55 protein-coding genes (1 of these 55 only partly in view) are annotated in these 54300 nt (G+C 61.5%); 30 read left to right on the forward strand and 25 right to left on the reverse strand.

Features of this window, described 5'->3' with window-relative positions:
* On the forward strand, positions 1-782 hold the 3' portion of the coding sequence (locus ACR0JN_RS07445; RefSeq protein ID WP_480884959.1) for a hypothetical protein. The gene continues 82 nt to the left of window position 1, outside the view; the window shows 782 of its 864 coding nt (coding positions 83-864); its start codon lies off the left edge, out of view; it ends in the stop codon at positions 780-782.
* Positions 783-854: 72 nt separating this feature from the next.
* On the opposite strand, the gene ACR0JN_RS07450 is transcribed toward ACR0JN_RS07445, so the two are convergent.
* Positions 855-1652, reverse strand: coding sequence for a phytanoyl-CoA dioxygenase family protein (locus ACR0JN_RS07450; RefSeq protein ID WP_480884960.1), 798 nt, complete (start codon positions 1650-1652; stop codon positions 855-857).
* Positions 1653-1738: 86 nt separating this feature from the next.
* Here ACR0JN_RS07450 and ACR0JN_RS07455 point away from each other — a divergent pair, with 86 nt between their 5' ends.
* The gene (locus ACR0JN_RS07455; RefSeq protein ID WP_480817134.1) at positions 1739-2662 is read left to right on the forward strand and encodes a LysR family transcriptional regulator; all 924 of its coding nucleotides are present in this window, start codon (positions 1739-1741) and stop codon (positions 2660-2662) included.
* On the opposite strand, the gene irrA is transcribed toward ACR0JN_RS07455, so the two are convergent.
* Positions 2637-3056 carry an iron response transcriptional regulator IrrA gene (irrA, locus tag ACR0JN_RS07460; protein ID WP_480817133.1) on the reverse strand — a complete coding sequence of 140 codons (420 nt, stop codon included), beginning with the start codon at positions 3054-3056 and terminating at the stop codon, positions 2637-2639. The two genes, ACR0JN_RS07455 and irrA, sit on opposite strands and share 26 nt — an antisense overlap.
* 188 nt (positions 3057-3244) lie before the next feature.
* Between irrA and fabA the strand changes: the two genes are divergently transcribed.
* Genes fabA through ACR0JN_RS07480 form a run of 4 tightly spaced genes read left to right on the forward strand, consistent with a single transcriptional unit; the run spans position 3245 to position 6052 of the window.
* The gene (fabA, locus tag ACR0JN_RS07465; protein ID WP_480817132.1) at positions 3245-3754 is read left to right on the forward strand and encodes a bifunctional 3-hydroxydecanoyl-ACP dehydratase/trans-2-decenoyl-ACP isomerase; all 510 of its coding nucleotides are present in this window, start codon (positions 3245-3247) and stop codon (positions 3752-3754) included.
* Between the two features lie 32 nt (positions 3755-3786).
* The gene (fabB, locus tag ACR0JN_RS07470) at positions 3787-5016 is read left to right on the forward strand and encodes a beta-ketoacyl-ACP synthase I (RefSeq protein ID WP_480817131.1); all 1230 of its coding nucleotides are present in this window, start codon (positions 3787-3789) and stop codon (positions 5014-5016) included.
* A 5-nt stretch (positions 5017-5021) separates the two neighbouring features.
* On the forward strand, positions 5022-5813 hold the full coding sequence (locus ACR0JN_RS07475; RefSeq protein ID WP_480817130.1) for an enoyl-ACP reductase FabI: 792 nt from the start codon (positions 5022-5024) through the stop codon (positions 5811-5813).
* Positions 5814-5872: 59 nt separating this feature from the next.
* On the forward strand, positions 5873-6052 hold the full coding sequence (locus tag ACR0JN_RS07480) for a hypothetical protein (protein WP_480817129.1): 180 nt from the start codon (positions 5873-5875) through the stop codon (positions 6050-6052).
* Between the two features lie 33 nt (positions 6053-6085).
* Here the strand turns inward: ACR0JN_RS07480 and ACR0JN_RS07485 are convergent, their stop codons facing one another.
* Positions 6086-6514 carry an FKBP-type peptidyl-prolyl cis-trans isomerase gene (locus ACR0JN_RS07485; RefSeq protein WP_480884961.1) on the reverse strand — a complete coding sequence of 143 codons (429 nt, stop codon included), beginning with the start codon at positions 6512-6514 and terminating at the stop codon, positions 6086-6088.
* Between the two features lie 127 nt (positions 6515-6641).
* Here ACR0JN_RS07485 and ACR0JN_RS07490 point away from each other — a divergent pair, with 127 nt between their 5' ends.
* The 8 genes from ACR0JN_RS07490 to ACR0JN_RS07525 all read left to right on the forward strand — a co-directional run bounded on the left by ACR0JN_RS07490 (position 6642) and on the right by ACR0JN_RS07525 (position 14417).
* Positions 6642-7328: a haloacid dehalogenase type II gene (locus ACR0JN_RS07490; protein WP_480884962.1), complete on the forward strand. Its 687-nt coding sequence runs from the start codon at positions 6642-6644 to the stop codon at positions 7326-7328.
* Positions 7328-8155 (forward strand): alpha/beta fold hydrolase, encoded by an 828-nt coding sequence (locus ACR0JN_RS07495; RefSeq protein WP_480884963.1) that lies wholly within the window; start codon positions 7328-7330, stop codon positions 8153-8155. Before ACR0JN_RS07490 ends, ACR0JN_RS07495 begins: the two co-directional genes overlap by 1 nt.
* Positions 8152-9126 carry a threonine ammonia-lyase gene (locus tag ACR0JN_RS07500; protein ID WP_480884964.1) on the forward strand — a complete coding sequence of 325 codons (975 nt, stop codon included), beginning with the start codon at positions 8152-8154 and terminating at the stop codon, positions 9124-9126. The genes ACR0JN_RS07495 and ACR0JN_RS07500 overlap by 4 nt, the downstream gene beginning before the upstream one ends.
* Positions 9127-9178: 52 nt before the next feature.
* Positions 9179-9967, forward strand: a complete 789-nt coding sequence (pcaD, locus tag ACR0JN_RS07505; protein ID WP_480884965.1) for a 3-oxoadipate enol-lactonase — start codon at positions 9179-9181, stop codon at positions 9965-9967.
* Between the two features lie 12 nt (positions 9968-9979).
* A complete protein-coding gene (locus ACR0JN_RS07510) occupies positions 9980-10693 on the forward strand; it encodes an alpha/beta fold hydrolase (protein ID WP_480884966.1) in 714 nt (237 codons plus the stop codon).
* A 91-nt stretch (positions 10694-10784) separates the two neighbouring features.
* Positions 10785-11984: a TCR/Tet family MFS transporter gene (locus ACR0JN_RS07515; RefSeq protein ID WP_480884967.1), complete on the forward strand. Its 1200-nt coding sequence runs from the start codon at positions 10785-10787 to the stop codon at positions 11982-11984.
* Positions 11985-12066: 82 nt separating this feature from the next.
* Positions 12067-13161, forward strand: coding sequence for a Zn-dependent alcohol dehydrogenase (locus tag ACR0JN_RS07520; protein ID WP_480884968.1), 1095 nt, complete (start codon positions 12067-12069; stop codon positions 13159-13161).
* A 23-nt stretch (positions 13162-13184) separates the two neighbouring features.
* The gene (locus tag ACR0JN_RS07525; RefSeq protein ID WP_480884969.1) at positions 13185-14417 is read left to right on the forward strand and encodes a mandelate racemase/muconate lactonizing enzyme family protein; all 1233 of its coding nucleotides are present in this window, start codon (positions 13185-13187) and stop codon (positions 14415-14417) included.
* Between the two features lie 72 nt (positions 14418-14489).
* Here ACR0JN_RS07525 and ACR0JN_RS07530 read toward each other — a convergent pair whose 3' ends face one another.
* Positions 14490-17486 carry a cyclic nucleotide-binding domain-containing protein gene (locus ACR0JN_RS07530; protein ID WP_480885019.1) on the reverse strand — a complete coding sequence of 999 codons (2997 nt, stop codon included), beginning with the start codon at positions 17484-17486 and terminating at the stop codon, positions 14490-14492.
* A 207-nt stretch (positions 17487-17693) separates the two neighbouring features.
* Here ACR0JN_RS07530 and ACR0JN_RS07535 point away from each other — a divergent pair, with 207 nt between their 5' ends.
* Complete coding sequence (locus tag ACR0JN_RS07535) at positions 17694-18089, forward strand: DUF3307 domain-containing protein (protein WP_480884970.1); 396 nt, start codon at positions 17694-17696, stop codon at positions 18087-18089.
* 13 nt (positions 18090-18102) lie between these two features.
* On the opposite strand, the gene ACR0JN_RS07540 is transcribed toward ACR0JN_RS07535, so the two are convergent.
* The 7 genes from ACR0JN_RS07540 to ACR0JN_RS07570 all read right to left on the reverse strand — a co-directional run bounded on the left by ACR0JN_RS07540 (position 18103) and on the right by ACR0JN_RS07570 (position 26063).
* Positions 18103-18834, reverse strand: coding sequence for a hypothetical protein (locus ACR0JN_RS07540; protein ID WP_480884971.1), 732 nt, complete (start codon positions 18832-18834; stop codon positions 18103-18105).
* 53 nt (positions 18835-18887) lie between these two features.
* Positions 18888-20192 (reverse strand): NAD(P)/FAD-dependent oxidoreductase, encoded by a 1305-nt coding sequence (locus ACR0JN_RS07545; protein WP_480884972.1) that lies wholly within the window; start codon positions 20190-20192, stop codon positions 18888-18890.
* Positions 20189-20863 carry a TetR/AcrR family transcriptional regulator gene (locus ACR0JN_RS07550; protein ID WP_480884973.1) on the reverse strand — a complete coding sequence of 225 codons (675 nt, stop codon included), beginning with the start codon at positions 20861-20863 and terminating at the stop codon, positions 20189-20191. The genes ACR0JN_RS07545 and ACR0JN_RS07550 overlap by 4 nt, the downstream gene beginning before the upstream one ends.
* Positions 20864-22408 (reverse strand): trimethylamine methyltransferase family protein, encoded by a 1545-nt coding sequence (locus ACR0JN_RS07555; protein WP_480884974.1) that lies wholly within the window; start codon positions 22406-22408, stop codon positions 20864-20866.
* Between the two features lie 2 nt (positions 22409-22410).
* Positions 22411-24813 (reverse strand): GcvT family protein, encoded by a 2403-nt coding sequence (locus ACR0JN_RS07560; protein WP_480884975.1) that lies wholly within the window; start codon positions 24811-24813, stop codon positions 22411-22413.
* Positions 24814-24924: 111 nt separating this feature from the next.
* Positions 24925-25554, reverse strand: a complete 630-nt coding sequence (locus tag ACR0JN_RS07565; RefSeq protein WP_480884976.1) for a glutathione S-transferase family protein — start codon at positions 25552-25554, stop codon at positions 24925-24927.
* An 11-nt stretch (positions 25555-25565) separates the two neighbouring features.
* The gene (locus ACR0JN_RS07570) at positions 25566-26063 is read right to left on the reverse strand and encodes a class I SAM-dependent methyltransferase (protein WP_480884977.1); all 498 of its coding nucleotides are present in this window, start codon (positions 26061-26063) and stop codon (positions 25566-25568) included.
* Between the two features lie 231 nt (positions 26064-26294).
* On the opposite strand from ACR0JN_RS07570, the gene ACR0JN_RS07575 reads away from it, so the two are divergent.
* The 5 genes from ACR0JN_RS07575 to ACR0JN_RS07595 are packed head-to-tail and all read left to right on the forward strand — an operon-like array spanning position 26295 to position 33503.
* Positions 26295-28067: an ABC transporter ATP-binding protein gene (locus ACR0JN_RS07575; RefSeq protein ID WP_480884978.1), complete on the forward strand. Its 1773-nt coding sequence runs from the start codon at positions 26295-26297 to the stop codon at positions 28065-28067.
* The gene (locus ACR0JN_RS07580) at positions 28060-29970 is read left to right on the forward strand and encodes an ABC transporter substrate-binding protein (RefSeq protein ID WP_480817110.1); all 1911 of its coding nucleotides are present in this window, start codon (positions 28060-28062) and stop codon (positions 29968-29970) included. The genes ACR0JN_RS07575 and ACR0JN_RS07580 overlap by 8 nt, the downstream gene beginning before the upstream one ends.
* A 13-nt stretch (positions 29971-29983) precedes the next feature.
* A complete protein-coding gene (locus ACR0JN_RS07585) occupies positions 29984-31012 on the forward strand; it encodes an ABC transporter permease (RefSeq protein ID WP_480615459.1) in 1029 nt (342 codons plus the stop codon).
* Entirely contained in the window at positions 31009-32163 is a 1155-nt protein-coding gene (locus tag ACR0JN_RS07590; protein WP_480884979.1) for an ABC transporter permease, read from the forward strand. Before ACR0JN_RS07585 ends, ACR0JN_RS07590 begins: the two co-directional genes overlap by 4 nt.
* Positions 32160-33503: a CoA transferase gene (locus tag ACR0JN_RS07595; RefSeq protein ID WP_480884980.1), complete on the forward strand. Its 1344-nt coding sequence runs from the start codon at positions 32160-32162 to the stop codon at positions 33501-33503. Before ACR0JN_RS07590 ends, ACR0JN_RS07595 begins: the two co-directional genes overlap by 4 nt.
* Before the next feature lie 97 nt (positions 33504-33600).
* On the opposite strand, the gene ACR0JN_RS07600 is transcribed toward ACR0JN_RS07595, so the two are convergent.
* A complete protein-coding gene (locus ACR0JN_RS07600) occupies positions 33601-35976 on the reverse strand; it encodes a mechanosensitive ion channel domain-containing protein (RefSeq protein ID WP_480817106.1) in 2376 nt (791 codons plus the stop codon).
* A 387-nt stretch (positions 35977-36363) separates the two neighbouring features.
* On the opposite strand from ACR0JN_RS07600, the gene ACR0JN_RS07605 reads away from it, so the two are divergent.
* The 7 genes from ACR0JN_RS07605 to ACR0JN_RS07635 are packed head-to-tail and all read left to right on the forward strand — an operon-like array spanning position 36364 to position 42855.
* The gene (locus tag ACR0JN_RS07605) at positions 36364-37578 is read left to right on the forward strand and encodes a glycosyltransferase family protein (protein ID WP_480817105.1); all 1215 of its coding nucleotides are present in this window, start codon (positions 36364-36366) and stop codon (positions 37576-37578) included.
* Positions 37575-38822 (forward strand): glycosyltransferase family 4 protein, encoded by a 1248-nt coding sequence (locus ACR0JN_RS07610; protein WP_480884981.1) that lies wholly within the window; start codon positions 37575-37577, stop codon positions 38820-38822. The genes ACR0JN_RS07605 and ACR0JN_RS07610 overlap by 4 nt, the downstream gene beginning before the upstream one ends.
* On the forward strand, positions 38822-39895 hold the full coding sequence (locus ACR0JN_RS07615; RefSeq protein WP_480884982.1) for a glycosyltransferase family 4 protein: 1074 nt from the start codon (positions 38822-38824) through the stop codon (positions 39893-39895). The genes ACR0JN_RS07610 and ACR0JN_RS07615 overlap by 1 nt, the downstream gene beginning before the upstream one ends.
* A complete protein-coding gene (locus ACR0JN_RS07620; RefSeq protein WP_480884983.1) occupies positions 39892-40476 on the forward strand; it encodes a histidine phosphatase family protein in 585 nt (194 codons plus the stop codon). The genes ACR0JN_RS07615 and ACR0JN_RS07620 overlap by 4 nt, the downstream gene beginning before the upstream one ends.
* Positions 40473-41615, forward strand: coding sequence for a glycosyltransferase family protein (locus ACR0JN_RS07625; protein WP_480884984.1), 1143 nt, complete (start codon positions 40473-40475; stop codon positions 41613-41615). Before ACR0JN_RS07620 ends, ACR0JN_RS07625 begins: the two co-directional genes overlap by 4 nt.
* Positions 41612-42382 (forward strand): polysaccharide deacetylase family protein, encoded by a 771-nt coding sequence (locus tag ACR0JN_RS07630; protein ID WP_480884985.1) that lies wholly within the window; start codon positions 41612-41614, stop codon positions 42380-42382. Before ACR0JN_RS07625 ends, ACR0JN_RS07630 begins: the two co-directional genes overlap by 4 nt.
* Positions 42379-42855 carry a class I SAM-dependent methyltransferase gene (locus ACR0JN_RS07635; RefSeq protein WP_480884986.1) on the forward strand — a complete coding sequence of 159 codons (477 nt, stop codon included), beginning with the start codon at positions 42379-42381 and terminating at the stop codon, positions 42853-42855. Before ACR0JN_RS07630 ends, ACR0JN_RS07635 begins: the two co-directional genes overlap by 4 nt.
* Here the strand turns inward: ACR0JN_RS07635 and ACR0JN_RS07640 are convergent, their stop codons facing one another.
* The gene (locus ACR0JN_RS07640; protein WP_480884987.1) at positions 42856-43998 is read right to left on the reverse strand and encodes an alpha-D-ribose 1-methylphosphonate 5-triphosphate diphosphatase; all 1143 of its coding nucleotides are present in this window, start codon (positions 43996-43998) and stop codon (positions 42856-42858) included.
* Positions 43999-44047: 49 nt separating this feature from the next.
* On the opposite strand from ACR0JN_RS07640, the gene ACR0JN_RS07645 reads away from it, so the two are divergent.
* On the forward strand, positions 44048-44731 hold the full coding sequence (locus tag ACR0JN_RS07645; protein WP_480884988.1) for a DUF1045 domain-containing protein: 684 nt from the start codon (positions 44048-44050) through the stop codon (positions 44729-44731).
* Here ACR0JN_RS07645 and ACR0JN_RS07650 read toward each other — a convergent pair.
* From ACR0JN_RS07650 to phnG, 10 genes are read right to left on the reverse strand one after another with little or no spacing between them, the layout of a single operon-like run.
* On the reverse strand, positions 44713-45261 hold the full coding sequence (locus tag ACR0JN_RS07650) for a phosphonate metabolism protein/1,5-bisphosphokinase (PRPP-forming) PhnN (protein WP_480884989.1): 549 nt from the start codon (positions 45259-45261) through the stop codon (positions 44713-44715). The genes ACR0JN_RS07645 and ACR0JN_RS07650 overlap by 19 nt on opposite strands.
* Positions 45258-45941, reverse strand: a complete 684-nt coding sequence (gene phnL, locus ACR0JN_RS07655) for a phosphonate C-P lyase system protein PhnL (RefSeq protein WP_480884990.1) — start codon at positions 45939-45941, stop codon at positions 45258-45260. Before phnL ends, ACR0JN_RS07650 begins: the two co-directional genes overlap by 4 nt.
* A gap of 26 nt (positions 45942-45967) precedes the next feature.
* Positions 45968-46738, reverse strand: coding sequence for a phosphonate C-P lyase system protein PhnK (gene phnK, locus ACR0JN_RS07660; RefSeq protein WP_480884991.1), 771 nt, complete (start codon positions 46736-46738; stop codon positions 45968-45970).
* Between the two features lie 4 nt (positions 46739-46742).
* Positions 46743-47147 carry a VOC family protein gene (locus tag ACR0JN_RS07665; RefSeq protein ID WP_480884992.1) on the reverse strand — a complete coding sequence of 135 codons (405 nt, stop codon included), beginning with the start codon at positions 47145-47147 and terminating at the stop codon, positions 46743-46745.
* Entirely contained in the window at positions 47144-48004 is an 861-nt protein-coding gene (locus ACR0JN_RS07670; protein WP_480884993.1) for an alpha-D-ribose 1-methylphosphonate 5-phosphate C-P-lyase PhnJ, read from the reverse strand. Before ACR0JN_RS07670 ends, ACR0JN_RS07665 begins: the two co-directional genes overlap by 4 nt.
* The gene (locus tag ACR0JN_RS07675) at positions 48001-48273 is read right to left on the reverse strand and encodes a hypothetical protein (RefSeq protein ID WP_480884994.1); all 273 of its coding nucleotides are present in this window, start codon (positions 48271-48273) and stop codon (positions 48001-48003) included. Before ACR0JN_RS07675 ends, ACR0JN_RS07670 begins: the two co-directional genes overlap by 4 nt.
* On the reverse strand, positions 48270-48866 hold the full coding sequence (locus tag ACR0JN_RS07680; protein WP_480884995.1) for an HAD family hydrolase: 597 nt from the start codon (positions 48864-48866) through the stop codon (positions 48270-48272). Before ACR0JN_RS07680 ends, ACR0JN_RS07675 begins: the two co-directional genes overlap by 4 nt.
* Positions 48863-49954, reverse strand: coding sequence for a carbon-phosphorus lyase complex subunit (locus ACR0JN_RS07685; RefSeq protein ID WP_480884996.1), 1092 nt, complete (start codon positions 49952-49954; stop codon positions 48863-48865). The genes ACR0JN_RS07680 and ACR0JN_RS07685 overlap by 4 nt, the downstream gene beginning before the upstream one ends.
* 3 nt (positions 49955-49957) lie before the next feature.
* Positions 49958-50533: a phosphonate C-P lyase system protein PhnH gene (phnH, locus tag ACR0JN_RS07690; protein WP_480884997.1), complete on the reverse strand. Its 576-nt coding sequence runs from the start codon at positions 50531-50533 to the stop codon at positions 49958-49960.
* A complete protein-coding gene (gene phnG, locus ACR0JN_RS07695) occupies positions 50533-50991 on the reverse strand; it encodes a phosphonate C-P lyase system protein PhnG (protein ID WP_480884998.1) in 459 nt (152 codons plus the stop codon). The genes phnH and phnG overlap by 1 nt, the downstream gene beginning before the upstream one ends.
* A gap of 103 nt (positions 50992-51094) precedes the next feature.
* Here phnG and phnF point away from each other — a divergent pair, with 103 nt between their 5' ends.
* Positions 51095-51805: a phosphonate metabolism transcriptional regulator PhnF gene (phnF, locus tag ACR0JN_RS07700; protein ID WP_480884999.1), complete on the forward strand. Its 711-nt coding sequence runs from the start codon at positions 51095-51097 to the stop codon at positions 51803-51805.
* Between the two features lie 117 nt (positions 51806-51922).
* Positions 51923-52612: a ribulose-phosphate 3-epimerase gene (gene rpe / locus ACR0JN_RS07705; protein WP_480885000.1), complete on the forward strand. Its 690-nt coding sequence runs from the start codon at positions 51923-51925 to the stop codon at positions 52610-52612.
* Between the two features lie 65 nt (positions 52613-52677).
* On the opposite strand, the gene yghX is transcribed toward rpe, so the two are convergent.
* Both yghX and ACR0JN_RS07715 read right to left on the reverse strand, forming a co-directional pair.
* Positions 52678-53583 carry a YghX family hydrolase gene (yghX, locus tag ACR0JN_RS07710; RefSeq protein WP_480885001.1) on the reverse strand — a complete coding sequence of 302 codons (906 nt, stop codon included), beginning with the start codon at positions 53581-53583 and terminating at the stop codon, positions 52678-52680.
* 244 nt (positions 53584-53827) lie between these two features.
* Positions 53828-54300, reverse strand: a 473-nt coding sequence (locus ACR0JN_RS07715; protein WP_480885002.1) for an EF-Tu C-terminal domain-related protein, incomplete at its 5' end; no start/stop codon positions are given.

Below are 54300 nucleotides of genomic sequence, written 5' to 3' on the forward strand. Positions count from 1 at the left end.
AGGATGAGACCGAGGTCGAAGGCACCCTGCGCCACCACCTGAAGCTCGGCTTCAAATCGGTGATCGCGTTTATGCCCGAAGAGTTTGGCCTAGACCCCGCACTTGAAGGCCAGATCCACCGCGTCACCCTGAAATGCGTGCCGCGATCAGTTGTGTTTGAGACGATCAACCGGATCATCGCCTCGGCCCCCGGCCTCTGGATGTATTACTGCTACAACGCCGAATACCTGTTCTTTCCGTTTTGCGAGACCCGCAGTATCGGCGAATTTCTGGCGTTTCATAGCGAGGAGCGGCGGAACGCAATGCTCTGCCATGTGGTCGATCTCTACGCAGACGATCTGGCCACCTTCCCGAACGGCGTGGCCCCCGATCACGCTATGCTGGACAGCACCGGATATTACGCCCACACGCGGCACGATGCCTCGGGCCAGCCGCTGGACCGGCAGCTTGATATGTCTGGCGGTCTGCGCTGGCGGTTTGAAAACCACATTCCGTATGAACGTCGCCGCATCGACAGGATCGCCGTTTTCAAAACGCAAAAGGGCCTTACCCTGCTGCCGGATCACACGTTTAATGAGCCCGAATACAACACTTATTCATGCCCGTGGCATAACAACATGACTGCGGCCATATGCTCATTCCGCGCGGCCAAGGCATTGAAACGAAACGCGGGTTCCACCTTCGACATCCCGACCTTCCGCTGGCGCAACTCGATCCCCTTCGACTGGAACTCGCGTCAGTTGCTGGATTTGGGGCTGATCGAATCCGGCCAGTGGTTCTGATCCGCACTTCATCTGTCCAAAAATATCCCTGGGGGAGTCGCGGCCTGTCGCGACGGGGGCAGCGCCCCCTAATCACCGCCGCAACAAAACCGGAAACCAATCCTCGCGCAGACGCTGGCCCGGCACCATGTCATGCCCCGGAAACGGCGGTGAGGTCCGACCTGGACGCTCAGCATAGCGCGCATCGTCCCCGACCAAACGCAGAGAAAACGCGCGCCGGCGACTGTCAGACTGGTTGCCCCGCGCGCCGTGCAGGGTGCGATAGTTGAACGCCACCGCATCACCAGGCTCCATTTCGAACTCGACAACATTCATGCCTTCCGCATCGGGGTCGGGAACAGGGATGTACTGGCCTTCATCCGGAAAGAACCCCTCCTCGGACACCCAGCGGGTCGGCAGAACCTCTTTCTCCCAGCGATGCGATCCTGCGACACATCGCAGAGTGGCCTGTTTCACCGGGTCCAGCGGGGACCAGAAGCTAATCGTTTGCTGGCCTTCGACGAAGTAATACGGCCCGTCCTGATGCCAGGGCGTGGCCATGGATGTGCCGGGTTCTTTGACCAGAACATGGTCGTGAAACATCTGCACACTCTGCGACTGCATCAGATCCGCGGCAACTTCGGCAGCGGGCGACGCCTCAATCACCTCACGAAACTGGGGGATGCGAGTCCAGTTGCAGTAGTCGTCAAAAAATCGGCCGGTTTCGCCCTGTTTCTTGTTTTCCGAAGCATACGGCCCGGGATCGGCCATATTCGCCGCTACCCCGTCACGCAACTGATCCACGTGATCCGCAAACAGACCTTTAACCAAGACGACACCGTCGGTCTGATAAGTGTCGATCATGTCCGGGGAAACGAGCGGATGTGGCATTGGGCTCTCCTTGAAGTATCCGCCTCAGTTTGCGCCGGATCATACCTTCTGTTCAAATCATATCTCGCAAAGCTATAATTAACTTCATGTTATATATTTCCCTGCGCCAGTATGAATATGTCTGCGCCATCGGGCGGTATGGCAGCCTGTCGGCGGCCTCGCACCATCTGAACGTCTCGCAGCCTGCCTTGTCGACCGCGCTGACGCGGGTCGAATCGCATCTGGGCTATCCGCTGTTTATCCGTCGGCGCGGGGCTGCGATGGCGTTGACCCCGCAAGGCCGCAGGTTCATCGAACGGGCCGAAGACGTTCTGACATCCGCCGCGCGAATCGAGGCATCGGACACGGCCGAACAGGGCTTAACGCAACTGCGGCTCGGCTGCTTCACCGATCTGGCCCCGTTTCATCTGGCCTCGGCCCTTCGGCATCTGCAGGCGTCACTGCCCAATGTGACAACCGCCTACACTGTCGGACCGTTCGAGAGCCTGCTGAGCGACCTGATCAACGGTCAGCTCGACATCGCAATCACCTATGATCTTGGAATGGATGCCGGGTTTTCCCGAACAACCCTGTTCGAGAACCGCGCAGGCGCGATCCTTTCGCCCGACCATGCGCTGGCAAAGCGCAAACAGGTCACTTTGTCGGAACTGGAAGACTACCCCCTGATCCTGTCCAACGAAGGCCTGTCGGCGCAGCATATACTGGCCCTGTTCCGCCTAAACGGGCTGAGCCCCCGCGTGGCCCACAGAGCCGCCTCACTGGAGATTCAACGCAGTCTCGCCGCGCATGGCGAAGGGGTTGGGATCAGCTACGCCAACCCGCCTGGCGACCTCAGCTATGACAACAAACCACTTGTTCGATTGCCGATCAGCAATCCTGATGCGACCGAAGCTATTGTCCTCGCCCGTCACGGCAAAGGGCCAACGGACGCAACGCTTGCCATGGCCGAGCGTGTTTTGATTGTAAACCTGACTGCAGAACGAGCTATTGCGTCCGGCGTAGACGGATGACCACATCCACCGATGCGATCTCGACCCCTTCGGGCGCGTCCGGCAGGCGTTGGATCACCAACTCCTCGGACGGAGCATCGCTCAACCGACCTTCATCTTCCCAGAAGAAATGCGGATGATCGTGGGTGTTGGTGTCAAAATAGCTTTTGGAGCCATCCACCGTGATCTCCTGCAACACACCGGCGTCGCAAAAGGCGCGCAGGGTGTTATAGACCGTGGCCAGCGAAACAGCGTCGCCGTTGGATTTGGCGGAGTCGAACAGGCTTTCTGCGGTCACGTGCCGATGGCGACCGTCACCCACCAAAAGCTCGGCCAAGGCCACCCGCTGACGCGTGGGGCGTAATCCGGCATTGACCAACCAGTCTGTCGCGATGTCCCGGCTCTGAGGTGTCATGGGTCCGATACCTGTTGCTGCTGACCATATATATAGGGGCGGCCAACAGGGAATTTCAAATGAAATTCATTCGCAAAGAATGTCGTATGCACAACATGATGTGGCGCGCTGCTCTTGCAGGCCCTTGCAAACGGGTGCTAGACGAGGCCAGATTAAACGAACGGACCCCTGGCAGGAGAGGCGGCAGAATGGCCCAATTCCCGAGCAGCTTTGACAAGGACGATCTGCTGAAATGCGCGCGCGGCGAATTATTCGGCCCCGGCAACGCGCAGTTACCCGCCCCGCCGATGCTGATGATGGATCGGATCACCCAAGTTTCCGCCGATGGCGGTGCACACGGTAAAGGCCATATTCTGGCCGAGTTCGACATCACCCCGGACCTGTGGTTTTTCGAATGCCACTTCCCCGGCAACCCGATCATGCCCGGCTGTCTGGGCCTTGATGGCCTGTGGCAGTTGACCGGCTTTAACCTGGGCTGGCGCGGCTGGCAGGGGCGCGGCATGGCCGTTGGGGTGGGCGAGGTCAAACTGACCGGCATGGTCCGCCCGGACCGCAAGATGCTGACTTATAAAATCGATTTCAAAAAGGCGATCCAGACACGCCGCCTGACTATGGGTGTGGCAGATGGTATTGTCGAAGCGGACGGTGAATTGATTTACGACGTCAAAGACATGAAAGTCGTCCTGTCTGACGCCTGAGCCAGACCGGCCCGAAACGAAGGAGCACGCATATGCGTCGAGTAGTTGTCACCGGTTTGGGGATCGTCTCCTCCATCGGGAACAATGCCCAAGAGGTTCTGGCCTCGCTCAAAGCCGGTAAGTCCGGCATTGAGGCCAACGAGCAAATGGTCGAACACGGCTTTCGCAGCCAGATCGCCGGAACGCTCAAGATTGACGTCAAAGAGCATGTGGACAAGCGCACCCTGCGCTTCATGGGCCCCGGTGCGGCCTATGCCCATATCGCGATGGATCAGGCGATCGCCGATTCCGGCTTGACCGAGGATCAGGTGGTGAACCCGCGCACCGGTCTGGTCGCGGGCTCGGGCGGGCCGTCGACCAGCGCCATGCTGACCGCGCATCAGACCGTTCTGAAAAGCGGTGCGACCAAGCGGATCGGGCCGTTTGCGGTGCCGAAATGCATGTGCTCGACGATTTCCGCCAACCTCGCGACTGCCTTCAAGATCAAGGGCATCAACTATTCGATCACCTCGGCCTGCTCGACCTCGCTGCACTGCATCGGCAACGCGGCGGAACAGATCATGCTGGGCAAACAGGACGTGATGTTCGCAGGTGGTGGAGAGGAACTGGACTGGACGCTCTCGTGCCTCTTCGACGCGATGGGCGCGATGTCGTCGAAATACAATGACACGCCCGACAAAGCGTCGCGCGCATTTGATGAAAACCGCGATGGGTTCGTGATCTCCGGCGGCGGCGGTATCGTTGTGCTGGAAGACCTCGACCACGCCTTGGCGCGCGGGGCCAAGATCTACGCCGAGGTCACCGGCTATGCCGCCACCTCGGACGGTCACGACATGGTGGCCCCGTCCGGCGAAGGCGGCGAACGCGCTATGCGTTTGGCCCTATCCACCCTGCCCGAAGGCCGCAAGGTCGGCTATATCAACGCCCACGGCACCTCGACCCCGGTTGGCGATGTGGGTGAGGTTGAAGCCGTCCGCCGCATCTTTGGCGAAGGCAACGTGCCTCCGATCTCGTCGACCAAGTCGATGACGGGCCACGCGCAGGGTGCAGCAGGCGCGCTTGAGGCGATCTTCTGTCTGCTCATGCTGGACAATGATTTCGTTACACCGTCGATCAATGTCGACACACTTGCCGAAGGCATCCTGCCCGGTGAAATTGCCACTCAGGTGGTTGAAAATGCAGGCCTGGACAGCGTGATGACCAACAGCTTCGGCTTTGGTGGCACCAACGGATCCATGATCCTGTCCAAATATAACGGGTGAACACGATGTCGGAAGTTATGAAGGGTAAGCGCGGCCTCATCATGGGCGTGGCCAACGACCGCTCGATTGCCTGGGGTATTGCCAAAGCCATGCACGAGGCGGGCGCGGAACTGGCCTTTACCTATCAGGGTGAGGCGTTTGGCAAGCGGCTGGAACCGCTGGCACAAAGCCTGGGCAGCGATTTCATGGTGGATGCGGATGTCACCGACGACGCCTCGCTGGATCGTGCGTTTGGGGAATTGGCTGAACGCTGGCCCACCATCGACTTTGTCGTACACGCGATTGCGTATTCGGATAAGTCCGAACTGACAGGCCGGTTTCTGAACACCACCCGCGCGAATTTCAAGCATTCGCTGGATGTCTCGGCCTATTCCTTCATCGAGGTGGCGCGCCGTGCCTATCCGATGATGAAGGACAATGGCGGCACGCTGCTGACGCTGACCTATGCGGGCTCGAACCGGGTTGTCCCCAACTACAACGTCATGGGCGTGGCCAAGGCGGCGCTGGAATCGGCGACCCGCTATCTGGCCAACGATCTGGGCCCAGACGGCATCCGCGTCAACGCGATCTCGCCCGGACCGATGAAGACGCTGGCCGGTGCGGCCATCGGCGGCGCGCGCCGAACCTACAAGTTCTGCGATCAGAACGCGCCGATGCGCTCGAACGCGACGCTCGAGGCCGTGGGCGGCACCGCCGTGTATCTGGCCTCGGATGCCGGAGCCTTTACGTCGGGCGAAATCATTCGCGTCGATGGCGGCTTCCATGTGCTGGGAATGCCACAGCCCGATTTCATGTGACCCCATCTTTCCCTGCCGCCGCCCAGATTTAACCATCTTTCGGCGGCAGGAATACGGGCATGAGCAAGCTAGACCAAATCATGGCCAACAGCCCCCGCGCGCCGCAAGCCCGGCGTAAACAGGGTTTCCTCAGCCACCGCGCGCGCATCCTTTTGCTGACGCTGACATCGCTGCTGCTGGTGTTTGTGTTCTACACGCAGCCGCAGGTGCGGGCCGCAATCGATACTTTACTGGGGTAAGGCGCGGGCCGTCTGCGACGACCCGGCAGATCCTCAGTTGATCGAGACCACTTCGATATCGAAAATCAAATCCTGCCCGGCCAAAGGATGGTTGGCGTCCAGCATTACTGTTGCGTCGTTCACCTCGACCACCATGACCGGCAACGTCTGACCGTCCGGAGTCTGCATCTGCAGCTGCGTACCGGGCTCGAGCGGGATGTCATCCGGGATGCCTTCGCGGGGAATCTCCTGCCGCATTCCCGGATTGATCGGACCATAAGCGTCGACACAGGCGATCTCGACCCGTTTCTTGTCGCCCGCCGCCAGACCGGGCATCGCGCTGTCGAGGCCGGGGATGATCTGGCCCGAGCCCACCACAAACTCCAGCGGGTCTCGCCCGTTGGAACTGTCAAAGACCTGCCCGTCCAACAGCGTGCCGGTGTAGTGGATGCGAACGGTGTCGCCCTGTTTGATTTCGCTCATGCTGGCCTCCGGCCTCAAAAAGAAATGAACGGCCAACCCTAAGGGGTGCCACCATTATGTAAACCCTCGGCCTTTTCATGCGCCTGTTTCTTGTGCAAACCTGCGCGCGAAAATGGGGAGACTGTAGATGGCCATCAAAACATGTGTATTCGACGCCTATGGAACGCTTTTCGACGTTGCCGCCGCCGCACGGCAGGCGGCGACCGAGCCCGGGTTCGAAGCCCTGCGGGACAAATGGCCCGAGGTCGCAGGCCATTGGCGTCTGAAACAGTTGCAATACACCTGGCTGCGCGCGGTGGCCGATGCGCATGACGATTTCTGGGACGTGACGCAGGACGGGCTGGATTGGGCGCTTGAGGCGGCAGGCCTGCAAGGCGACGCGGCCCTGCGCCAGCGATTGCTGGACCTCTACTGGGAACTGCAGGCCTACCCCGAGGTCCCCGCCATGCTGAAAGCCCTGAAAGACGGCGGGCTGCAGACGGCCATCCTGTCGAACGGGTCGCCCCCGATGCTGGACGGCGCGGTGCAATCGGCAGGCATTGGCGATGTGCTGGACGATGTTCTATCGGTTGAAAGCGTCGGCGTCTTCAAGCCGCATGCGCGTGTCTACGATCTGGTGCAGGGCAGATTCGGCGGCACAAGGGACGAGGTTCTTTTCGTCAGTTCCAACGGCTGGGACGCCGCCGGCGCCAGCGGGTATGGGTTTGTCACCACGTGGGTCAATCGGGCGGGCGAACCGATGGACCGGCTGCCCTGGACCCCCGCGCATGTCCTGTCGGACCTGACCACCATTCCCCAACTGGCAGGGCTGTAATGTCAGAGTTCACGACCTCGGACGGCATACGCCTTTACTTTGAGGCCGCCGGAGACGGACCGCCGATCCTCTGTCTTGCCGGGCTGACGCGAAATAGCCGGGATTTCGATTTCGTCGCGCCACACCTGACCGACGTGACGCTGATCCGGATGGATTACCGGGGGCGCGGGTTATCGGACTACGATCCCGACTATATGAACTACAACATCCTGCGGGAATCTCAGGACGCGGTCGAGTTGCTGGACCACCTAGGTCTTGACCGCGTGACCATTCTGGGAACCTCACGCGGAGGGCTCATCGCTATGGCGCTGGCCGCCAGCCACCCAGACCGGCTGGTAGGCGTCATTCTGAACGATGTGGGGCCTGTGATCGAACCTGCTGGCATCGCCAAGATCATGGAATATGTCGGCATCCAACCGACAGCCAAATCTTATTACGAGGCCGCACAGACCCTGAAAAAAGTGATGGAACCTCAATTCCCCGGCGTGCCTTTGGCGGTGTGGCGCACGTTTGCGGAGCACCAAAACAAAACCGATCAGGATGGCCTTCGCCTGCGGTATGACACCGCCCTGCGCACAGCATTGATCGAGCAGGCCGCCACTCAGGAAACGCCGGATTTGTGGCCGCTCTTCGACGCTTTGCAGGACATTCCGACCGGTGTGATCAGGGGGGCAAATTCTGACATCCTGAGCAAGGAAACGCTGACCCAGATGCAATCCCGCCACCCCGGCCTTATATCAGCCGAGGTGCCGGATCGTGGACATGTCCCGTTTCTGGACGAACCGCAGTCCCTGAACGTCATTCACAAGGTCCTGAACGCGACATGAGCAGCATTGAAATGATCGAGGCCGCCGCCGACCGGCTGCGGGGACATGTCAGGGAAACGCCCCTGCTGTCCTCTCCGTTTCTGGACAAGATTGCGGGCCGCCGGATTCTGGTCAAACCGGAATGCCTGCAGCACACGGGCAGTTTCAAGTTCCGCGGCGCATGGTCGGCCATTTCCGCCCTGAGCGATGCGAACCGTCAGCGCGGCGTCATCGCCTATTCCTCGGGCAACCACGCGCAGGGCGTGGCGCTGGCGGCGGCGAAACACGGCATCCCGTCGGTCATCGTCATGCCCTCGGACGCGCCTGCGCTTAAGATCGACAACACCAAGGCTTTGGGCGGCGAGGTGGTGCTGTACGACCGGGCCTCGGAAAGCCGTGAGGAGATTGGTGAGACGCTGGCAGCCAAGCGCGGCCTGACCCTGATCCGCCCCTATGATGAGCCGCAGGTGATCGCCGGACAGGGCACCACCGGGCTGGAAATCGCCCGTCAGGCATCGGAACTGGGCGTGAGCGAGGCCGACGTTCTGGTCTGTTGCGGTGGCGGCGGTCTAACCTCGGGCATCGCATTGGCGCTGGAAAAACACGCCCCCGACCTGCGCCCCCGCCCCTGCGAGCCTGACGGGTTCGACGACGTCAAACGCTCACTCGCTTCGGGCCATATCGAAAACAACAATGCGACCTCGGGCAATATCTGCGACGCTATCCTGACGCCGCAGCCGGGGAACATCACCTTTCCGATCCTGAAACGACTGTGCGGTTCGGGGCTGTCGGTTTCGGAAGAAGAAGCCCTGCGGGCGATGGCGCTGGCCTTTCTGCGCCTCAAGATCGTGCTAGAGCCGGGCGGCGCAGTGGCGCTGGCCTCGGCTCTGTTCCGCAAGAATGACATTTCGGGGGATACGGTGATCGCAGTCGCTTCGGGCGGCAATACAGACCCTGAAATCTTTGCCAAAGCGTTGGAATTCCTGACCTGACAGTCTGGAAGTACCTGTGCAATTTTCCGACGCATCAACAAGGACTTAAGTCATGAGATTCGCCGACCTCGGCAACGTGCAGCTACACTACCGAATCGACGGGACCCCAGACGGTGCCCCGGTTGTGTTCGCCAATTCTCTGGGTACCGATCTGCGGCTTTGGGATGCGGTCCTGCCACACCTGCCCACCGGTCTGCGCATCATCCGCTACGACAAACGCGGCCACGGCCTGTCATCGGCCCCGCCAGCGCCCTATTCCATGGGCACGCTGGTCAAGGATGCCGAGGCGCTGCTGAATTATCTTGGGGTACGCGACTGTGTTTTTGTCGGGCTGTCCATCGGCGGCCTGATCGCGCAAGGCCTGGCCGTCAAACGTATGGACCAGATCCGCGCCTTGGTGCTGTCGAACACCGCCGCCAAGATCGGCACCCCGCCGATCTGGCAACAGCGCATGAATGCGGTGCGCGAAGGCGGGATCGAAGCGCTGGCCGATGCCACGATGGAGCGCTGGTTCTCGCGCGATTTCCGCGCCAACCCCGACTATCTGCTGTGGCGCAACATGATGGTGCGCCAGCCGGTCGAAGGCTACTTGGGTTGCTGCGCGGCGATCTCGGGAACTGATTTCTACACCCCGACCAGCGGCCTGCGCCTGCCGACATTGGGAATTGCGGGCAGCGAGGATGGCTCGACCCCGCCTGATCTGGTACGAGAGACCATCGACCTGATCCCCGGTTCCAGATTCGAACTGATGCGTCGGGCGGGCCACCTGCCCTGCGTCGAAAAACCTGCCGAATACGCGGCGCTGCTGCAGCGCTTTCTTGTTGATATCGGACACATCTGAAGGAGCATCACGATGGCGGATTTCCTTTTGATCCACGGTTCTTGCCACGGGGCCTGGTGCTGGCGTGATCTGACTCCGGCGCTGCAAGCTCTGGGTCATACGGCGCGTGCCATTGACCTACCCAGCCACGGTGCGGACCCGACACCGATCCCTGAGGTCACGCTGGACAGTTGCCGCGATGCGATACTGGCCGCATCCACAAAAGATACGGTCATTGTCGGCCATTCCTGGGGCGGCTACCCGATCAGCGCCGCTGCCGAGGCACAGCCCAAAGCCATGCGCGGGCTGATCTACCTGAGCGCCTATGTCCCACACGATGGTCTGTCGATGGCCGACATGCGCAGGCGTGGGCCCCGGCAAACCATCGTGGACGCGGTCGAGAAATCCTCGGACGGGCTGTCCTATACCGTCCGGCCCGATTGCGTGCAGGCGCTGTTCTATCACGACTGCGCCCCCGAAATCTTACCTTTCGCCTTTGCCCGCTTGTGCCCGCAGGCGATCCGTCCGCAGGAAACACCTCTGCCCCTGACCAAGCGGTTCGGCCGCGTGCCAAAGGCTTATATCCAAACCACGGATGACCGGACCGTGCCGCCCGAATACCAGCAGGAGATGAGCAAGGACATCCCGGCAAGGCTACGCTACAGCATCGACAGTTCGCACTCGGCCTTCTTTTCGCATCCACAACGGCTGGCGGAGATTCTGACCGAGGTCGAAACTGCGCTGTGACCAGACGTCACTCGCTGCCCGCCTCAGGAAATCTTTGCCAAAACCGCCGTGATCGCTAGGGTCGGCGCATCGGTTCAATCCAGCGGTTTCCATGCGTCTGCCTTTCGCCTTTGTTCTTTGTACGGTCATGATCGACGCGATGGGCATCGGCCTGGTGATGCCGATCATGCCGCAGCTTATTGTCGAGGTTCAGGGCGGCACGCTGGCCAGCGCCGCCATCTGGGGCGGTGTCCTTAGCACCGCCTTTGCTGCCATGCAGTTTGTCTTTGGCCCCGTATTGGGCAACCTGTCCGACGCCTATGGCCGCCGCGCCGTTTTGCTGGTTTCGCTCTGTGTCATGGCGCTGGATTACGTGGTCATGGCACTCGCTGGCAGCATCTGGCTGTTGCTGATCGGACGGATCGTCGGGGGCATTACGGCGGCCACGCACTCAACTGCTGCCGCATTCATGGCGGATGTGTCAAAGCCCGAGGACAAGGCCGCGAATTTCGGCCTGTTGGGGGCCGCGTTTGGCATCGGTTTCGTCCTTGGCCCGGTCATTGGCGGCCTGCTCAGCGAATACGGAACCCGCGCCCCGTTCTGGGCTGCGGCCGCCCTGTCCGCCCTGACCTTCGCCGCCGGTCTGCTGGTCATGCCCGAAACCGTCACCGACAAAACCCGGCGTACGTTCAGCTTGCGGCGCGCCAACCCGGTCAACTCCCTGCGCGCGGTGGCCGCCCTGCCCGGCATCCGACCGCTGCTGGGGGTCTATTTCCTGTATTCCGTCTCGATCTACGTCTACCCGGCAATCTGGTCCTATTTCACGACCGAGCGCTTCGGCTGGTCGCCGCAGATGATCGGGCTGTCGCTGGGGGTCTACGGCATCGGCATGGCCGCTGTTCAGGGTGGCCTGATCCGTCCCGCCACTCGCTATCTGGGCGAACGGGTCACGATCATCTACGGCATGGTGTTCGAGGTCATCAGCTTTGCTCTGCTCGCCTTCCTGACCAACGGAACAATCGCCCTGCTCCTGATCCCCATCACCGCGCTTGGGGCGGTGATCACGCCCGCGCTGCAGGCGATGATGTCACGTGCGACCCCGGATTCTCAGCAAGGCGAGTTGCAGGGCGTTCTGACCGCGCTTCATGCGCTATCCATGGTTATCTCACCGCTTGTGATGACCAGCGTGTTTGCGTGGTTCATCCGCCCAGACACGGCGCTCTACCTGCCGGGTGCGCCGTTCCTGCTGGCTTTGGTCCTGATGCTGGCGGGTTTCGCACTGTTTCTGCGATCCCGGCCTGTCGTGGCGTAACAACGACATATGAATGGCGTTTTCCACCTTGCGAGGCGGCACTTCCCGCGCCACCGTGGGCCAAACGGGAGTTAAGACCAACATGCAAAGAATAAAAGCCGCAGTGTGCCGCGCCTTCGCCGAGCCGCTGGTTATCGAAGAGGTCCAACTGGCCGACCCCGGCACCGGAGAGGTCGAGGTGACGCTGGACGCCGTGGCCATCTGCCATTCGGATATCTCATACGCCGATGGCGCATGGGGCGGGTTTTTGCCCGCCGTCTACGGCCACGAAGCCGCCGGTGTCATTAGTGCCGTTGGCGACGCCTCCGGTGATTTCAAAGTAGGCGACGCGGTTGTGGTCACCCTGATCCGCGCCTGCGGCTCGTGTCCGTCTTGCGCGGGCGGTCAACCGACGATCTGCGAAACGCCCTATGACGCGACCAACGGGCCCCTGCGCACCGGGGACGGGGAACCGTTGGAACAGTCCATGGCCTGCGGGGCTTTTGCAGAGAAAGTCGTGGTCAGCCATCGCCAGATCGTCAAAATCCCAGACACGATGCCAAAGGATGTCGCCAGCCTGCTGTCCTGTGGCGTGATCACCGGGGTCGGGGCTGCCGTGAACGCAGCGAACCTTCGGCCCGGTCAGGACGTGGTTGTCATCGGCGCAGGCGGTGTCGGGCTGAACGCGATTCAAGGCGCGCGCATCGCGGGTGCGCGCCGGATTGTCGCCGTGGACATGACCGAAGAAAAGCTGGAGATCGCCAAAGAGTTCGGCGCGACCCACGGTGTGCTCGCCGACCAGAAAGAGCCATGGAAGGCCGCCTACAAAGCCCTCGGCGGACGCGGCGCAGACGCCGTTCTGATCACCGTCGGCGCGATTCCGGCCTACGATCAAGCCCCACGCTATCTTGGGCGCGGTGGCAAGGCCGTGATGATCGGAATGCCCCACTCGGGGGCCGAGGCCTCTTATGAACCGGTGGTCCTGGCGTTTATGGGGCAAGGCCTTGTCGGATCGAAAATGGGCGATGTGGTCATTCAGCGCGATATTCCGTGGATGATCGACCTGTATGAACAGGGGCGGCTGAAGCTGGACGAGTTGATCTCGGGCCGCTGGTCTCTGGATCAGATCAACGAGGCGATTGCGGACACCAAGACCGGATCGGCCAAACGCAACGTCATCGTTTTCGACAAGCGCTAAACCGCTTGGCAGGAGGGCATCAGATGAAACTGCAGGACCTCGACATCATCGTCACCGCCCCTCCGGCCCCCGGCTGGGGCGGGCGCTACTGGATATTGGTCAAAGTGACGACCGATACCGGCATCACCGGCTGGGGCGAGTGTTACGCGTCCTCAGTAGGACCCGACGCCATGCGCCACGTGATCCGCGATGTGTTCGAACGGCACATGCTGGGCGAAAACCCAGAAAACATCGAACTGATGTTCCGCCGCGCCTATTCCAGCGGCTTCACGCAACGCCCCGACCTGACGGTGATGGGTGCGTTTTCGGGGCTGGAAATTGCGTGCTGGGACATCCTCGGCAAAGACCGTGACCGCCCGGTCTATGCGCTGCTGGGCGGAAAGATGAATGACCGCATCCGCGCCTATACCTACCTGTACCCCCTGTCCCAGCATAACCTGACCGACTTCTGGACCTCACCGGAACAGGCGGGCGAAACCGCCGCCGAATTGGTCCGGCGCGGATATACGGCGGTCAAATTCGACCCCGCTGGCCCTTATACGATCCGGGGCGGGCATATGCCTGCGATGTCCGATATCTCGATGTCCGTAGCCTTCTGCAAAGCCATCCGCGAGGCGGTGGGCGACAGGGCCGATCTGCTGTTCGGAACCCATGGCCAGTTCAACACCGCAGGCGCGATCCGGTTGGGGCAGGCGCTGGAGCCCTACTCGCCGCTCTGGTTCGAGGAACCCACGCCGCCGGATATGATCGAAGACATGGCCCGCGTCGCGCGCAGTGTTCGCATTCCGGTCGCCACCGGCGAGCGCATGACCACCAAGGCCGAGTTTGGCGCAGTGCTGCGCGCCGGGGCGGCCGAGATCTTGCAACCGGCCCTGGGCCGCGCAGGCGGGATATGGGAGATGAAAAAGGTCGCCGCGATGGCCGAGGTATTCAACGCCCAGATGGCCCCGCACCTGTATGCCGGACCCGTGGAATGGGCGGCCAATGTCCATCTGGCGGCCTCGATCCCGAACCTGTTGCTGCTTGAGACGATTGAGACGCCGTTCCACGATCAACTTATCAAGGGCACGATCCGGGTTGAGGATGGGTTCGTAACCCCACCGTCCGCGCCCGGACTGGGTATTGATGTGGACGAGGCGCTGGCCCGCGCCCATCCCTATACCGGCGACGGGCTGCACCTGCAGATGCAGGAGGAACCCTGCGACTACGTCAACGGCAACGCGTTTCAGGGCGGTGCCCCGGCGACGGAAGAATAGAACCAGCCGAGCGGTATGCCCTGCCCGCACGACCAGCGCCGAGGCCCTAGACAATCCCCAATTCACCCTCGGTTAGTTGGACACATACCCGGCGATCACCTGCAGCAGTTTGAAAGCTGTTGCAGCATCGTTTTCGACCACGGCCAGGAATTCTTCTTCCCCGATCCGCAAACAGGACAGGTCGGTTTCGGCCACCATACTCAGCGCGCGCGGCTCTTTCCGGATCAGGCCCAACTCGCCCACCAAGGCACCGGGGCCGACCTTGATGATCAACTGATCCGGCTCGTCCGCTTGCGGCAGGTACAGACCGGCCTCGCCTTCCAGAACCACATAGGCCCCGTCCGTGGGCTGGTCGTCCTTAAGGAAAATGACTTGTCCGGCGCTGGCCTCGAACCAGCGGGCACCAAAGGCCAGCAGGCGCAACTGCCTGCGGTCGAGCCCGGAAAACAGCGGCGTCTGTTCCAGCGCCCGCAGCTTGCGCGCAAGGTCCGCCGAGGCGGCGCTGTCCTCCTCTACGTCTTTTGGCCCATCGTCCGACACCACACGACCCTGCCGGATTTCGACAAACATGTCGAATACCTCGGGGCTGTCGAAGTGATCGTTCAGATAGATCACCGTCGTCTCGGGCAGCAGTTCGCGCAGGTTTTTGTACACCGCGACCTGCGTTTGCATGTCATAGCTGGCCAGCGCGTTTTGCAGCAGCAGGATGTCGGGCTTCTTGACCGTCGCGCGGGTGAAGGCCAAAGGCTCGGCAAAAACCGCGGGCAGGTTCTGCCCGCCCAAGGCCACCGGGATGTCGTAGATCAGTTCCACTACCAGCGGGCGTGCGCCGTTTTCGGCCAGCACATCCACGATCAGCTTGCGCGCCTCATCCGACCGCGAGGCCCCGATGTCGCTGATCTTCCCAAACAGCGTGTTTTCCATCACCGTCAGGCCGGGGGCGAACCGATCCGGGTCAAGCGGTTCATAGAGGTCATGCAACCGCTCCAACAGCTTTTCCGAATGGCTCTGACGCAATTGCAGAATCCGGTCTTTCAACTCGTCCGTGAAGGCGGGGCCGATCTGTTCGGCCGAGATCGCCAAGGGCACTGCCAGCAGATTGGCAAGCTGATCATCGTCCAGCCCGGCAGCCCCTTCCTTGCGGGTCCGCTCGACCAATTCGACGGCGGTTTCATAAACCCGTGCCTCAAGCCCCAGCTTGCGGAACAGCGGATGATCGGTGCCGTCCAGTCCGAAGATCTGGCGCAGCATGTCGATCACATCACGGGTCAGCGCAATCAGGGTTTCGTCCAGCCCCAACTCGCGCAATTGCCCGAGGAAGACGGTCTGCTGGGCCAGCACCTCTTGCGTGACCGGCACGCGCGGAGTGGCGAACAGCAGGTTTTCGGCCACGGGCAATGCCGGGTTATAAACGTCGCGATCAAAGACTAGCGCCTGTTGCTCCAGCCCCGCCTTTTGAACGGCCTGCTGCACGAGGGGTCGCAAATCGACCAGTTTCTGCGCCAGATCCGGGTGTTCGACCGGGTCAAAAACCTGCTCCGCCCCGCGCTGGAACAGGGCCGCACCAGAGCCCATGCCGTCGATCAGCTGCACCCACCAGTCCCGCAGCGCCTTGGCACTGTCGAGGCCGACAAGATTGGGGTCCAGCCACTCAGTCCGATACGGGTCGGCGCTGTTCCCGGCCCGCAGAGTCTCGGGGAAGCCCGGATCATCTGTGGCGCCTTTAACTGGTTTGAACCGCATCGGCATCATGACGTTGTCGCCCAGCGAGCCCTGAAACATCACCGGTCGGGATGAGGCATATCCGATACGGGACGCCACCACTGCCTGATGCAGGCTCGCCAGATTGTGCCCACCGATTTCGACCCGGCCCGCGCTGGGTAGTATCTCGCGGGTCAGCAGTTCCGCCACCGCGCGCCTGTCTTCTTCGCTAGGCGCGGCGATGCCGATGGTCTTTCCGCTCGGGAAGGTCAGGTTCAGATCATCGAGAACCTGATTGCCGTCCATATCCCGGACCGAGACGCCGTCCAGCACGATGTCCCCATTCAAGCGGGGGCGACCCTCGGGCTCGCCTTCGAACAGGTTTTCATCCTGCATGCCCGCCGGGGCAAAACGCTCGATTACCACATCCCAGCGCAGCGACATGTCCTGCGTCTGGTTGTAGTAGGTCAGCAGTTCCTTCCACGGAGAACTCAGGTCCTTATACGCCGCTAATGCCGCCACCAGTGCCCCCAGCGAGACCGAGCCTTGCAGCACCAGCAGACCGCCGACCAGATAGAACATGAACGGTGTCAGTTGCGATATGAAGTTGTTGATAAACTTCATAAAGAACTTCTTCTGGTAAATCTCGAACCGGATACCGAACAGGCGTCCCAACTGGTCCGAGACCAGCGCCCGCCGATACCGCCAGCCGCCATTGCCCCGAAGGGTCGCAGCCCCGGCGGCGTTTTCGCCGATCTGGGCGGCCAGAACCCGCACCTCCTGAATGCGTTTCTTGTTCAGCAGGTTGATCTGCCGCTGCAGGCGCGGGATCAGCCAGGCCTGAACCGGGATCAGGGCGACGGCGGCCAGGCCGAACCAGACGCTTTGCAAAAACAGAAACGACAGGATCGTCAGCATCTGACCCGCCTGCAGCACCGGCTGGCTGATCGCATCGCCCATCAGGCCGCCCATCGGCTCGCTTTCGGCGGTGATCATCGAGACAAGTTCGCCCTGACTGACCCGTTCGAAATACGGCTGCGGAAAGCGCAGCGCGCGGCTGATCAACTGGTACCGGAAGCGGCGCAGCATCCGTTCGCTCAGCACACCTTTCATGGTGTTGATGCGCATCTTCATCAGCCCGTGGGCCAGCACCGCGCCCAGAAAGGCAAAGCACAGGATGATCAGAAACGTGGTCTGCGGCAGGCTGTAGCCCCAGACATCGACGATACTGCTGGTTGCACCGATCGCGTCGTTGATGATGCGTTTGGGCAGCTCCAGCGTCAGGTAGAGCAGAGGGAACAACGTCGACGTCACGGCCAGCAGGATCAACTGGTCGCGTTTGGAGTATTTCCAGATGAACCGAAAAATCGTGCGTTCTATGGAACCCGCCCCTGCTTCTGATCAATGGTTCGAATTTGGTGTAATGCACGCAAAGTCAACAGCCCGAAGTTACCGTAATCCAACCGAAATGCGCAAATTATTTTGAACCTGAAAGAAACTTTGCCTTGTGTGAACTAGTTCATTTGCGCGACCGTGTTTTAACGCATACTGTTTGTGCAGGACGATATCGGGAGAATGCTGTTGACGGCCAGTATTGGCGCTGTGTTTTTTATGCTCTGCCTTTTGCAGATCAAACATATGTTTGCCGACTTCTACCTACAGACACCAAAGATGCTCGCCGGGCGTGGCGAGTATTTTCACGTGGGCCGCGCGCAACACGCCGCCGTGCATGTTGTGGGGTCGGTCATCGTTTTCCTGATTTTTGGCGCGCCGCTGTCCTTCATCCTGATCATCGCGGCGCTTGAATGGATCATTCACTTCAACATCGATTTCGCCAAAGCCAGCTATTCAGACAAAAACAAGCTGCAGCCGAACCAGCCTGCTTTCTGGCGAGCCGCCGGGCTGGACCAGTTGATGCACAACCTGACCTATGTTGCCATGGTCTGGGCTTGGGTGACTTACGCGACCTGACTGCAGGCTCGCGTCAGGCCACGCGCCGCAGCGCGCTCTTCTGATATATCGACAACCACAACCGGTCCAACGCGTCGATTTTCCGGGGGTCAAACTGGTGCCCGGCCTCCCAATAACGGCCCGATGGAACGTAGTAACCGAGTTCGGCTTCCATCTTCAGCGCAGCCTCCATTCCTTGCGTGGCCACTGGCCGGGGCGCTGTTAGGTCATCGCTGCGCACCGAGGGGAAAACCAACCGGCTCTCACCCTCAGACAATCGCACCACGCGGCATCCCTGAGCGGCGCCAAACAAGCCCAGCCGCGCCGATTTCGCCTCGAGCGAGCGCAGGGTGATGTCGTCACGCAACGGGTCCGCGCGGCCTGATCCGTAGAAATGTGTCCGGCCCTTCGCCGTATAGACCATATCGCAGCCAAAGAAGGCCAGAACCGCAGGCCGCAACGCGGACAGCGCCCAATAGCCTGCGGTAAAGGCCATCGTACCGCCCGCATAGACAAAGCCGCCATATTCGTTTTGACGCGGAACATAGTCATCCGCAGTGACAATCCGCTGCCCGTTGACCAGCGTCTTGGGGCGCTTTGCTGCCGGAAAATCCTCGGGGTGGATCAGAATGTCCCAATCCGCACGGATACGCCAGGCATTGTTGATCGCGACGATATGGGTGAACGGCGCACGCGCCCAATCCCGCGCCCTGAGTGCCGAAGGCGCGCTTCCAAGGATCAGGACTTTGGTCTGCGGGTCGGTCATCACGGGTCCGGCGTTTCAGGCCCCGTGACACCTAGCGCATTTCCGGGTCTCGGCTAGCCCAGTACGGAAAAACTGCTTTCCTCATTGATGGGCCGTTTGCGCGAATAGAACCCGACGTCAATTGTCCGCTTGATATAGGGTAACTCGAATTGCAGCGGCTGGGTGTCGTGGTCCGCCCCGCCCTCGCAATAGTCGATCAGCGCTGCCATCATCTTGCCCGCAATCGGCGCGTTCTTGTACTGGTTCCCGCTGGTGCCACAGGCCATGTAGAACCCGGGCAGGCTGGATTTGTCATAGATCGGAATCCAGTCGGTCGAGGCGTCATACAGGTCCACCACCCCGCGCGTTTTGGACGGAATCCCAAGGCTGGGCACACGTTGCGCATAGCGCATCGCCTGCGTGGTCCACTGATCGGTGAAGTCGTGATTGTAGTTTACATCGTCCTCGCACCACTGATGCGGATCGCATTCCGGGTCTTCCGAGCCGACGAGGATGTGGTTGCCATGCTCGGGGCGGCAATAACAAGCGATGTCGCTGTCCGAGACGATGGTGCCGTCATTCTCAAAGTCGAACCCCTCGGGCGCAGGCACGTGAACAACTTCCTGACGCAGAGGGCGGGTTTCGATGGTCATGTCGTCCAGAACGCCTGCCATCTTGTTGATGATCGCCGATCCGGGGCCCGCGACATTCACTACCACCTTGGCGTGGATTTCCTCGCCCGAGGCCAGTTTGACCCCCGAAACTCTGCCACCTTCGGTAAGGATCTCTACCACTTCAGCCCCGGTGCGCACCTCGGCCCCGTGTTGTTTCGCGGCCTCCATCAGGTTCTGCGCTGACAGGGCCGGGTCTGTGACATAGCCCGCCTGCGGCCAGAACACGCCGCCCGCCATTTTGCGGCCGTTCGACTGGCCGAATTCCGGATCATCCATGCGTTTGGGCGGGGTGAAACTGTCCAGAGAGTAAACCGGCAGGCGTTCGGTGATCTTTTCGGGCGACCACTCCTCGAACGGGCAATCCAGTTCGGCGCTGTTGTGCATGTGCTTTTCGAGCAACCCGTTGGCCTCGGTTTTCATGACCAGACACCCGGTTTCGCGGAACTGCGCCAGATTGGCATCCTCGGGCAGGCCCAGATACTCGGCCCAGTCGCGCCAGTAATGATAGCCCTCCCACGCGAAGGCCGTGCCATCGAAGGTCGAGTAATGCATCCGGATGATCGCGCAGGACCCGGCAGTCGAGCCATGCCCGACCTGCGCGTTGCGATCCAGCGACAGGGTTTTCCATCCGGCCTTGGCCATTTCGAACGCAATGGCGGCCCCGATCACTCCGGTGCCGATGATGATGGCGTCTGGTTGGCTCATTCTGTGTCTCCTTCCCAATAGCGCTTTGAATAGGCGCTGAATTCCGCGACTTCTTTGGGTCGGGGCTCGACACCGGTGAAGACGTAAAGATAGTGCGGCACCATCGACAGCCGCGTTTCCATAGGCTCGTTCAGTTGCGCAAGATCGTATCCGATCTGCATGTAGTACAGGACGCGGGCGCGGGTTTCGGCCTCAACTTCGGGGTAGCCATAGCGCGCGAACATGGCGTGCAACGCCTGCAAGCGCCGCGCGTCGGATTGATCCAACGCACGGCGCACCTTGCCAGATTTACGCGCCCAGTCGCGGACGGCAAAGTCCAGCGCCGTGTCGAACAGATCGGTATTCACTACGCATCGGTGCACGTTGCAGACGGCAGCGGTGATCGTACCTGCCGGAGCCTCAGTCTGCGCGATCAGGGCCGCCGTATTGGTTGCCTGCCAGCGGGCCAGAAGCGCGTCCAGAAGCTCCTGCCGGGACTTGAAATACCAGTAGAAAGACGACCGAGACACGGCCATCCGCTCGGCCAGATTCAGCACTTTGATCTGGTCCACCCCGTCCGAGATCAGTACATCCATCGCCACATTCAGCCAGTCATCGCGCGTGACCTTGATGTTGCCGACCAGAGGTTCGGCCTCGGGATCGTCCCGGTGCAGGATCGGTTTGGTGTTCATTCAACTCTCCGGCGGCGCGCCGCCCTCGGCGGTCCGGCGCGCGATGAAGTCGTTCAGGGCACCCAACTGGTCACTGTCGCCGGGCGGGGCTTTGAAGTTACCAATGATATCCTTCCAGACGCCGGTGGCCCGGTGATTGGCGTCAACCGATCCGCGCTCAGTCCAGGTGCCAAAATTGGCATAGTCATGCACATGCGGCTCGTAGAATTCGGTGTTGTAACGCTCCATCGTCTGGGTGGAGGCGAAGAAGTGCCCGCTGGGCTCGACCTCGCGCAGCGCCGTATCGAACCCGATCTCGGCGGTCCCGGCCTGTGCGCCTGCGCAAAGCTCGGCCACCATGTTCAGCACCTCGGCATCGCAGACCAGCTTTTCGAATGAGACCGAAAGGCCGCCCTCAAGCCACCCGGCCGAATGGATGATCACCGTCGCGCCAGACATCAGGCAGCCCCAAAGGCCGAACTGGTTTTCATTAGCCGCCTGCACATCGTTGATATTCGCCGCCGACCCCGCCGCTGATCGCCACGGCAAACCTAGATGGCGGGCAAGTTGCCCCGCCGCCAGAGAGGCTTGGAAATGCGAGGGCGTCCCAAACGCAGGAGCACCCGATTTCATGTCCACATTGCTGGTGAAGGTCCCGTAGCACACCGGAGCGCCTAGCCCTGCCAGTTGCGTCAGGGTCAGCGCCGCCAAAGCCTCGGCATGGGACAATGTGATGGCCCCGGCCACGGTGATCGGAGCCATCGCCCCCATTAGCGTGAACGGGGTGATGATCGACATCTGGCCGTGGCGGGCAAAGTCGATCAGCCCCTGCGCCATCGGGATATCCAACGTGCGCGGGCTGTTGGTGTTGATGATCGTGTAGGAATGCGGGTTGGCGCGGAATTCATCGTCGGACAGGCCCCGCGCTACCGACAGCATCTCGAAGCAGTCCATCACCTGCGGCGTTCCGCGCGAGAAGAAGAACGGGAACTTGTCCGTCAACTCCATCTGCGCCTTGGTCGTGAAATAGTGGCGCAGATTGGTCGGCACGTCCTGCGGCTCGACCTGCGGCGAGATCATCTGGAACACGTCGAAATGATGGGTGAGTTTCAGGAACTCCAGATAGTCCTGCCCCGTCGCCGGACGCCGCCCGCGTTCCAGATCAGTGGCATTCGGGGCACCCGCGCCGGGCTGGAACACCAGACTGCCCAGTTCCAGCGTGAAATCGCGATCGCGCGCACCGGCACGGCATTCAATCGACTTAGGAGCCGAGGCGACCGCGGCCTCGACCAGATCACGCCCGATGAAGACCATCTCGCTGTCTTCCATCACCTTCGCGCCTGCCTTTTCGAACAGGCGTCGGGCTTCGGGCAGCAAAACCTTTACCCCAAGCTCTTCCAGCGTGCGCAGGGCGGTTTCGTGCATGTCCGCGATCTGATCCGCCGGAAACACCTCCATCTGCGGGAAGGGGTTCCGTAGATGGCGATAGTTCACATTGCGGCTGACGGGCGGAGCGGCCTCGCGCCCGCGTCGCCGCCGCCCGCGGTCCGGGATCTGGCTGCGCATGATCACCCTCTCATCGCCTGGCCCTGCGGGTCATAGGGCGAAGGCGCGAGAACACGCGCGGGCCGTTCAACGCCCACCACATGCACCGACAATTCAGTTCCAGGGGCGGCCTTGTCGCGGTTGACCAGCGCCATGGCCAGCGATTTTCCGGTGTAATGCCCGTACCCGCCCGAGGTCACAAACCCGACGCGTTCGCCTTCGGCCCAGATCGGCTCATAGCCGCTGGCATCGGCATCGAGCGCATCCACCTCGAGCGTCACTTGAACCTGCGCCGGTCCGTTGCCGTCACGTTCCGCCACTGCCGCCTCTTTGCCGACGAAGTCCTTGCCCCAGTCGATCCAGCGGTCCATACCGGTCATGCCCGGCGTGTAAAGCTGCGTGAATTCCGCCGACCAGATGCCAAAGCTCTTTTCCAACCGGGTCGAGAGCATTGCGTTGAACCCGCATTCCCGGATACCTTCACCAGCCCCGGCCTCCAGCAGTATTCGACGCAGCTTGATGTGATCGCCGTAGCGGCAGTTGATCTCGTATCCTTTCTCGCCCGTCACCGACATGCGGGCGACGCGGGCGCGGACCAGACCGATATCGAAATCGCCGCAGCCCATGAATTTCAGGCCCGAGATATCCTGTTCCGCCAGCTTCTCGACCACCGCTTGCGATTTCGGTCCAACCACGGCGAAGCCACAGTATTCTTCGCCCAGATCACGCACGGTCACACCGTCCATCATGTGATCGTCGAACCAGCGCATATGCCAGGCACGCAGGTAGTAGCTGCCCATGATCCACCAGGTGCCATCGCCCCAGTTCAGCACGGTCAGATCGCCCTTGAGCCGTCCGTTCTCACCCAGCATCGGAGCCAGCTTGGCCCGACCCGGCGCGGGCAGTTTCGAGGCCATAACCTTGTCGAGCCACGCTTCGGCGTTCGGACCGCTGACTTCGAACCGGGAAAAGCCGGATATATCCATCAGGCCCACGCCTTCTCGGATCACCTTGCATTCTTCGGCCACAATGTCATGCGCGTTTGACCGCTTGAGCGTCGGCGTTTCCTCAAACCCTTTCGGCGCAAAATACAGCGGCACTTCCAGATCCCAACTGACGCCCCATTTGCACCCGGCATCCGTCATCGCGTCATGCGCCGGGGCCATTTTCAGCGGACGGCCTGCGGGCAGTTGCTCGTTCGGATAGGTCATAACGAAGCGGCGCGAATAAAACTGGCCGGTTGTCTCGCGGATGTACCGCTTGTTCTGCGCGAAATCCCCATAACGGGCCACATCCATCGGCCAGGCATCGGCCTCGGGCTCGCCATGGATCATCCACTCGGCCAGCGTCTTGCCAACGCCGCCACCCTGCAGGAACCCGGCCATCACCGCACAGGCCGACCAATAGCCGCGCTTGCCCGGCACAGGACCGACCAGAGGGTTGCCATCCGGCGAGAAGGTAAATGCGCCGTTCACCCATGTCTTGATGCCGACATTCTGGATCGACGGGTAGCGTTCAAAGCCCAGCGTCAATTCGTTCTCGATCCGGTCGAGTTGCTCCTGAAACAGTTCCTCGCCATAGGTCCACGGCGCGCCGTCCATCGCCCAATGTTCGTGGTCGACCTCGTAGATACCCACCAGAACACCCTTCTGGTCCTGCCGCATATAGGTGAAGCCTTCGAGGTCCACGGTCATCGGCATCTCAAAATCCGCCTGCGCAACCTCGGGCACTGTATCGGTGATCAGATAGTGATGTTTCAACGGTGAGACCGGCAGTTCGACCCCGGCCATGCGCCCGACCTGTTTGGCCCAAAGGCCCGCGGCATTGACCACATGCTCACAGGTGATCGTGCCCTTGTCGGTTACAACCTCCCAACCGTCAGCCGTTTGCGTCAGGCTTTCGACCTTGGTTTCCTCATAGTACTCAGCGCCGCGTTTCTTGGCTGCCGTTGCATAGGCCTGCACTGTGCCAGTGGTATCGATGTATCCTTCGCGATCCGCCCACATCGCGCCCAGCACGCCGTCGGTGGACATGATCGGGCAGCGTTTCTGCGCTTCTTCGGGCGACAGCAATTCGCAATCATCAATGCCGATGGATTGGAAAATGCGATAGTTCGCCTGCAACCACTCCCACCGTTCGGGCGTTCCGGCCAGCGTCAAACCGCCGGTCATATGCAGACCGATATTCTGGCCCGACTCCTTCTCGATCTCACTCAGCAGGTCGATTGTATAGGCCTGAAGGGACGCCATGTTCGGATCGGCGTTCAGCGCATGAATACCGCCCGCCGCATGCCAAGACGATCCCGAGGCCAGCCGTCGCCGTTCCAGCATGACAACATCGGACCAGCCGAACTTGGCCAGATGATACAGAACCGAGGCACCGACAACGCCACCCCCGATGACCACAACGCGATACTGAGATTTCATCCTGCACTCCCCTGCATGACTCGCCGGGAACGCTAGACGCACTGTTCACTTCTGTCTAGACATTTCTGTCCAGTGCCGTTCGTGGAATCCCGGCACCCCTTTCGCCAGGTTTTATAGCTGTGCGCTGGGGCGAGACTTAACCTTGTCGAACCACGCCTGAGTGGCCGTATTGCCCTCGGGGATTCGCATTTTGATGACCCGGGCGAAATCGACGAACACAAAGGCCGAGATATCAGCCAGCGTAAAGGTGTCACCCGCAACAAAAGCGCTGTCCTGCAACCGGCTTTCCAGCAGGTCAAAGAACGCCTTGGTCCTCTCAAGACCGCGTTGGGCCAGATCGGGGATTTGCGCGAAGTTGATCGGCCCCGGAATCGCCCTGTCTGCGAAGGCAGGATGCGAATTGCGCAGGGCCTCGCCGATTGGCACGCCGCCCTGTTGCTCGACAATCGTGTTCCACATCAAGATCAGACCCTTTTCATCCGGGGTTCGGCCCATCAGGGGCGGCTCTGGGAAGCGCGCTTCCAGATAGGCCGTGATGCCCAGATTTTCGGTCAGAGCCGTGCCCTCATCCGTCACCAGAACCGGGATCGTGCCACGGGGGTTCACGGCCAGAAACGCCGCGCCCAACTGCTCGCCCTTGGCGATGGAGATGTCGCGGATCTCAACCTGCAGCCCTTTTTCCGCGATGAACATTCGGGCGCGGCGCGGGTTGGGGGCGGTTGAGCAGTCGTAGAAGATCATCGGCGGCCTCCTTAACGGCGATAGATGAAACAGCGCCCGTCGACTGCGCCTTCAGGCAGGGGCAGTTCGGTCAACGCGTCAAAATACATCCGGTCACTCGACACCATAAGCCCGCCTTCGGCCAAAAGCGGTTCGATCAGCGGGGACACAAACCGCGCGAACGCATCGTTCTTTTCGCGGTTATGCCCGCCCAGGTCGGCGTGGATCAGACTGGCGGTCGCCCCGAACCGATCAACCGATGCAGGCAAAGTTTCGCGCACGTCACCAAGAATGACCCGGTCCTCGGGCGGGGTGGAATCGGGGTGCGAGGCGACGGCGCGTTCGAACACAAAGACCGGGCGGTCATGGATATGCTGCATCATGTGATGATAGGTCCGGCCATTGCCCAGACCCAGTTCGAACACCGGCCCGGTCATGCGGGACGTCTGCGCAATCGCATAATCCAGACAGGCGCGCTGCGACACCATGCGGTCGATGAACAGATCCAGACGGCTTTGATTCTCGGACACGGGGAATTCTCTCCTTGATACCAATGGCCAGCATAGATCTGGCTGTCGTTGCCCTAGATGACAAAAACTCAAGACTTTGTGTAGCCGTGAAGGCTAAGGTTTCACATTCCCGCGACGTTTCAACGAAAGAACGGGTTTGACTACACAGGCAGAACCGCGCGACACTGAGCAAAAAATCACGGGGAGTTGATAGCCGATGTCACCGACCGGCCCGGCGGGTGGAAGACCCGTATGAGCGCATTGTTGTCCGTCAGAGACCTCAGCATAGGCTTTGGCGCAGGGGAACCTGTGGTCAAAGACGTGAATTTTGATGTCGATGCCGGGCAGACCCTTGCGCTTGTGGGGGAATCGGGATCGGGCAAGACCATCTCGTGCCGGGCAGCTTTGCGCATTCTGCCCCGCACGGCCCAGATTCGCAGTGGCACCATAACTCTGAACGATTCCAAGGGCCTTGCCGACCTGACACAAATCAGCGAACGGGAAATGCGCGGCATTCGCGGCAACCGGATTTCAATGATCTTTCAGGAACCGATGCGGTCGCTGTCTCCGCTGCACAAGATCGGCAATCAAGTGTCCGAAGTCTTGTGGTTGCATCGCGGCATGTCTGAGGCGCAAGCCCGCAAAGAGGTTCTGACCCAGTTCGAGCGCGTCGGTTTCCCCGACCCGCAGCGCGCCTATGACTCGTATCCGTTCGAACTGTCGGGCGGCATGCGTCAGCGCGCCATGATCGCGATGGCAATGGTGGCAAAGCCCGAATTGCTGATCGCGGACGAGCCCACGACGGCGCTGGATGTGACCACACAGGCGCAGGTTCTCGGGCTGATCAAGGACCTGCAGCGCGAGACGGGAATGGCGCTGATCCTTGTCACCCACGATCTGGGCGTTGTGGCCAACATGGCCGAGCAGGTGGTGGTCATGCACAAGGGCCGGGTGATGGAAGCGGGGCCCGCCGCGCCGATCCTGACCGCCCCGGCGCACCCCTATACCAAGCAGCTTTTCGACGCCGCGCCCGAGATTCCGGATCAGGAGGCGGTCGGCCTGCCGATGCCCGACGAAGACCTGATCCTGCAGATGAAGGGCGTGTCCAAGACCTATACGATGCGGTCCAGCAAGGGCTGGCAGTCCGACAAGGAAATCCACGCCTGTCGCGGTGTTGACCTGAACCTTGCGCGCGGCAAGACGCTGGCAATTGTCGGCGAAAGCGGCTCGGGCAAGACCACCGCCGCCCGCATCGCGCTGGGTGCCGAACTGCCCGATCCGGGCGGAGAGATTCTGTTTCGGACCGAGCCCGGCGCGGACCCGATCCCCGTCCACAGCATGAGCCGCGAGCAGCGCACCGCCTTTCAGCGCAAGGCGCAGATGGTGTTTCAGGACCCCTACAGTTCCCTGAGCCCACGCATGCGCATTCAGGACGCCATGACCGAGCCGCTGGAGATTCACCGCATCGGCTCCCCCGCAGATCAACGGGACAAGGCGGCCGAGATGCTTCAGCGCGTCGGTCTGAACGCCGACATGCTGAAACGTTATCCGCACGCGTTTTCCGGCGGGCAGCGCCAGCGCCTGTCGATCGCGCGGGCAATGATGCTGGACCCGCAGTTGATTGTCTGTGACGAACCGACCTCGGCCTTGGATGTCTCGGTTCAGGAACAGATCCTGACGCTGCTGGAAAACCTGCAGGACAGCCTGAACCTGTCGTATTTCTTCATCTCGCACGACCTTGCGGTCGTTGCCCGCATCGCTGACGAAGTCGCGGTGATGCGCCGGGGTCTTGTCGTAGAACAGGCCCCACCCGAAACACTTTTCTACAATCCGCGCCACCCCTACACCAAGGCGCTGATTGCCGCTCAACCAGAACCCGACATCAACCGCCCAATCGACCTCAAGATGGTCTCGTTGGGCGCCGGTTCGCCGGACAGTTGGGAAGAAGCCTTTCGTTTCTCTGACACCGTGCTACCCTCACTGGTGGAATTGGAACCGGGCCATAAGGTACGTTGCCATGTTTAAGACCACTCACCCCCTGATCCTTGCCGCTGCGCTGACGGCAGCATGGATGCTGCCCGCCACGGCAGAGCTACCGACCCCGCAGGAAAACGCCTTTTGGGCGTCTGAAGTACAGGCCAAGCATCTGCCCCCTGTGGAAGAGCGCCTGCCGAAAGAGCCCCTGGTCGTCGATCTAGCCGCAAAAGGGCGCGAGTTCGGAACGCCCGGCGGGACGCTGCGCACGATGGTTACGCGGTCCAAGGATATTCGTCAGATGGTCGTTTACGGCTATGCACGGCTGGTTGGCTTCGACGAAAACTATGAAATCGTCCCCGACCTGCTGGAGTCGTTCGAAAACGAAGACAACCGGAAATTCACCCTGAACCTGCGCGAAGGGCATAAATGGTCCGACGGGTCACCCTTTACCTCGGAAGATTTCCGGTACTGGTGGGAGGATGTGGCGAACAACGAAATGCTCAGCCCCTCCGGCCCGCCTGACTTCCTTGTTGTCGAGGGCAAAGCGCCGACCGTGTCTTTCCCTGATGAGACCACAGTGATCTTTGAATGGGCCGACCCCAACCCCGATTTCCTGCAGTCTTTGGCACAGGCGCGTCCGCCTTTCATCTACCGCCCGGCTGCCTTCCTGAAACAGTATCATGAGAAATTCGCCGACCCCGAAGAAATCGCCTTTCTGGTCGAGGATGCCCGCGTCAAAAGCTGGGCCGCGCTGCACAACAAGCTGGACAACCTGTATAAGTTCGACAACCACGAACTGCCCACGTTGCAGCCTTGGGTGAACGCAAGCTCGGGCAAGAAAATCCGCCACAACTTCGTGCGCAACCCCTACTACCACCGCATCGACACCAACGGGGTGCAACTGCCCTATATCGACGTTGTCGAGATGGAGATCGTCGCCCCCGGTCTGGTCGCTGCAAAGACCAATGCAGGGGAAAGCGATCTGCAGGGCCGTGGGCTAGCGTTCCGCGATGCCTCGATCCTGAAAAAGGGCGAGGCGCAGGGCAACTACAAGACGTTGCTGTGGAAAACCGGCGTAGCCTCGCAGATCGCGATTTATCCCAACCTGAACTTCTCGGATGAAGGCTGGCGGGATGTGCTGCGGGACGTGCGCGTGCGCCGTGCGCTGTCGCTGGCCATTGACCGTCAGACGATCAATCAGGCACTGTATTTCAAACTGGCCAAGCCGGGCGCGATGTCGGTCCTGCCCGCCTCACCCTTCTACAGCGAAGAAAACGCACAGGCCTGGGCGGAGTTCGATGTTGAACAGGCCAACGCTCTGCTGGATGAAGCAGGGCTGGATCAGCGCGACAAGAATGGCATCCGGTTGCTGGCCGATGGCCGCCCGATGGAGTTGGTGATCGAAACCGCAGGCGAACGGCAAGAGGTCGAAAACGCCCTGCAGATCGTCACGGATAACTGGCGGGATGTCGGCGTTAAACTGGTGATGCGCCCGCTGGACCGCGATATTCTGCGCAACCGTGTGTTTGCCGGTAATACGATGGCCTCGGTCTGGTTCGGCTGGGATGATGGCATCCCGCAGGCGCATACCTCACCCGCCTATCTGGCGCCGACCGATCAGGTGTTTCTGGCCTGGCCCAAATGGGGTCAGTATTACCAGACCGGCGGCGAGGTTGGCGAAGCCCCCGATATGCCCGAGGCCGAACGCCTGATGACCCTGGCCCACGACTGGGAAATCGCCACGACCGATGATGAGCGTACCGCCGCCTGGACCGAGATGTTGAACATCCACGCCGATCAGCTTTACGCCATCGGCATCCTGAACGGCGCACCACAGCCCATTGTCATCTCCAACCGCCTGCGCAACGTGCCGGAAGAGGCCATGTGGGCCTGGGACCCCGGCGCGCATTTCGGCATACACCGACCGGACGAGTTCTTCTTCGCCGACTGACAGGAGCAGCAAAATGATAATGCTGCGCTATGCGGTGTACCGCTTTTTCACGATGCTGCTGACGTTGCTGGTGGTGTCGGTGCTGGTCTTCGTGATCATCAACCTGCCGCCCGGCGACTACTTGAGCAACCAGATCGCCGAACTGCAGGCCTCGGGCCAGTCCGCCGGTGTGGCCAAAGCCGAGTTTCTGCGCACCGAATATGCGCTGGATCGCCCAATGTGGGAACAATACCTGATCTGGATTGGCTTCTGGCCCGGCCCCCACGGTTTTGCCGGATTGCTGCAGGGCAACTACGGCTGGTCTTTTGAGTTCGACCGCCCGGTCTCGGAAATCGTCGGCGACACGCTTTGGCTGACCGTGGTCGTCAATCTGGCGGCAATCCTGTTTGTCTATGCCGTTGCCTTGCCGCTGGGGGTTCTGGCCGCGGCGCGGTCGCGAACCTGGATCGATTACACCTCGGCCTTTGTGGGTTATCTGGGTCTGGCGACGCCGAACTTTCTGCTGGCGCTGATCCTGTTCTACTACGGACATCAGTATTTCAACCTGCCCATCGGCGGCCTGATGGACCCCCGGTTCGAAGGCCAACCGATGAGTTGGGACAAGCTCAAATCCATCCTCATCCACCTGATCGTGCCGACCTTTGTGATCGGCACCTCAGGCGCGTCGGCCATGATGCAGCGCCTGCGCGCCAATATGCTGGATGAGCTTGGTAAACCTTACGTGGAAACCGCCATCGCCAAGGGCATGGCCCCGTCGCGGATGCTGACCAAATACCCTCTGCGTGTGGCCTTTAACCCGTTCGTGGCTGATATCGGCAACCTGCTGCCCTCGATGGTGTCTGGCTCAGTTCTGGTCTCGGTCGTTCTGGGGCTGCAGACCATCGGCCCGACCCTGCTGACAGCGCTCAAGACACAGGACCAGTTCCTGTCCGCGTTCATCCTGATGTTCGTCGCCCTGCTGACGCTGATCGGCACGATGATCTCCGACATCCTGCTGGTCATGCTTGACCCGCGCATCCGGTACGAGGGGCGCGAAGCATGACCGACCGCCCCGACGATCGCTATGTCGATGACGCCCCGTTTGACCCGGAGGCATCCGTTCAGCAACTGGAACGCGCCGATCTGGACGCCCCGAACTGGGTACTGGTCTGGCGTAAATTCAAAACGCACAAGCTGGGCCTGATCTCGGGCATCTTCCTGCTACTCTGCTACCTGATGCTGCCCTTCGCAGGCTTCATCGCCCCCTACGGCCCCAATGACCGGAACGGAGAGCACCTCTATGCCCCGCCCCAATCGGTGAACTGGTTTCATGAGGGTGAGTTCGTCGGACCGTATGTCTATCCCATCATAGCCGAGGCCGATCTGGAGACCTTCCAGTGGAAATTCGTCCCCGACACGGACAACCCTCAGCGCATCCGGTTCTTCTGTGCAAGCTCGGAATACAAGCTGGCGGGCCTGATCAAGACGGACAAGCATCTGTTCTGCGCACCCGAAGGGTCCACGCTGTTCCTTTGGGGGTCTGACCGTCTGGGCCGCGATATCTTCAGCCGCATCCTCTATGGCGCGCAATTGTCGCTGACCGTGGGCCTGATCGGCATTTCGGTGTCCTTCTTCCTCGGCATCCTGTTTGGCTCGATGGCCGGGTATTTCGGCGGGCGCATCGACTGGGTCATCAACCGGGTCATCGAAATCCTGCGCTCGCTGCCCGAACTGCCGCTCTGGCTGGCGCTGTCCGCCGCTGTGCCGTCAAACTGGAGCCCCGTCGCTGTATTCTTCATCATCTCGATCATCCTCGGCATCCTCGACTGGCCCGGACTGGCGCGATCCGTGCGTGCCAAGTTCCTGTCGCTGCGTGAAGAGGAATACGTGCGTGCGGCCGAGATGATGGGCGCAAGTTCCGGACGGGTGATCCGGAAGCACCTGCTGCCGAACTTCATGTCTCACCTGATCGCCTCGGCCACCCTATCGATTCCGGCGATGATCCTTGGGGAAACGGCGCTCAGCTTCCTTGGCCTTGGTCTGCGGGCCCCGGCGGTCAGTTGGGGCGTGATGCTGAACGATGCACAGAACCTCGCATCGATCGAGATCTACCCGTGGACGGCCATCCCGATGCTGCCGATCATCGTGGTGGTGCTGGCGTTCAACTTCCTTGGCGACGGTCTGCGCGACAGTCTGGACCCCTATCAGCAATGAGCCTGCTTGCGTCCCTTCCCGCCACGGACAGCTACAAGACCACCGGCTCGGGTGCCCTGCCCAGCGCCTTTGCCGTTTCGGAACTGGCAACCGCCAGCTTCGCGGCGGTCGGTCTGGAACTGGCCCGTCTGATGAAAGCCCTGAACTTGACGGGCGCAGAGGCCGAGGTTTCTGTCGATCACCGTCTGGCCTCGCTGTGGTACGGGTTTTCGTTCCGCCCCGATGGGTGGGATATGCCCAGCTTGTGGGATGCGATTGCCGGAGACTATCGGGCTTCGGATGGCTGGATCAGATTGCACACCAACCTGCCGCATCATCGCGCGGCGGCTCTGAAAGTTCTGTCCACACAGGCGGATCGCGACGCGGTGACGCAAGCCGTCCGGTCTTGGAAGATCACCGATCTGGAAAACGCAGTCGTGGCGCAGGGTGGCGTTGCTGCCGCCATGCGCAGCCGGACCGAGTGGTTGGAGCATCCGCAGGGCCGTGCGGTATCCCGCGATCCGCTGATCAGTTGGCAGGGGCCGCGCCCGGTTGCGCTGCGGGACCGGCCTGGGGTCACGGCAGCACGCCCCTTGGCCGGGTTACGTGTGCTCGACCTGACCCGCGTGCTGGCCGGGCCCGTTTCGACCCGCACGCTGGCCGGGTTCGGCGCGGATGTGCTGCGGGTTGATCCCCCGGATTGGGACGAGCCCGGCGTGATCCCCGATATCTCTCTGGGCAAGCGCTGCACCTATCTGGACCTCAAATCACCAAAGGGGCTTGAGCGGCTGCAGGACCTGCTGGCACAGGCGGACGTGTTTGTGCACGGATACCGCCCCGGTGCACTGGACGCGCTCGGGCTGACCAAGACCAAACGCGACGAGCTTGCCCCCAACCGGATCGAGGTGACGCTGGACGCCTATGGCTGGCAGGGCCCGTGGTCAACCCGGCGCGGCTTTGACAGTCTGGTCCAGATGAGCGCCGGAATAGCCCATGCAGGGATGGAGTGGGCCCAGGCCGACAAGCCAACGCCCCTGCCCGTTCAGGCGCTGGATCACGCGACCGGCTACCTGATGGCCGCCGCCGTCCTGTCGGCTCTGGCCGAGGCCGCGTCGGGCAATTCGGTCATGTACGCCCATCTTTCGCTGGCCCGCACTGCGGAACTTCTGGCCCGGCTCAGCAAGTCCGGCGGCAGCGATGAGATCGGCGCGGCCGAACCCACCGACTTCGCCCCCGCCTCCGAGGCATCGGGCTGGGGCCCCGGCCAGCGCCTGAAACCCGCCCTTACCGTGGGTGAAACAAAAATGCGATGGGAGTTGCCCGCCCAGAAACTCGGAGCTTCTAAACCGGAGTGGCCCTAGCCCTCCTGACGCACCCGCCGCGCGGCACGCGCGGCGCGGCCCAACGCTTTGGATTGCGTCTCGTCAGAGACGCACCTCAAAGGGGCGGGAGGGGCCCCTAGCGGTCGTCGCCTCCGGGGCCGATATCGTCCAGATAATCCTCGTCAATCGCAGCCTGAACCGCGCCGGTCACCGCCTCGCGCTGTTTCGGCGACAGGTCTTCGGGGTCCTTGTCATCGGCCAGCCGCACCGTCACTTCACGGTGGGCAAAGCGGATGCCTTCACGTGCAAACAGCTCACGAATTTCCTGATAGACCTTCTTGCGCACCAGCCATTGATCGCCGGGTTTGGTCATGAACTTGACCCGGATGATCATCGCCGAATCCTGCATCTCGATCACGCCCTGCGATTTCAGCGGCTGGATAAAGTTCTCGCCGATTACCGGGTCGGTCAGCAATTGCTGACCCAGTTTCTTGATCAGCTTCCGCACCTTCTCGACATCTGTGTCATAAGTCACCCGCAGGGGCAGTTTCATGATCACCCAGTCGCGGGAATAGTTGGTCAGCACCTTGATCTCGCCAAAGGGAATAGTATTGAGCGCACCCAGATGGTGCCGCAACTGGAAGGACCGGACCGAGATCTTTTCGACCGTCCCCTTAACGTCCCCGATATCGATATACTCCCCCTTCCGAAACGCATCATCCAACAGGAAGAACGCGCCCGAGAAGATGTCACGCACCAACGTTTGCGAGCCAAACCCGACGGCGAGACCAACGACACCGGCACCGGCAAACAGCGGGCTAACGTTGATGCCGATCTCCATCAACACGATCAGAACAATGGTCACGACAACAACCGCCAGAATCGCCCCTCGGAACAAGGGCAGCAGGGTCGCCAACCGGCTCTGCCCGCCTTCGCCGCCTTCGTCACCCAGTTCGGCATCGGTTCCGTCATCCACCTCTTCGGCGATCTTGCTGTCGATCCAGATGCGGAAGAAATGGAACAGGATGTAGCCGATGAACAGGATCACCATCACGTCCAGCGCACGCTCGACGGGTAAATCCTCGCTCCAGCTTGCGTTCGGGTTCCAGATCACCACCACCGCATAAAGCCCGACGACAAAGGCCAAAATGCCCGCCACGCGCCGTGCCAGATCCTCGTATGTCAGGATCGCGTGCTTTCGCTTCTCGGCTTCCGGGGTTTCCGTCTCAACGGGTTCATCCCCGTCGGGCTCAGCCTCGGCATTGATCTCTTCCATCTGCCGGTTGCGGTCAAAATACCGCTCGAGCAGGTAGTTCATCGCCCCATAGGCCACGACGACGGACATGAAGATCGCATAGCTGCTGGCCACGATCGGGATCGAGTTCTCGTTCTCCAGAACCAGATCGACCGCCAGCTTGAACCAGCTGAAAACGATGTAGACGATCAAAACCGGTGCCCAGGCGTAGGAGATGAGGCGCGAAATCCAGGACACCTGATCCGGGGCCCGCCCTCCGCGGATGGCGTTGGAAATGGCGCGGGCATTGAACAGGATCATCAGGACGTTCCCCAACGCGCCAAACATGGTCAGACCACCATAGACCATGGCGTAGACATTGTAGTTCAGCCCGAAATCCGCCACCCAGGTCGAGAACATCACCACCGAGATGTCATAGGTCGCCAGAGCCGAGGCCCAGATATACAGCCGTTTAGCGTTTCGGTCGGAAAAGGGCGGCAAGCGATATTGGCTCAGATAGGGCGACAGCACCATCCTCCACAGGTCCGACACCGTGCGCGACAGGAAAAAGGCGGTGAAGATCGCCGTCACCGTGAACTGGATCGAGATATCCTCGGCCTCGCCAAAGAACACATATCCCACGATTAGCGCCATCAACATCGCAAAGATCGTCCCGCCGATCCCCATCAGGAAGCGGAACACAAGAAACGGCATCTTCTCGCGATAGCCCTGCGGATTTTCCTTGCTGCGGGCCACGACCCAGCGCTTTGCAAACCGTTTTCCGTAGATTTCGGTGGACAGCCACCGCCCCAGCAGCAGGAACAGGACGTTCCAGCCCAACACCTCGACATAGGTCTGGATGCGGCCATCCGGGCTGGTCTGGCGCAGGACATACTGCACCTCGAACACCGAATACGGCAGGGCCTCCATCCGAGAGGCCATTGATTCCCGGAACTTCGTGAACCTCTCCTGCGCCTTCATCAGTTGCGAGCCACCGCCCATCGGGTTGTCGGATGCCTCGTCTTCCGACTGGGCACCGCCCTGGGTGTTCGCGGACACCACCTGCCCCCCGCTGTCGATCACGATAACGCTGGCACCGGCCTCGCTTGCCGCGCGGATCGCCGCTGCCAGATCGCTGTCGGTCGATGTTTCGGCGTCGGTGCTTGACCCGGTAGTGTACCCCGGAATCAACGACGTCTGCGCCATCACCCCAGCCGGATACGCCAGCAAAAGGGTCCAGAACGTCAGAAGTAACCCGGCCAGATGTTTAAATTTCATAAGGTCTTGCATCCATTTCCTGTCACCGAAGACAGTACAGAACAGGCACGGGCTGTTCAAATTTTCCCGCACGACGGTTTCTATATCGTGTAAAGGCGTGTTTTCAACGCACAGTCCTTTGCTGGTATTTTCAATCCGACAAAAATTGAATATGAACGGACCGGCATTCGGGTACAGCCCCGGATCGCTGGGTTTTCGGTCATTCCGGCACCAACACCAAACACTGACGCGATATGCCGAAGAACCCGTAAATTCCTGTTGCCAAATCGCCATGCATGGCACATTTGCGGCAGGTAACTCCGCCTTTGGCAAGCAAAGCCGGACAATATACGATAACTGGTGCAAACGCGCGGGAATTGCACCAAGACCACTAAAACGGGCAACAATATGAGCCTAGGCAAACAGACCACAAAATCCGGCCGCGCGCCGCGTCTCCTGTTTTACAGCCACGACACGTTTGGGCTGGGCCACCTGCGCCGGTCGCGCGCTTTGGCCGCTGCGATGACCGAGGCTGACCCGCAAGCCTCGGCCCTGATCCTGACGGGCTCACCAGTGGCGGGTCGTTTTACCTTTCCCCGCCGTGTTGACCATGTGCGCCTGCCCGGCGTGACCAAGCGCGAAGATGGCTCTTACGCCGCCCGCACCATCGGGATGGGCATTGATGAGGTGACCGAGTTGCGCTCGGGCCTGATCCAGACCGCAGTCCAGCAGTTCGACCCGGACGTTTTGATTGTTGACAAGGAACCGACAGGTTTCCGAGGGGAGCTTTTGCCAACGCTGGAACAGTTGCAGTTTTCCGGCGACACAAAGCTGATCCTTGGCCTGCGTGATGTTCTGGACGAGCCCGAGGTTCTAGCCGCCGAATGGGCCCGGAAAGAGGCCATCGCCGCCACCGAACGCTTCTATCACGAAATCTGGGTTTATGGGCTGCGGTCAATCTATGACCCGACCAAAGGCCTGCCGCTCAGCCCCGCCGCGCAGTCGCGCATCCACTGGACCGGCTATCTGCGTCGCGATCTTGGGCCCGTGGGAGAGCCGCCGGAGCAGCCTTACATCCTGATCACGCCGGGCGGCGGTGGCGATGGCAAGGCGATGGTGAACCTTGTGCTGTCGGCCTACGAAAAGGACCCCAACCTGTCTCCGCGTGCGGTGCTGGTTTACGGGCCGTTCCTATCCGGTGAGTTGCGGGACGAGTTTGAAACCCGCGTCGCCGCGCTGAACGGGCGGGTCACTGCGGTCGGCTTTGAATCCCAGATCGAAACCCTGTTCGCTGGCGCCGCCGGAGTGGTCTGCATGGGCGGTTACAACACGTTTTGCGAGGTTCTGTCCTTCGACAAACGCGCCGTCATCGTGCCGCGCACCACGCCCCGGTTGGAACAGTGGATCCGGGCATCGCGCGCCGAAAACCTCGGGCTGGTGCGCATGCTGGATGAACAGCGCGACGGGCTGACCGCTGACGCAATGATCCGCGCCATTCGTGACCTGCCCAATCAACCGCTGCCCTCGCAGGCCATTCGGGGCGGGTTGCTGGACGGGCTGGACTATGTGACGGACCGTGTCGATGCGCTGCTGAGCCGGGAACAGGAACTGGCAACCGGATGAGCGCCCCCGATCCTAAACTGGCGGTGCTGGTCAAAGGATGGCCGCGCCTGTCGGAAACGTTCATCGCGCAAGAGCTTGTGGCCCTGCAAGACGCCGGGCACCGCTTTGACATCTGGTCCCTGCGCCATCCCACCGACACCAAGCGCCACCCGCTGCACGACCGGTTCGCTGGCCATGTGCATTACCTGCCCGAATACCTGTACGAAGAACCCCAACGGGTCTGGACAGCGCGGACCATAGCCCAACGCTTGCCCGGATATGCCGAGGCCTACCGGGTCTGGCGCGCCGATCTGCGCCGCGACCCCACCCATAACCGCATTCGGCGCTTTGGGCAGGCCTGCGTTCTGGCTGCCGAATTGCCCGACGCGACCCGGGCGCTTTATGCCCATTTCATGCACACGCCTTCGTCGGTGGCGCGCTACGCCGCCATCATGTGCGGTATCCCGTGGAGCTTTTCGGCCCACGCCAAGGACATCTGGACCTCGCCGGACTGGGAAAAGCGCGAAAAGCTGCAGGCTGGCATTTACGGCGCGGCCTTTGGGGCCACATGCACCGCCATCGGGGCCGAGCATCTGCGCGGGCTGGCGGATGATCCGGCGCGGGTGGACCTGATCTATCACGGGCTGGATTTAGACCGTTTTCCTTCTCCGCCCGAGCGCGAGCCACGCGCGGTGGACGGGCCGTTTCACATGCTGTCGGTCGGGCGGCTGGTCGAGAAAAAAGGGTTCGACCGCCTGATTGATGCCTTCGCCCTGCTGCCTAAATCGCTGGACTGGCAGTGGAGCCATATCGGCGGCGGCACGCTCGGCGACGCGCTGCGCTGTCGGGCCCAGGCTGCCGGTATCGCGGACCGGATCATGTGGAAAGGCGCTTGCGACCAACCCGAAGTGATCGAGGCCATGCGCGGCGCGGACCTGTTCGTCCTGCCCAGTCGTATCGCAGCGGATGGCGACCGCGACGGTTTGCCCAATGTGCTGATGGAGGCCGCCTCGCAACACCTGCCGATCCTGTCGACCCCGGTCTCGGCAATCCCGGAATTCATCGAAACTGGGACCCATGGGGTGTTGTCCGAGGACGATCCGGCCTCATTGGCAGCGGCGATTGTCGGGATGGCGTCTGCCCCCGACAAAACCGCCGACATGGCCATCGCCGCCTATGACCGCCTGATTGCCGAATTCCGGATGGACCCCGGCATCGCCCGCCTTTCCGCCCGGCTGAGCGCCTTGTGTTCGGATACCGCGTGATGGCCCGCGTCGCCTTTTACGCCCCGATGAAATCGCCTGACAGCCCAACGCCCTCGGGCGACCGGGAAATGGCCCGCAACCTGATGCGCGCGATTGCCGCCGAAGGAGATCAGGTCGATCTGGCGTCACGCCTTCGTATCTACGACAAAACCGGCGATCCCGCGTTGCAGCAAGCCCTGCGTGACAAGGCACAGGCCGAGGCGGACCGACTGATCGCGGATTTGCCGCCCGACACTGCGCTCTGGGTGACCTATCACAACTACTACAAGGCCCCCGATCTGCTGGGGCCGCAAGTCTGTGCCGCGCGTGGCCTGCCTTACGTGCAGCTTGAAAGCACCCGCGCTTCAAGCCGCCTGAACGGTCCATGGGCCGGGTTTGCGCAATCCGCGCACGACGCCTGCGATGCGGCGAAGGTGATCTTCTATCACACCGCGAATGACTTGATCACGCTGAAGCGCGACCGCTTCGCCGATCAGCAATTGGTCGAACTGCCGCCCTTTCTGCCGCAAACCGACCTGCCACCGCAAAGTTTGGGCCAAGGGCCGATGCTTACGGTCGGAATGATGCGGTATGGCGACAAGCTGGCCTCGTACGACATTCTTGCACTTGCGCTGGCGCATCTTTCGGGCGACTGGCATCTGCGCATCGCAGGCGACGGCCCCGCCCGCGCCGAGGTCGAGGCAAAGATGGCCCGGTTCGGCGGAAGGGTCTCGTTTCTGGGTCAGTTGGACCGAGATGCCCTGCGAGCAGTCTATGAAAGCTCTTCGTTGCTGGTCTGGCCCGGTGTGAATGAGGCTTATGGCATGATTTACCTCGAAGCGCAGGCGACCGGCCTTCCCGTGGTCGCACAGGACCGCCCCGGGGTGCGCGATGTGCTCGCACCGGCAAACTACCCCCCGGTTGAAGCCGGGGCCAAAGGGTTGGCCGACCAAATTCAACAGCTTCTGAGCAATGACCCAGAACGTCTTGCTCTAGGCGCAAAAGCCCGTGCCCATGTAGCGCAACGGCATCTGATGCCGAAAGCAACCGAACGGTTCTGGACCGCGATCCGCCCGATATTGGAGGCATCATGACCCGGCTCGCTCTGCTGCGCCACGGACACACCCACTGGAACCGCGCCGGGCGGATTCAGGGCCGCAGCGACATCCCGCTGGACGATGAAGCGCGCGCAGAACTGGCCGGGTACGCCCTGCCGTCGGATTGGCAAGCCGCCGATATCTGGTCCAGCCCCCTGCTGCGGGCTAGCGAAACGGCGCGGTTGGTCTCGGGCCGTGATCCACAAACGTCGGATGCGCTTACCGAGATGAACTGGGGCGATTGGGAGGGTCTGCGCGGGGTCGACCTGATCGCGGATGACACCAGCGGCTACCGCCATATCGAGGACTGGGGGTGGGACTACCGCCCGCCAAACGGCGAAACCCCGTCCGAGGTCTGGACCCGGCTGCATCCATGGCTGATCAGCCTGCAGAACGACACCGTTGCGGTCTGCCATATCGGCATCATGCGCGCCATTCTGGCCCGCGCCTGGGGATGGAATTTCGATGGCCCGGCCTCCTTCAAGATCAAACGCAATCGCCTTTATATCGTTGATGTGCACATCCTGAGCCCCGACCCCAATCCCGTTCGCCTGATCCCGCGAGAGGCAGCCCGATGAAAGTCATGATCATCGTCACCCATTTGCTGGGCACCGGACATCTCAGCCGTGCGCTGACGCTGGGTCGCGCCTTTGCCGGGGACGGGCATGAGGTTTTGGTGGTCTCGGGCGGAATGCCAGCGCCGCAGTTGGACAGCACCGGCCTGACCCTGCTGGGACTGCCACCGCTGCGGTCGGACGGCACGAACTTCACCCGCCTGCTGACCGACAGCGGAGAGGTCGCGGATGACACCTACCGCGCGGCGCGGATCACCGCGCTGACCAAAGCAGTTCAAAGTTTCCAGCCGCAGGTTCTGATCACCGAGCTTTTTCCGTTTGGCCGCCGCTCTCTGACCGATGAGTTCGAGGCCACCCTGATCGCCGCCCGAAATCTGCCCCACCGCCCCCTTATTCTGGGGTCGATCCGGGACATTTTGGCCCCGCCGTCCAAACCGTCGAAGGCCGAGCGCACAGATCAAATCGTGGCGAATTACTACGATGGTATTCTGGTACACTCGACCGAAAGGGTCATTCCCCTATCCGTTAGCTGGCCGGTCTCGGCAGAACTGGCGCAGCGCCTGCACTACACCGGTTTCGTAGCACCCAAAGCGCCGCAGCCGCATCCTGATGCGGTGGGGCGGGACGAGGTTCTTGTCAGTGCCGGAGGTGGCTCCGTCGGCCAGCCGATCTTTCGCGCAGCCATCGAGGCTGCCCGAAAGATGACCAACAGGCGCTGGCGCCTGCTGGTCGGCGGGCAGGATGCGCGAGCGCGGATTGCCGAACTGTCACAGCTGGCCAAGGGCGCGCCCGTGATCATCGAACCGGTGCGCCCGGATTTTCGCCAGATGCTGCCGCATGCCGCTGCCTCGGTCAGTATGTGCGGCTATAACACCGCGCTGGACATCCTCCAGAGCGGGACGCCCGCCGTGTTCATTCCGTTCGATGACGGAAAAGAGGTCGAACAGGGTTTGCGCGGACAAAGCCTATCGCAGATGCCTGCAATTGAAGTGCTGGTCAGTGGAAACCTGAATGGTTTCACGTTGGCCGAGGCCATAGACCGCGTGCTTTCCGACGGGCCGCGCGAGGCGCAGGATCTTGGGTTTGACGGGGCGCAACAGTCGGTGGAGATCGCCAAAGAACTTTGGGAAAACCGTCAATGAGCGTTGACTGGGCCCCTCTTGAAACGGAATTGGGTCGCTGGCGCGATCAGGGTTTGACGCTGCCCTTGTGGTGGCGCGACGACGATGCCATTGCGCCCACGCCTCAGCTGGACATGTTGTCGGACCTGTCCGCGCGGTTGAACCTGCCGGTTCATCTGGCGGTAATCCCGAAAGACGCCAGTCTGGAACTGGCGGAATACATGAGCAAGCGGGAGACGTTGATCCCGGTTGTCCACGGTTGGGCGCATCAGAACCACGCGCCAGCGAGTGAGAAGAAGTCGGAGTTCCGTCTGCATCGCCTCTTGGGTGCGATAGTCGCCGATGCGCAGGCCGGGCTTGCCAAGCTCCGCACGCTGTTCGGCGATGATCTGCGCCCCATGTTTGTGCCCCCCTGGAACCGTATCGCGCCCGAGGCCGTGGCCCAACTGCCCAAAATCGGGTTTCGCATCCTCTCAACCGCGACCCCCCGCAAATCCGCGATGGCCGCCCCAGGCCTTGAGCAGATCAACACCCACCTGGATCCCATCGACTGGAGGGGAACGCGCGGGCTGATGTCGCCGGATGCATTAATCGCGCAAACCGTCCATCTGTTGCAGGATCGCCGCGAAGGACAAGCCGACAATACCGAACCCTTCGGCGTTCTGACCCATCACCTCGTCCATGATCAGGACATCTGGACGTTCACCGAAGAGTTGCTAGGTACACTCCTGAACGGGCCAGCCGTTCCGTGGACCGCGCCCAAAACCCAAAGGACCAAGACCCTATGAGCCGACTGGATTCAATGCTGCGCCGCCTGACCGCCCAGCGCGACGGGCTGAACTGGGCCGCCGCGCAGATCGACGGCAGGGTGGGGGACGTTCTGGACATGGGGCTGGGCAATGGCCGCACCTACGACCATTTGCGAGAGATCCTGCCCGACCGCCGCATCTGGGTGATGGACCGGGTTCTGCAATGCCACCCCAGCAGCACCCCTCCGCCCGAAGATTTCTTGCAGGGCGAAGCCGAGCCCATGTTGCAGAAACTCGCCGAACGTGGCCGCACGATTGCTCTGGCGCATTACGATTTCGGCAGAGGCATCAAAGAGGAAGACGTGGCCGAGGCCGCGCGCCTCAGCCCTCTGATCGCCAAAGTCATGCAGCCCGGCGGCCTGCTGATATCCGGCCAACCGCTTGTGGGGTTCAATCAGATCGTAGGGCCCGACACCATCGCGCCGGACCGCTACCTGTTCTACACCGCCTGATCAGGCGACCCGACGGCCCCGCGACCAGACCGCATTCAGCGCCGGGGCACCCGCACGCATCCGGAACCGGATCAGATCGGCCCGCGCACCGACCCGCAACGCGCCCCGATCATCCAGCCCGGCGGCCAATGCCGGGGTTTGCGTCACCGTCCTGATCCCGCGGGCCATATCGCCCCACATCTCACCAAGCATCACCGCCGACAGCAGCAGTGCCGAGGGCACGTAATCCGACGACACGATGTCCAGATGGTCCAGCTCGGCCAGTTCTCGGGCCGAGACGTTGCCCGAATGCGACCCGCCCCGGATCACGTTGGGCGCACCCATCATCACCTTGATGCCGTGATCGTGGCAGGCGCGCGCAGCCTCGACCGTGGTGGGAAATTCGGCCAGACGGATCCCGTGATCGGCGGATACGCGCACCTGCTCAGCCGTCGTATCGTCATGGCTGGCCAGCACAGCGCCAAAGCGGCTGGCGGCCTTGACCGTTTCAAGCTCGTGCCGGTCGCCGTTTCGGTCGCGCAGGCCTTTCAATTGCGCCACATGCTGCAGGAACGTGTCATCGTCCATCGCGTATTTGACCTTCAGATAGGTCTCAAGCTTCGACAAATCCCGAAACTGCCGCTGCCCCGGCGTGTGATCCATGATCGACACCAACCCGACGCGGTCTTCGGGGCCGAACTCATCCAGTTCCTCGACCAGCGTTTCCGAGCACACCTCGGCTCGCAAATGCAGGAAATGGCTGATCTTGAGCGCGTCCTGTTCGCGCAATTCCCACAACTCGCGTGACAACCCGCGCGCATATTTCAGATATCGCGCCGCGCCGGTAGGAATCGAACCGATGCGCATGGCGTCGAACACAGTGGTGATGCCGGTGCTGGCCAGTTCCGCGTCATGGGCGATGATGGCAGCGGCATGAGGCCAGTCGACCTGAGGGCGCGGCTGGATGTGCCGTTCCAGATTGTCGGTGTGCAGCTCAACCAGACCGGGGCTGACATAGTCGCCCTCGCAATCCACGGCACCTGCGGGAACGCCCGCACCGGTGTCGATACCGGCGATGGTCTCGCCCGCGATCCGGACACTGCCGGTAACAGTCTCATCCGGCAGAACAAGCGTGGCATTGGCAAGGATCAGTTCTTCTGTCATCTGACCTTCACGCAGTTTGAGTTAGGGAACGGCCAGGTAGGAGGCCAATGTGACGTTCAAGCGATACGCGATCTATTTTGCGCCGCCTGCCGGAGCGGAATGGGCGAGGTTCGGTACAGACTGGCTGGGCTGGGACATGGAGACCGGCCAGTCTGCCGCGCATCCCGTTGTGGAGGGCGTGGATGTCTCTGCCGTCACCGAGGTTCCGCGCAAGTATGGCCTGCATGCCACGCTGAAGCCGCCTTTTCGTTTGGCAGAGGGCCAAACGCTCGCCGCGTTGCAGGACGCCTGTGCCCGACTGGCCACGCAGCAGCAGCCGGTGGTGCTGGACGGCCTGGAAATCGCCCGGCTGGGCCGCTTTCTCGCGTTGCGCCCACTGGGCGACACAGGCGCGCTTAACGCGCTGGCCGCCGCCTGTGTCCGCGATCTGGACCCTTTCCGCGCGCCCGCGTCCCAAGCCGAACTGGCCCGCCGCCGTGCTGCCGGTCTGACGCCGGTGCAAGAGGCCAACCTGACCCAATGGGGCTATCCATATGTCATGGATACTTTCCGGTTTCACATCACGCTCAGCGGCAGGCTGGACAAACCGACACTGGCGCGAGTGCAAAAGGCGCTTGGAACCCACCTCGGACCGCTGCTGCCTGCACCATTCCACATCGCCGATCTGGCGCTGGTGGGTGAGGCCGAAGATGGGCGGTTTCATCTGCTCCATCGCTACGCTCTCTCTGGTTGAAGGCGAGTCAGGATTTCGTCGACCGTGGCCTCTGGCGGCCCGGAATTGTCGACCTCAATCACGCGCCGTAGCCCCTCGGGGAACAGCGCTTCTGCCCGCTCCAAGCGCCGCGCCTGCTCACCTACGCTTTCCCGCCCGCGATCCGACAAACGCCCGGCCAGAACCCCAGCATCGGCGGTCAGAGAGACCACGATCAGGTCACCAAACACCGCCTGCGCATGCAGCAGCACCCCCCGCGAAAGGTTGACCAGAACCGCATCGGCCTGTCCGCGCTGCGCCGAAATCCCGGCGGGCACGCCATACATCATCCCATGCGCGGACCAGTGCAAAACGAACGCTCCCGCCCGCACCATCTGATAGAACTCAGCCTCGGACACCCGGTCGAAATCCTCACCCCCTTCACCCTCGGGCCGGGTAATGACACGGCGCACGGGCTGAATGCCCGGCATGCGGGCTGCTAGCGCCTTGATCACGCTGTCCTTGCCAACCCCTGATGGGCCAACGACCGCTATGACCGGAGCAAGGCTCATGCCGCCCGCCCCGGCGTGAACTCCGAGACATCGACCGCCCGGTCACAGACCCGCGCGCGCGCCTCGACATCGTGGAAAATGCCGACAATCGCCGCGCCGCGCGCTTTGGCCTCTTCGATCAGCGACAGCACCGTCTCGCGGTTGCGTACATCCAGACTGGCCGTGGGTTCATCCAGCAGCATCGCGGGGTAATCATGCGCAAAACCGCGCGCGATGTTCACGCGCTGCTGCTCGCCCCCTGAAAAGGTCGTGGGGCTGAGCGTCCACAGATGTTTCGGGATGTTCAGCCGCGCCAATAGTCCGGCAGCCGTGTCCAGCGCCGCCCGCTTGTCACAACCCACAGCCAACAGTGGCTCGGCGACAACTTCAAGCGTCGGCACCCGAGGGACAACCCGCAGGAACTGGCTGACATAGCCCAGCGTTTCGCGTCGCAGCTTCAGTACCTCGCGCGGCTCGGCCCTCGCCACGTCCAGACCACCCACCAGCACCTGCCCCGAGGCGGCCAGATAGTTGCCGTAGATCACCCGCATCAGTGTCGACTTGCCCACACCCGAGGCCCCGGTCAGCGCCACACATTCGCCGGGCAACACCCTCAACGAAGCGCCCTCCATCACCGCAATCACCGCGCCGCCCTGATTATGCAGAGTAAAGCGCTTGCTGACATCCTTGAGTTCAATCATCGCTTCTTCTCGTCCCAAATACGGAATCAAACCTGCAGAACGCTGGCCACCAGCAACTGTGTATAGGCATGTTGCGGATCGTCCAGAACCTGATCGGTCAACCCGGCCTCGACCACGCGGCCATCCTTCATCACCATCAACCGGTCCGCCAGCAGGCGCACCACAGCCAGATCATGGGTGACGATAATGGCGCTCAGCCCCATCTCACGTACCAACCCGCGCAGCAGATCCAGCAGCCGCGCCTGAACCGAGACATCCAGCCCTCCGGTCGGCTCGTCCATGAACACCAGCCGGGGGCCTGTGACCAGATTTCGAGCGATCTGCAACCGCTGCTGCATACCGCCTGAAAACGTGGTCGGGTGGTCGTCGACGCGGGTCTCGTTGATCTCGACCCGGCCCAGCCAGTCAATCGCCCGGTCGCGGATCGCACCGTAATGGCGGTCGCCCACAGCCATCAGCCGCTCGCCGATGTTGCCGCCCGCGCTGACCGACATGCGCAGCCCGTCGCGGGCGTGCTGATGGACAAAGGCCCAGTCGGTACGGCCCAGCATCCGACGTTCAGGCTCGGACATGGTCACCGTGTCCACTGGACCATCCGCGCGCGTGTCAAAGACGACCTGCCCCGCATCCGGTTCCAGATGCGCCGCGAGACAGTTCAGCAAAGTCGACTTGCCCGAGCCGCTTTCGCCAACGATCCCCATCACCTCGCCGGGGTAGAGATCAAAGCTGACATCCGCACATCCGATGCGCGGCCCATAGGTCTTTTTGAGGCCCTGAACACTCAGCAGCGGGGTCATGTCTCTACCTCGGATCATAGGAAAATTCGATCCGGTTGCCGCCGGGTTCGCGAATCATGAAGTGGACCTTGGGCCCTCCGCCCGAGGGTTCGGGGCTGAATTCGACCTCGACGCCGGGCCAGGTGCTGACCGTTTCGAACACCTTGTCCAGCGACTCGGCCGACGGGATTTTGAACGCGACATGATGCAGGCCCACATTGGCGTGTCGGTCAAAGGCGTGCTGATCCTCGCCCTTCTGCTGCCACAGGGTCAACACCGCCGACCCGTTGCTGATAAAGACCGAAGGGTATTCGGGCCGTCCGCCGACCACCTCCCATCCCAGCGCATCGACAAAGAAATCTTTGGTCAGGTCAAGATCGGCGACCGTCAGGCCCAGATGATCAATTCCCAGTACGTGTTCACGCATCATAAAGCATCCTCCTTGCTTAAACGCCCTTCATGCCCCACCGCGCGGCGGGATCGGCAGTAGTCGGTGTCCGAGCAAACGAACATCCGGTTGCCCGCGTCGTCCATGATCACCTCGTCCAGATAGCTGTCCTCGGCCCCGCACAGATCGCAGGGATGGTCAGCCTTGGTGGCCTCGAACGGGTAATCTTCGAAATCCAGAGACACGACTTTCGTGTGCGGCGGCACCGCGTAGATCCGCTGTTCGCGCCCAGCGCCGAACAGTTGGATCGCGTCCATTTCCAGCTTCGGGTTGTCGAATTTCGGGATCGGAGACGGGTCCATCACGTAGCGGTCCGCGACCCTCACCGGATAGGCGTAAGAGGTCGAGATCGCGCCGTGCTGGCTGATGTCCTCATACAGTTTCACATGCATCAGCCCGTATTCCTCAAGGCTGTGCATCTTGCGGGTCTCGGTCTCGCGCGGTTCCAGAAAGCGCAGGGGTTCCGGGATTGGCACCTGATAGACGATGATCTGATCGTCGCGCAGCTTCGCCTCGGGGATACGGTGGCGGGTCTGGATCACTGTCGCCTTTTCCGTCTCTTCCGTGGTTTCAACACCCGCAGTGTTTTCAAAGAATTTACGGATCGAGACCGCATTGGTCGTATCATCCGCCCCCTGATCAATCACCTTCAATGTATCTTCAGGCGTCAAAGTCGCCGCCGAGACCTGAACCCCGCCCGTGCCCCAACCATAAGGCATCGGCATTTCGCGGCTCGCGAAGGGCACCTGATAGCCGGGCACGGCGAGGCCCTTAAGAATTGCCCGCCGGATCATCCGCTTAGTCTGTTCATCCAGATAGGCGAAGTTATACTCGCTCATGACGTTTTGTTCCTTGTGACAAATCGAACGGAGAACAGGTTTTGAACGGCATTACATTTTTTGAAGTCGCGCTTATCGTCGGCGTATTGGTATTCATCATCTACATTTGGCGACTGCCCACACGGAACCGGCACCGTCGGCGGGGTCACGGTGTCGATAGCGGCTCGGGCGGCTCCTGGTATGGCGGCGGCAGTGATTTCGGAGGAAGCGATTGCGGCGGCGGAGGAGGCGACTAAGTCAGAACTGGCGAAGCTGCGGCACTGGCTCATAGCAGGCCCCTTTCCGTCAACGCGGCTTCCAACGCCAAAGGTGAGGTAAAGTGGATGCCATCCATTCCCACAGCGCGCGCGCCTTCGACATTGTGGAACCCGTCATCGATGAACACGCAATCCGTCGCAGCAACACCTGCCCGCTCGCACAACAGTTGGAAGATCCGTGCATCAGGTTTCATCACACCCTCCTGCCCCGAAACCACAAGTGTTTCAAAAACCTCACCCAGACGCGGATGAACCTTCAGACCCTCGGGCCATGTCTCGGCTGACCAATTGGTGATGGCATGGACAGGTGTTCCTTTTGCCTTGAGACGGTCCAGCACCTCCCATGTGCCATGAATCGCGTTTTCAACGGTTCTGGTGTAGAGGCCAACATATGCGGCAAACAGGTGTTGGTCCGCAGGGTCGTCCAACTCTCGCGCCATGTCAGCAAACAGTTCCCCACTATCACCCCGCGCATTACGTTCGCGAAAACCTGTACGCTCGATGAAGGCGTGTGCGGCCTCTTCCGAGCCCAACGCCTCGACCCAGGCCAGATGCGGCTGCCAGTCGACCAGCACGCCACCGATGTCAAAAACAACAGCTTTCATTCTGCTGCCTCCTTTGGCGTGATCCGTTCTTCGGCCTCGCGCCGCAGTTTGCGCACCAGTTCCAGTTCGGACTGGAAGTCGACGTAATGGGGCAGCTTGATATGTTCGAGGAAACCGGTCGCCTGAATGTTATCCGCATGGCTCAGGACAAACTCTTCATCCTGCGCAGGTGCGCCCAGATTATCCTCGCCCAGCTCCGCCCACCGCAGGGCGCGATCCACCAGCGCCATGGCGATAGCTTTGCGTTCGGACTGACCGAAGACCAGCCCATAGCCGCGCGTGAATTGCGGCGGTTCGGTCTTGGACCCTTTGAACTGGTTCACGGTTTCGCATTCGGTCAACTCGACCTCACCGATGTCGATGGCAAATCCAAGCTCGGGGATGTCCATCTCGACCGCAACTTTGCCGATCCGCAACTCGCCGACAAAGGCGTGGTTGCGGGCGTATCCGCGCTGGGTCGAATAGGCCATGCCAAGCACAAACCCCTCATCCCCGCGGGTCAGGGATTGCAGGCGCAGCGGGCGAGTGGCCGGAAACTCCAGCGGCTCGCGCGTCAGGTCGCCGGGCGTGGCGTCGCTGGTGGGTTCGTCCTGAATGATGCCCTCATCGTGCAGGAATTCGGTGATATGGGGCGTGGCCTCCTGCCGCGCGGTACCGTCGGGCGCTTTGGGAACTTCGCCATCGGCGGCCAGTTTGAAATCTAGCAGTCGGTGCGTGTAGTCGAAGGTCGGCCCCAGAACCTGCCCCCCCGGCGCGTCCTTGAACGTGGCCGAGATGCGGCGGTCGCAGGTCATATCCCCCGTCTCGACCGGGTTCGAATAGCCAAAGCGCGGCAGCGTTGTGCGATAGGCGCGGATCAGAAAGATCGCCTCGATCAGATCGCCCCGTGCCTGTTTGATGGCAAGCGCGGCGAGGTCGGGGTCGAACAGGGACCCCTCGGCCATGACCCGGTTCACCGCGAGGCTCAGTTGCTCCCGGATTTGGGCCAGGCTGAGTTCTGCCACGTCTGTCGATCCGCGCCGTTCTTCGGCCAGCCACGCGTGGGCGTTCTCAATGGCCTTTTCGCCGCCTTTGACAGCTACATACATCGCCTAACCCTCCGCCCCGATCTGCGTGCTGCGCGGCAGGGCCGCGACCTTGTCACCGCAGGTCAGAAAGAAATCGCATCCCAACGGGTAGAGCGCCGCGTTGGCCCGCATCGCCGGGGCATCCGGCAGCGACAGATGGGACACGTCTTTGATACCCGGCCCGCTTAACGCCGCGCCGCTTTGCTGCAGATCGCCGCATTCCACGATCAGCGTCGCCGAGCGATCCGGGTATTCCGGCGTCCCGACCCGGTAAATGCTAAGCGACCCCAACGCCTCCCACGTGCCGACGGCAAAATCCGCGTCCGAGGCTGAGACAAGCGGCGCGCCGGTGTGGAAGGTCAGCCATTTGCGCACCGCCTCAGTATCGACCGAGCCCGCCAGATAGACCTTGGTTTCGGGGTCGCACAGGGTCAGCAGCAAGGTGCCCGCCGCCACGGACAACGGCGCGGGCGGTTCGCTGCCCGACAAGATGCGGATTTCACCGGGGCGGGCCATAACCGTCATGGCGGCGCGAAAGGCGTGGGCGGCGTCGATCGGGGGATTCTGAAATCCGCCTGAATACTGGGTTTGAGCGGTCATCAGTCCTCTCCCCGCGCAACCGTGAAAAACTCAACCTTCGTGGCCGCCGCTTTTGCAACGCGCGCTGTTTTCTCAGCCTGCATCTGGCGCTTTAGCGGATCGACAATCTTGCGGCGCAATGTGTCCGCCGCCGGGGTCTGCATCAGCGCATCAATCAGCGCCGCCGCCTCGGCCTTGGGTTTGGATCGCCCCTGCACATAACCATGGCCAACGGTGCCGTCCTCCAGCACCACCGAGCAGCGCGTGACGGTCATTTCGCCCAGATTGAACGGCGCGCCGGTTGCCCCGGTGCGCCCCCGCACCATCACGCCGCCAACCTCGGGCGCGCGCAGCCAGTTGAAGCTTGGCCGGGCGTCAACGCTGCCCCAAAGGGTCATCACCGCATCCTCGGGCGCGCGGGCCAGCAGGCCCATCCATTCCTTCCGCGCAGCGGTGGTAGTTTCTGTCTGATCGGTCATCAAAGCCTCTTGGCCGGGTTGTCTATATGAACTATACAACTAGACAAATATTAACCTGCGGAGCCTCACCCCGCAATCTCAAACTCTGTGAAGAATTGGTAACATGCGCAAAACGCCCATCTGGAAGAGCATCGCGCTGGGGCTGACCTCGGACATCGCCGAAGGGCGTTATCAGACCGGAGACCGCCTCCCGACCGAGGCGCAGTTGGCGGCGACCCACGGCGTCAATCGCCACACGGTTCGGCGGGCGCTGTCCGAGATGGCCGAACAGGGGCTTGTTCACGCGCGGCGCGGAGCCGGGGTGTTCGTCGCGGCGCGGCCCACTGATTATCCCATCGGCAAGCGCGTGCGCTATCACAAGAGCGTCTCGGCCAGCGGCAAAATCCCCGGCAAGAAGATCCTGGCGCTGACCACCCGCGCCGCCGACGCCGCCGAGGCCGATGCGCTAAACCTGACCACCGGCGACCCGGTCCATGTGTATGACGGCCTGTCGCTTGCTGATGGTCAACCTATCGCCCTGTTCCAAAGCATCTTTCCCGCCCGGCGCTTTCCCGACCTGCTGATCGCACTGACCGAAACGCAATCGGTCACAAAAGCCCTGCAAAGCTGCGGCATCGCGGATTACACCCGCATCTCGACCCGCCTGACGGCACGCGCAGCGACTGCAACGCAGGCCCTGCATCTGCGTCTGCCCGAAGGGGCACCCATCCTGTTTTCCAACGGCGTCAACGCGGATCCCGACGGAATCCCGGTTGAATATGGCAGGACCGCTTTCGCCGGAGAACGCGTGACCCTGACGCTGAACGGGGACTAGAAGTCCGCTCCGAACCGGAGGCAAAGGCAAAACACCAGCGCAAAAGTTTCAGGGACTACCCTTCGACGCGTCGCACCGCTATACGCTTCCCCAAACTTCACCTGACACGAGGCCACAATGAGCTTTGACCGCACGATCAAGATCGCCCCGTCGATCCTGTCCGCCGATTTCGCCAATTTCGGGCAAGAGATTCAGGCTATCGAGGCGCAAGGCGCGGACTGGGTCCATGTCGATGTGATGGATGGCCATTTCGTCCCGAACCTGACCTTCGGCCCGCCCGCCGTCAAAGCCTTCCGTCCGCATGTGAAAACGGTGATGGATGTGCATCTGATGATCACTCCGGTTGATCCCTATATTCAGGCCTATGCCGACGCAGGTGCGGACATCCTGACCGCCCATGTCGAGGCCGGCCCTCACACCCATCGCACCCTGCAGGCCATCCGCGCCGCTGGCATGAAAGCGGGCGTCGCCCTGAACCCCGGCACCCCGGCTGAGGCAGTCGAGCACCTGCTGGACCTGACCGATCTGGTCTGTGTAATGACGGTGAACCCCGGCTTTGGCGGCCAGAAATTCATCGATATGACCAGCAAGGTCCGCAAACTGCGCCAGATGATCGGCGACCGCCCCGTGCATATCGAAATCGATGGAGGCGTCGACCCCCAAACCGCCCCGCTGGTTGCGGCAGCCGGGGCAGATGTTCTGGTAGCCGGGTCGGCGGTGTTCAAGGGCGGGTCGGTTTCAGCGCCGGAGGTCTATGGTGAGAATATCCGGGCGGTTCGGGCGGCGGCCGAGGGTGGGCTGTCCTGAACGCCGCATTTCGGTCGGCGGCTCTGATGCCTCCCTCAACACCAGAACCTTTGACATAACGTCTTTCAGCGCAAGTTTGCGTTGAAGAAGTCGATTGTCCGCGACCAGGCCAGTTCAGCAGCTTCTTCGTCATAGCGCGGCGTTGAATCGTTGTGGAACCCGTGATTCACACCCGGATAGATATGCGCGGTGAAGTTTTTGCCATGCTCTTTCAGAGCCGCTTCATAGTCCGGCCACCCGGCATTCACACGCTCGTCAAGCTCGGCATATTGAAGAAGCAGAGGAGCTTGTATCTTCGGCACATCTGCAGCGCTGGCCTGACGCCCATAAAACGGCACCGAGGCCGCCAGTTCGGGGTAAGCCACCGCCATCGCGTTGCAAACACCTCCGCCATAGCAGAACCCTACGCAACCGACACGGCCCGTTGTGTCCGGATTGTCAGCAAGAAATTCGTATGCGGCAAAGAAATCGTTCATCAGCTTTTCACGGTCAACCGTGCGCTGAAGCTCCCTGCCGTCCGCATCGTTACCCGGATACCCCCCGACCGAGGTCAACCCGTCCGGTGCAAGGGCAATGAAACCCGCCTTGGCCACACGCCGCGCCACATCTTCGATATAAGGGTTCAGGCCCCGATTTTCGTGCACAACCACGACGGCTGGCACTGCTCCTTCTGTATTTGCGGGCCGAACCAGATAGCCACGCACCTCGCCATGTCCGTTTGGCGAGGGATAGGTGATGTATTCAGGCATGATGTCGGGGTCGGTGAAACTGACCTGCTGAGCGAGCGCATAGTTGGGTGACAACGCCTGCAAAAGCGCAACCGCCGTCAGCCCGCCCACCGCGAACTTTGCGGCACCGTCCAGAAACTCGCGCTTGGTAATCCGTCCATGCGCGTAATAGTCGTAGAGGTCCAAAAGCTCCTGATCGAAATCGGCGGCAGTCATACGGCGAGATGGGCTCTGATCGTTCATAGTGCTCTCCCTGTTCAAACATGCGGTGTCCGTTTGCTCAGGAACCGTAACACAAATCCAGCGATCTAGATCTGCGAAAGGATATGAGCGTTCAAATCTGCGGGAACCTTGCAAAGCGTGCGCAGGGGCTGAGAAACGAAAAGGCCGCCCCATGTGGGGCGGCCTTCTTTAGTTCATCCGAGTTGCTCCCGGCAGATTTTCCTGTTGAAAATCGCCTGCCGCAACCAGGCGCGACTAGCGCGCCTTACTCGATGATCTTCGACACAACTCCCGCACCAACGGTACGGCCGCCTTCGCGGATGGCGAAGCGCAGGCCGTTTTCCATCGCGATGGGTGCGATCAGCTCAACGCCGAACGACACGTTGTCGCCGGGCATGACCATCTCGGTGCCTTCCGCCAGGGTCACGGTGCCGGTCACGTCAGTTGTACGGAAGTAGAACTGAGGACGGTAGTTCGCGAAGAACGGAGTGTGACGACCGCCTTCTTCCTTGGTCAGGATATAGGCTTCCGCTTCGAACTTGGTGTGCGGTGTAACCGAACCGGGCTTACACAGAACCTGGCCACGCTCAACGCCGTCACGGTCGACACCACGCAGCAGGGCGCCGATGTTGTCGCCTGCTTCACCGCGGTCCAGCAGCTTGCGGAACATCTCAACACCGGTGCAGGTGGTTTTCGAAGTGTCGCGGATGCCGACGATTTCGATCTCGTCACCAACGT

The sequence above is a fragment of the Ruegeria sp. G12 genome (genome assembly GCF_056533565.1).

Bases quoted from the DNA above. Each gene is read 5' to 3' on its own strand.
- ACR0JN_RS07450 (WP_480884960.1), bottom strand. From the start codon at position 1,652: ATGCCACATCCGCTCGTTTCCCCGGACATGATCGACACTTATCAGACC.
- ACR0JN_RS07455 (WP_480817134.1), top strand. From the start codon at position 1,739: ATGTTATATATTTCCCTGCGCCAGTATGAATATGTCTGCGCCATCGGG.
- irrA (WP_480817133.1), bottom strand. From the start codon at position 3,056: ATGACACCTCAGAGCCGGGACATCGCGACAGACTGGTTGGTCAATGCC.
- fabA (WP_480817132.1), top strand. From the start codon at position 3,245: ATGGCCCAATTCCCGAGCAGCTTTGACAAGGACGATCTGCTGAAATGC.
- fabB (WP_480817131.1), top strand. From the start codon at position 3,787: ATGCGTCGAGTAGTTGTCACCGGTTTGGGGATCGTCTCCTCCATCGGG.
- ACR0JN_RS07475 (WP_480817130.1), top strand. From the start codon at position 5,022: ATGTCGGAAGTTATGAAGGGTAAGCGCGGCCTCATCATGGGCGTGGCC.
- ACR0JN_RS07480 (WP_480817129.1), top strand. From the start codon at position 5,873: ATGAGCAAGCTAGACCAAATCATGGCCAACAGCCCCCGCGCGCCGCAA.
- ACR0JN_RS07485 (WP_480884961.1), bottom strand. From the start codon at position 6,514: ATGAGCGAAATCAAACAGGGCGACACCGTTCGCATCCACTACACCGGC.
- ACR0JN_RS07490 (WP_480884962.1), top strand. From the start codon at position 6,642: ATGGCCATCAAAACATGTGTATTCGACGCCTATGGAACGCTTTTCGAC.
- ACR0JN_RS07495 (WP_480884963.1), top strand. From the start codon at position 7,328: ATGTCAGAGTTCACGACCTCGGACGGCATACGCCTTTACTTTGAGGCC.
- ACR0JN_RS07500 (WP_480884964.1), top strand. From the start codon at position 8,152: ATGAGCAGCATTGAAATGATCGAGGCCGCCGCCGACCGGCTGCGGGGA.
- pcaD (WP_480884965.1), top strand. From the start codon at position 9,179: ATGAGATTCGCCGACCTCGGCAACGTGCAGCTACACTACCGAATCGAC.
- ACR0JN_RS07510 (WP_480884966.1), top strand. From the start codon at position 9,980: ATGGCGGATTTCCTTTTGATCCACGGTTCTTGCCACGGGGCCTGGTGC.
- ACR0JN_RS07515 (WP_480884967.1), top strand. From the start codon at position 10,785: ATGCGTCTGCCTTTCGCCTTTGTTCTTTGTACGGTCATGATCGACGCG.
- ACR0JN_RS07520 (WP_480884968.1), top strand. From the start codon at position 12,067: ATGCAAAGAATAAAAGCCGCAGTGTGCCGCGCCTTCGCCGAGCCGCTG.
- ACR0JN_RS07525 (WP_480884969.1), top strand. From the start codon at position 13,185: ATGAAACTGCAGGACCTCGACATCATCGTCACCGCCCCTCCGGCCCCC.
- ACR0JN_RS07535 (WP_480884970.1), top strand. From the start codon at position 17,694: ATGCTGTTGACGGCCAGTATTGGCGCTGTGTTTTTTATGCTCTGCCTT.
- ACR0JN_RS07540 (WP_480884971.1), bottom strand. From the start codon at position 18,834: ATGACCGACCCGCAGACCAAAGTCCTGATCCTTGGAAGCGCGCCTTCG.
- ACR0JN_RS07545 (WP_480884972.1), bottom strand. From the start codon at position 20,192: ATGAGCCAACCAGACGCCATCATCATCGGCACCGGAGTGATCGGGGCC.
- ACR0JN_RS07550 (WP_480884973.1), bottom strand. From the start codon at position 20,863: ATGAACACCAAACCGATCCTGCACCGGGACGATCCCGAGGCCGAACCT.
- ACR0JN_RS07555 (WP_480884974.1), bottom strand. From the start codon at position 22,408: ATGCGCAGCCAGATCCCGGACCGCGGGCGGCGGCGACGCGGGCGCGAG.
- ACR0JN_RS07560 (WP_480884975.1), bottom strand. From the start codon at position 24,813: ATGAAATCTCAGTATCGCGTTGTGGTCATCGGGGGTGGCGTTGTCGGT.
- ACR0JN_RS07565 (WP_480884976.1), bottom strand. From the start codon at position 25,554: ATGATCTTCTACGACTGCTCAACCGCCCCCAACCCGCGCCGCGCCCGA.
- ACR0JN_RS07575 (WP_480884978.1), top strand. From the start codon at position 26,295: ATGAGCGCATTGTTGTCCGTCAGAGACCTCAGCATAGGCTTTGGCGCA.
- ACR0JN_RS07580 (WP_480817110.1), top strand. From the start codon at position 28,060: ATGTTTAAGACCACTCACCCCCTGATCCTTGCCGCTGCGCTGACGGCA.
- ACR0JN_RS07585 (WP_480615459.1), top strand. From the start codon at position 29,984: ATGATAATGCTGCGCTATGCGGTGTACCGCTTTTTCACGATGCTGCTG.
- ACR0JN_RS07590 (WP_480884979.1), top strand. From the start codon at position 31,009: ATGACCGACCGCCCCGACGATCGCTATGTCGATGACGCCCCGTTTGAC.
- ACR0JN_RS07595 (WP_480884980.1), top strand. From the start codon at position 32,160: ATGAGCCTGCTTGCGTCCCTTCCCGCCACGGACAGCTACAAGACCACC.
- ACR0JN_RS07600 (WP_480817106.1), bottom strand. From the start codon at position 35,976: ATGAAATTTAAACATCTGGCCGGGTTACTTCTGACGTTCTGGACCCTT.
- ACR0JN_RS07605 (WP_480817105.1), top strand. From the start codon at position 36,364: ATGAGCCTAGGCAAACAGACCACAAAATCCGGCCGCGCGCCGCGTCTC.
- ACR0JN_RS07610 (WP_480884981.1), top strand. From the start codon at position 37,575: ATGAGCGCCCCCGATCCTAAACTGGCGGTGCTGGTCAAAGGATGGCCG.
- ACR0JN_RS07615 (WP_480884982.1), top strand. From the start codon at position 38,822: ATGGCCCGCGTCGCCTTTTACGCCCCGATGAAATCGCCTGACAGCCCA.
- ACR0JN_RS07620 (WP_480884983.1), top strand. From the start codon at position 39,892: ATGACCCGGCTCGCTCTGCTGCGCCACGGACACACCCACTGGAACCGC.
- ACR0JN_RS07625 (WP_480884984.1), top strand. From the start codon at position 40,473: ATGAAAGTCATGATCATCGTCACCCATTTGCTGGGCACCGGACATCTC.
- ACR0JN_RS07630 (WP_480884985.1), top strand. From the start codon at position 41,612: ATGAGCGTTGACTGGGCCCCTCTTGAAACGGAATTGGGTCGCTGGCGC.
- ACR0JN_RS07635 (WP_480884986.1), top strand. From the start codon at position 42,379: ATGAGCCGACTGGATTCAATGCTGCGCCGCCTGACCGCCCAGCGCGAC.
- ACR0JN_RS07640 (WP_480884987.1), bottom strand. From the start codon at position 43,998: ATGACAGAAGAACTGATCCTTGCCAATGCCACGCTTGTTCTGCCGGAT.
- ACR0JN_RS07650 (WP_480884989.1), bottom strand. From the start codon at position 45,261: ATGAGCCTTGCTCCGGTCATAGCGGTCGTTGGCCCATCAGGGGTTGGC.
- phnL (WP_480884990.1), bottom strand. From the start codon at position 45,941: ATGATTGAACTCAAGGATGTCAGCAAGCGCTTTACTCTGCATAATCAG.
- phnK (WP_480884991.1), bottom strand. From the start codon at position 46,738: ATGACCCCGCTGCTGAGTGTTCAGGGCCTCAAAAAGACCTATGGGCCG.
- ACR0JN_RS07665 (WP_480884992.1), bottom strand. From the start codon at position 47,147: ATGATGCGTGAACACGTACTGGGAATTGATCATCTGGGCCTGACGGTC.
- ACR0JN_RS07670 (WP_480884993.1), bottom strand. From the start codon at position 48,004: ATGAGCGAGTATAACTTCGCCTATCTGGATGAACAGACTAAGCGGATG.
- ACR0JN_RS07675 (WP_480884994.1), bottom strand. From the start codon at position 48,273: ATGAGCCAGTGCCGCAGCTTCGCCAGTTCTGACTTAGTCGCCTCCTCC.
- ACR0JN_RS07680 (WP_480884995.1), bottom strand. From the start codon at position 48,866: ATGAAAGCTGTTGTTTTTGACATCGGTGGCGTGCTGGTCGACTGGCAG.
- ACR0JN_RS07685 (WP_480884996.1), bottom strand. From the start codon at position 49,954: ATGTATGTAGCTGTCAAAGGCGGCGAAAAGGCCATTGAGAACGCCCAC.
- phnH (WP_480884997.1), bottom strand. From the start codon at position 50,533: ATGACCGCTCAAACCCAGTATTCAGGCGGATTTCAGAATCCCCCGATC.
- phnG (WP_480884998.1), bottom strand. From the start codon at position 50,991: ATGACCGATCAGACAGAAACTACCACCGCTGCGCGGAAGGAATGGATG.
- phnF (WP_480884999.1), top strand. From the start codon at position 51,095: ATGCGCAAAACGCCCATCTGGAAGAGCATCGCGCTGGGGCTGACCTCG.
- rpe (WP_480885000.1), top strand. From the start codon at position 51,923: ATGAGCTTTGACCGCACGATCAAGATCGCCCCGTCGATCCTGTCCGCC.
- yghX (WP_480885001.1), bottom strand. From the start codon at position 53,583: ATGAACGATCAGAGCCCATCTCGCCGTATGACTGCCGCCGATTTCGAT.